General features: G+C 59.7%; 48 protein-coding genes (2 of these 48 cut by a window edge). 27 read left to right on the forward strand and 21 right to left on the reverse strand.

All coding sequences use genetic code 11. The annotated features are described in order from the left end of the window. The 5 genes from purB to aceA form a co-directional block, all read left to right on the forward strand. A protein-coding gene (purB, locus tag ACM6IM_RS16270; RefSeq protein WP_414865699.1) for an adenylosuccinate lyase crosses the window boundary here: on the forward strand, nucleotides 1–509 show its 3' end. 862 nt of this gene lie to the left of the window's left edge; only the last 509 of its 1,371 coding nucleotides appear in the window; the start codon falls outside the window, past its left edge; it ends in the stop codon at nucleotides 507–509. An 86-nt stretch (nucleotides 510–595) separates the two neighbouring features. After that, on the forward strand, nucleotides 596–1,765 hold the full coding sequence (locus ACM6IM_RS16275; protein ID WP_414865700.1) for a JmjC domain-containing protein: 1,170 nt from the start codon (nucleotides 596–598) through the stop codon (nucleotides 1,763–1,765). Next, the gene (locus tag ACM6IM_RS16280) at nucleotides 1,758–2,183 is read left to right on the forward strand and encodes a GNAT family N-acetyltransferase (protein WP_192304193.1); all 426 of its coding nucleotides are present in this window, start codon (nucleotides 1,758–1,760) and stop codon (nucleotides 2,181–2,183) included. The genes ACM6IM_RS16275 and ACM6IM_RS16280 overlap by 8 nt, the downstream gene beginning before the upstream one ends. A gap of 297 nt (nucleotides 2,184–2,480) precedes the next feature. Beyond that, complete coding sequence (locus ACM6IM_RS16285) at nucleotides 2,481–3,242, forward strand: secretin N-terminal domain-containing protein (RefSeq protein WP_414865701.1); 762 nt, start codon at nucleotides 2,481–2,483, stop codon at nucleotides 3,240–3,242. 470 nt (nucleotides 3,243–3,712) lie between these two features. Beyond that, a complete protein-coding gene (gene aceA, locus ACM6IM_RS16290; protein ID WP_020799541.1) occupies nucleotides 3,713–5,038 on the forward strand; it encodes an isocitrate lyase in 1,326 nt (441 codons plus the stop codon). 128 nt (nucleotides 5,039–5,166) lie between these two features. Here aceA and ACM6IM_RS16295 read toward each other — a convergent pair whose 3' ends face one another. The 7 genes from ACM6IM_RS16295 to ACM6IM_RS16325 are packed head-to-tail and all read right to left on the reverse strand — an operon-like array spanning nucleotide 5,167 to nucleotide 13,481. Beyond that, complete coding sequence (locus tag ACM6IM_RS16295; RefSeq protein ID WP_414865702.1) at nucleotides 5,167–6,666, reverse strand: MFS transporter; 1,500 nt, start codon at nucleotides 6,664–6,666, stop codon at nucleotides 5,167–5,169. Between the two features lie 29 nt (nucleotides 6,667–6,695). Beyond that, entirely contained in the window at nucleotides 6,696–7,580 is an 885-nt protein-coding gene (locus ACM6IM_RS16300; RefSeq protein WP_414865703.1) for a prephenate dehydrogenase dimerization domain-containing protein, read from the reverse strand. 3 nt (nucleotides 7,581–7,583) lie between these two features. Then, nucleotides 7,584–9,608, reverse strand: a complete 2,025-nt coding sequence (pabB, locus tag ACM6IM_RS16305) for an aminodeoxychorismate synthase component I (RefSeq protein WP_414865704.1) — start codon at nucleotides 9,606–9,608, stop codon at nucleotides 7,584–7,586. Between the two features lie 3 nt (nucleotides 9,609–9,611). Beyond that, nucleotides 9,612–9,944 carry a chorismate mutase gene (locus tag ACM6IM_RS16310; RefSeq protein WP_414865705.1) on the reverse strand — a complete coding sequence of 111 codons (333 nt, stop codon included), beginning with the start codon at nucleotides 9,942–9,944 and terminating at the stop codon, nucleotides 9,612–9,614. A 20-nt stretch (nucleotides 9,945–9,964) separates the two neighbouring features. Continuing rightward, entirely contained in the window at nucleotides 9,965–11,209 is a 1,245-nt protein-coding gene (locus tag ACM6IM_RS16315) for an aminotransferase class I/II-fold pyridoxal phosphate-dependent enzyme (protein WP_414865706.1), read from the reverse strand. Further along, entirely contained in the window at nucleotides 11,206–12,054 is an 849-nt protein-coding gene (locus ACM6IM_RS16320; RefSeq protein WP_414865707.1) for a N5-glutamine methyltransferase family protein, read from the reverse strand. The genes ACM6IM_RS16315 and ACM6IM_RS16320 overlap by 4 nt, the downstream gene beginning before the upstream one ends. Continuing rightward, on the reverse strand, nucleotides 12,051–13,481 hold the full coding sequence (locus ACM6IM_RS16325) for an NAD(P)/FAD-dependent oxidoreductase (protein ID WP_414865708.1): 1,431 nt from the start codon (nucleotides 13,479–13,481) through the stop codon (nucleotides 12,051–12,053). Before ACM6IM_RS16325 ends, ACM6IM_RS16320 begins: the two co-directional genes overlap by 4 nt. 1,517 nt (nucleotides 13,482–14,998) lie before the next feature. On the opposite strand from ACM6IM_RS16325, the gene ACM6IM_RS16330 reads away from it, so the two are divergent. The 19 genes from ACM6IM_RS16330 (at nucleotide 14,999) to ACM6IM_RS16420 (ending at nucleotide 34,754) form a co-directional block, all read left to right on the forward strand. Then, a complete protein-coding gene (locus ACM6IM_RS16330; protein ID WP_077045930.1) occupies nucleotides 14,999–15,412 on the forward strand; it encodes an NADH-quinone oxidoreductase subunit A in 414 nt (137 codons plus the stop codon). A gap of 10 nt (nucleotides 15,413–15,422) precedes the next feature. Beyond that, on the forward strand, nucleotides 15,423–16,097 hold the full coding sequence (locus ACM6IM_RS16335; RefSeq protein WP_047527662.1) for a NuoB/complex I 20 kDa subunit family protein: 675 nt from the start codon (nucleotides 15,423–15,425) through the stop codon (nucleotides 16,095–16,097). Nucleotides 16,098–16,169: 72 nt separating this feature from the next. Next, the gene (gene nuoC, locus ACM6IM_RS16340; RefSeq protein ID WP_192304196.1) at nucleotides 16,170–17,954 is read left to right on the forward strand and encodes an NADH-quinone oxidoreductase subunit C/D; all 1,785 of its coding nucleotides are present in this window, start codon (nucleotides 16,170–16,172) and stop codon (nucleotides 17,952–17,954) included. Between the two features lie 2 nt (nucleotides 17,955–17,956). Then, nucleotides 17,957–18,454, forward strand: coding sequence for an NADH-quinone oxidoreductase subunit NuoE (gene nuoE, locus ACM6IM_RS16345; RefSeq protein ID WP_192304198.1), 498 nt, complete (start codon nucleotides 17,957–17,959; stop codon nucleotides 18,452–18,454). Beyond that, a complete protein-coding gene (nuoF, locus tag ACM6IM_RS16350; protein ID WP_414865709.1) occupies nucleotides 18,451–19,806 on the forward strand; it encodes an NADH-quinone oxidoreductase subunit NuoF in 1,356 nt (451 codons plus the stop codon). The genes nuoE and nuoF overlap by 4 nt, the downstream gene beginning before the upstream one ends. A 135-nt stretch (nucleotides 19,807–19,941) precedes the next feature. Further along, nucleotides 19,942–22,656 (forward strand): NADH-quinone oxidoreductase subunit NuoG, encoded by a 2,715-nt coding sequence (gene nuoG, locus ACM6IM_RS16355; protein ID WP_414865710.1) that lies wholly within the window; start codon nucleotides 19,942–19,944, stop codon nucleotides 22,654–22,656. Beyond that, entirely contained in the window at nucleotides 22,653–23,660 is a 1,008-nt protein-coding gene (nuoH, locus tag ACM6IM_RS16360) for an NADH-quinone oxidoreductase subunit NuoH (protein ID WP_192304205.1), read from the forward strand. The genes nuoG and nuoH overlap by 4 nt, the downstream gene beginning before the upstream one ends. A 12-nt stretch (nucleotides 23,661–23,672) precedes the next feature. Further along, complete coding sequence (gene nuoI / locus ACM6IM_RS16365) at nucleotides 23,673–24,218, forward strand: NADH-quinone oxidoreductase subunit NuoI (protein WP_201190678.1); 546 nt, start codon at nucleotides 23,673–23,675, stop codon at nucleotides 24,216–24,218. Between the two features lie 9 nt (nucleotides 24,219–24,227). Then, nucleotides 24,228–24,731, forward strand: a complete 504-nt coding sequence (gene nuoJ / locus ACM6IM_RS16370; protein WP_192304207.1) for an NADH-quinone oxidoreductase subunit J — start codon at nucleotides 24,228–24,230, stop codon at nucleotides 24,729–24,731. Between the two features lie 2 nt (nucleotides 24,732–24,733). Then, entirely contained in the window at nucleotides 24,734–25,042 is a 309-nt protein-coding gene (nuoK, locus tag ACM6IM_RS16375) for an NADH-quinone oxidoreductase subunit NuoK (RefSeq protein ID WP_007940879.1), read from the forward strand. Then, nucleotides 25,039–26,892, forward strand: a complete 1,854-nt coding sequence (gene nuoL, locus ACM6IM_RS16380) for an NADH-quinone oxidoreductase subunit L (RefSeq protein WP_192304209.1) — start codon at nucleotides 25,039–25,041, stop codon at nucleotides 26,890–26,892. Before nuoK ends, nuoL begins: the two co-directional genes overlap by 4 nt. Nucleotides 26,893–26,932: 40 nt before the next feature. Continuing rightward, nucleotides 26,933–28,465: an NADH-quinone oxidoreductase subunit M gene (nuoM, locus tag ACM6IM_RS16385; RefSeq protein WP_192304211.1), complete on the forward strand. Its 1,533-nt coding sequence runs from the start codon at nucleotides 26,933–26,935 to the stop codon at nucleotides 28,463–28,465. Between the two features lie 7 nt (nucleotides 28,466–28,472). Then, on the forward strand, nucleotides 28,473–29,936 hold the full coding sequence (gene nuoN / locus ACM6IM_RS16390) for an NADH-quinone oxidoreductase subunit NuoN (RefSeq protein WP_192304213.1): 1,464 nt from the start codon (nucleotides 28,473–28,475) through the stop codon (nucleotides 29,934–29,936). Between the two features lie 205 nt (nucleotides 29,937–30,141). Next, a complete protein-coding gene (locus ACM6IM_RS16395; RefSeq protein ID WP_414865711.1) occupies nucleotides 30,142–30,573 on the forward strand; it encodes a type II toxin-antitoxin system Phd/YefM family antitoxin in 432 nt (143 codons plus the stop codon). Further along, nucleotides 30,570–30,947: a type II toxin-antitoxin system VapC family toxin gene (locus ACM6IM_RS16400; RefSeq protein ID WP_414865712.1), complete on the forward strand. Its 378-nt coding sequence runs from the start codon at nucleotides 30,570–30,572 to the stop codon at nucleotides 30,945–30,947. The genes ACM6IM_RS16395 and ACM6IM_RS16400 overlap by 4 nt, the downstream gene beginning before the upstream one ends. Before the next feature lie 490 nt (nucleotides 30,948–31,437). Further along, the gene (locus ACM6IM_RS16405; protein WP_274610422.1) at nucleotides 31,438–31,566 is read left to right on the forward strand and encodes a hypothetical protein; all 129 of its coding nucleotides are present in this window, start codon (nucleotides 31,438–31,440) and stop codon (nucleotides 31,564–31,566) included. Between the two features lie 145 nt (nucleotides 31,567–31,711). After that, nucleotides 31,712–32,947 (forward strand): YcaO-like family protein, encoded by a 1,236-nt coding sequence (locus ACM6IM_RS16410; protein ID WP_414865713.1) that lies wholly within the window; start codon nucleotides 31,712–31,714, stop codon nucleotides 32,945–32,947. Continuing rightward, on the forward strand, nucleotides 32,944–33,894 hold the full coding sequence (locus ACM6IM_RS16415; RefSeq protein ID WP_414865714.1) for a class I SAM-dependent methyltransferase: 951 nt from the start codon (nucleotides 32,944–32,946) through the stop codon (nucleotides 33,892–33,894). The genes ACM6IM_RS16410 and ACM6IM_RS16415 overlap by 4 nt, the downstream gene beginning before the upstream one ends. Continuing rightward, nucleotides 33,888–34,754 carry an alpha/beta fold hydrolase gene (locus tag ACM6IM_RS16420; protein WP_414865715.1) on the forward strand — a complete coding sequence of 289 codons (867 nt, stop codon included), beginning with the start codon at nucleotides 33,888–33,890 and terminating at the stop codon, nucleotides 34,752–34,754. The genes ACM6IM_RS16415 and ACM6IM_RS16420 overlap by 7 nt, the downstream gene beginning before the upstream one ends. 46 nt (nucleotides 34,755–34,800) lie before the next feature. On the opposite strand, the gene ACM6IM_RS16425 is transcribed toward ACM6IM_RS16420, so the two are convergent. Genes ACM6IM_RS16425 through ACM6IM_RS16450 form a run of 6 tightly spaced genes read right to left on the reverse strand, consistent with a single transcriptional unit; the run spans nucleotide 34,801 to nucleotide 40,757 of the window. Beyond that, the gene (locus tag ACM6IM_RS16425; RefSeq protein ID WP_414865716.1) at nucleotides 34,801–36,543 is read right to left on the reverse strand and encodes an ABC transporter substrate-binding protein; all 1,743 of its coding nucleotides are present in this window, start codon (nucleotides 36,541–36,543) and stop codon (nucleotides 34,801–34,803) included. 47 nt (nucleotides 36,544–36,590) lie between these two features. Next, nucleotides 36,591–36,863 (reverse strand): DUF2160 domain-containing protein, encoded by a 273-nt coding sequence (locus ACM6IM_RS16430; RefSeq protein ID WP_192304225.1) that lies wholly within the window; start codon nucleotides 36,861–36,863, stop codon nucleotides 36,591–36,593. A 10-nt stretch (nucleotides 36,864–36,873) separates the two neighbouring features. Then, nucleotides 36,874–37,674: a carbohydrate ABC transporter permease gene (locus ACM6IM_RS16435; RefSeq protein ID WP_192304227.1), complete on the reverse strand. Its 801-nt coding sequence runs from the start codon at nucleotides 37,672–37,674 to the stop codon at nucleotides 36,874–36,876. Nucleotides 37,675–37,684: 10 nt separating this feature from the next. Further along, nucleotides 37,685–38,551, reverse strand: a complete 867-nt coding sequence (locus tag ACM6IM_RS16440; RefSeq protein ID WP_192304229.1) for a carbohydrate ABC transporter permease — start codon at nucleotides 38,549–38,551, stop codon at nucleotides 37,685–37,687. After that, nucleotides 38,548–39,663 carry an ABC transporter ATP-binding protein gene (locus tag ACM6IM_RS16445; protein ID WP_414865717.1) on the reverse strand — a complete coding sequence of 372 codons (1,116 nt, stop codon included), beginning with the start codon at nucleotides 39,661–39,663 and terminating at the stop codon, nucleotides 38,548–38,550. Before ACM6IM_RS16445 ends, ACM6IM_RS16440 begins: the two co-directional genes overlap by 4 nt. Beyond that, nucleotides 39,663–40,757 (reverse strand): ABC transporter ATP-binding protein, encoded by a 1,095-nt coding sequence (locus ACM6IM_RS16450; RefSeq protein ID WP_192304234.1) that lies wholly within the window; start codon nucleotides 40,755–40,757, stop codon nucleotides 39,663–39,665. The genes ACM6IM_RS16445 and ACM6IM_RS16450 overlap by 1 nt, the downstream gene beginning before the upstream one ends. Nucleotides 40,758–41,069: 312 nt before the next feature. On the opposite strand from ACM6IM_RS16450, the gene ACM6IM_RS16455 reads away from it, so the two are divergent. Then, on the forward strand, nucleotides 41,070–42,917 hold the full coding sequence (locus ACM6IM_RS16455; RefSeq protein ID WP_414865718.1) for a sigma-54-dependent Fis family transcriptional regulator: 1,848 nt from the start codon (nucleotides 41,070–41,072) through the stop codon (nucleotides 42,915–42,917). A 171-nt stretch (nucleotides 42,918–43,088) separates the two neighbouring features. On the opposite strand, the gene cysS is transcribed toward ACM6IM_RS16455, so the two are convergent. Both cysS and ACM6IM_RS16465 read right to left on the reverse strand, forming a co-directional pair. Beyond that, nucleotides 43,089–44,471 (reverse strand): cysteine--tRNA ligase, encoded by a 1,383-nt coding sequence (gene cysS / locus ACM6IM_RS16460; RefSeq protein WP_192304238.1) that lies wholly within the window; start codon nucleotides 44,469–44,471, stop codon nucleotides 43,089–43,091. A 20-nt stretch (nucleotides 44,472–44,491) separates the two neighbouring features. After that, nucleotides 44,492–46,189: a glutamine--tRNA ligase/YqeY domain fusion protein gene (locus ACM6IM_RS16465; protein ID WP_414865719.1), complete on the reverse strand. Its 1,698-nt coding sequence runs from the start codon at nucleotides 46,187–46,189 to the stop codon at nucleotides 44,492–44,494. A gap of 251 nt (nucleotides 46,190–46,440) precedes the next feature. Between ACM6IM_RS16465 and ACM6IM_RS16470 the strand changes: the two genes are divergently transcribed. Then, entirely contained in the window at nucleotides 46,441–46,944 is a 504-nt protein-coding gene (locus tag ACM6IM_RS16470) for a peptidylprolyl isomerase (RefSeq protein ID WP_414865720.1), read from the forward strand. Then, nucleotides 46,941–47,693: a UDP-2,3-diacylglucosamine diphosphatase gene (lpxH, locus tag ACM6IM_RS16475; RefSeq protein WP_414865721.1), complete on the forward strand. Its 753-nt coding sequence runs from the start codon at nucleotides 46,941–46,943 to the stop codon at nucleotides 47,691–47,693. The genes ACM6IM_RS16470 and lpxH overlap by 4 nt, the downstream gene beginning before the upstream one ends. Before the next feature lie 125 nt (nucleotides 47,694–47,818). Here the strand turns inward: lpxH and ACM6IM_RS16480 are convergent, their stop codons facing one another. From ACM6IM_RS16480 to ACM6IM_RS16505, 6 genes are all read right to left on the reverse strand, one after another. After that, a complete protein-coding gene (locus ACM6IM_RS16480) occupies nucleotides 47,819–49,348 on the reverse strand; it encodes a DHA2 family efflux MFS transporter permease subunit (protein WP_414865722.1) in 1,530 nt (509 codons plus the stop codon). Nucleotides 49,349–49,497: 149 nt separating this feature from the next. Continuing rightward, entirely contained in the window at nucleotides 49,498–50,694 is a 1,197-nt protein-coding gene (locus tag ACM6IM_RS16485) for an efflux RND transporter periplasmic adaptor subunit (protein ID WP_414865723.1), read from the reverse strand. Nucleotides 50,695–50,709: 15 nt separating this feature from the next. Then, nucleotides 50,710–52,179 carry an efflux transporter outer membrane subunit gene (locus tag ACM6IM_RS16490; RefSeq protein ID WP_414865724.1) on the reverse strand — a complete coding sequence of 490 codons (1,470 nt, stop codon included), beginning with the start codon at nucleotides 52,177–52,179 and terminating at the stop codon, nucleotides 50,710–50,712. After that, complete coding sequence (locus ACM6IM_RS16495) at nucleotides 52,176–52,649, reverse strand: MarR family winged helix-turn-helix transcriptional regulator (RefSeq protein WP_414865725.1); 474 nt, start codon at nucleotides 52,647–52,649, stop codon at nucleotides 52,176–52,178. Before ACM6IM_RS16495 ends, ACM6IM_RS16490 begins: the two co-directional genes overlap by 4 nt. Before the next feature lie 213 nt (nucleotides 52,650–52,862). Further along, complete coding sequence (locus tag ACM6IM_RS16500) at nucleotides 52,863–56,531, reverse strand: translocation/assembly module TamB domain-containing protein (protein WP_414865726.1); 3,669 nt, start codon at nucleotides 56,529–56,531, stop codon at nucleotides 52,863–52,865. Beyond that, on the reverse strand, nucleotides 56,528–57,671 hold the 3' portion of the coding sequence (locus ACM6IM_RS16505; protein WP_414865727.1) for an autotransporter assembly complex protein TamA. 584 nt of this gene lie beyond the right edge of the window; the window shows 1,144 of its 1,728 coding nt (coding positions 585–1,728); the start codon falls outside the window, past its right edge; the stop codon is at nucleotides 56,528–56,530. Before ACM6IM_RS16505 ends, ACM6IM_RS16500 begins: the two co-directional genes overlap by 4 nt.

Consider the following 57,671-nt stretch of genomic DNA (forward strand, 5'->3'; position numbering starts at 1 on the left):
GCACCATCGCTGGCGAAATCGGCTCTTCGACCATGCCGCACAAGGTCAACCCGATCGACTTCGAAAACTCCGAAGGCAACCTGGGTATCGCCAACGCCCTGTTCCAGCACCTGGCGAGCAAACTGCCGATTTCCCGCTGGCAGCGCGACCTGACCGACTCCACCGTTCTGCGCAACCTCGGTGTCGGCATCGCCCACAGCGTGATCGCGTACGAAGCCAGCCTCAAGGGCATCAGCAAACTCGAGCTCAACGCGCAGAAAATCGCCGCCGACCTCGACGCTTGCTGGGAAGTTCTGGCCGAGCCGATCCAGACGGTCATGCGCCGCTACAACATCGAAAACCCTTACGAGAAGCTGAAAGAGTTGACCCGTGGCAAGGGCATCAGCCCTGAAGCGCTGCAAACTTTCATCGACGCACTGGATATGCCTGCCGCCGCCAAGGCCGAGCTGAAACTGCTCACCCCGGCGAACTACATCGGCAATGCCGTGGCACAAGCCAAACGCATCTGATCGACCGCTGTCCCCGTTTGAGACGCCCGGCAGCGCCGGGCGTTTTTATTCCCGCCTGAAAAGTGCTTTTTTTCAATAGGTTACACATGAACTCTGACACTCCTCTTCAACTTCTGGGCGGCATTACGGCACGCGAATTCCTGCGCGACTACTGGCAGAAAAAACCGCTGCTGATCCGTCAGGCGATTCCTGACTTCGAAAGCCCGATCGACGCCGACGAACTGGCCGGCCTGGCGCTGGAAGAAGAAGTTGAATCGCGCCTGGTGATCGAGCACGGCGAAACCCCATGGGAAATGCGCCGCGGCCCGTTTGCCGAGGACGAATTCAGCAAACTGCCGGAGCGCGAGTGGACCTTGCTGGTCCAGGCCGTCGACCAGTTCGTGCCGGAAGTCGCCGAGTTGCTGGAACACTTCCGCTTCCTGCCGAGCTGGCGCATCGACGACGTGATGATGAGCTTCGCCGCGCCGGGTGGCAGCGTCGGCCCGCACTTCGATAACTACGATGTGTTCCTGCTGCAGGGCCACGGCAAGCGCAACTGGAAAATCGGCCAGATGTGCAACACCGACAGCCCCCTGATGCCGCACACCGACCTGCGCATCCTCGCCGACTTCGAAGGCACCGACGAGTGGGTCCTGGAGCCGGGCGACATGCTGTACCTGCCGCCGCGCCTGGCCCACTGGGGCGTGGCCGTCGACAACTGCCTGACCTATTCCGTGGGCTTCCGCGCCCCGAGCGCCGCTGAGGTGCTGACCCACTTCACCGACTTCCTCAGCCAGTTCCTGTCGGACGAAGAGCGCTACACCGACGCCGACGCCCAGCCGGCGGCCGACCCGCACCAGATTCAGCACGACGCCCTGGATCGCCTGAAGAGCCTGCTGGCCGAGCACATGAGCGACGAGCGCCTGCTGCTGACCTGGTTCGGCCAGTTCATGACCGAGCCGCGCTACCCGGAACTGGTCACAGGCCTGGAAGAAATCGAGGAAGACGACGTGCTCGCCAGCCTCCAGGACGGTGCCGTGCTGATTCGCAACCCGAGCGCGCGCCTGGCCTGGTCCGAAGTCGATGACGACCTGCTGCTGTTCGCCAGCGGCCAGAGCCGTTACCTGCCAGGCAAGCTGCGCGAACTGCTGAAAATGATTTGCGCCGCCGACGCACTGCACGTCGACAACCTCGGCAAGTGGCTGAACGACGAAGACGGTCGCGGCCTGCTGTGCGAACTGATCAAGCAAGGAAGCCTGGGATTTGCCGATGAATAAAATTCACGTTCGTGTCGCAGACTGGCAAAAGGACAACGCCGAGATCCGGCGCATTCGTGAGACGGTGTTCATCGCCGAGCAATCCGTTCCGCCTGAACTGGAATGGGATGCCGACGATGCGACAGCGGTGCATTTCCTGGCCTTCGAAGGCGACTTCCCGATTGGTACCGCCCGCCTGCTGCCCGATGGGCACATCGGTCGGGTGTCGGTCCTCAAGGACTGGCGCGGCCTGAAAGTCGGCGATGCGCTGATGCAGGCGCTGATTGGTGAAGCCGAGAAGCGCGGGCTGAAGCAGCAGATGCTCAGCGCGCAAGTGCAGGCCACCGCGTTCTATGAGCGCCTGGGCTTTTGCATGGTCAGCGAGGAATTCCTCGAGGCCGGGATTCCGCATGTCGATATGGTTCGTCATTCGAGCTGATATCGCACCGCAATGGCATTGTGATGAACGCCACAAAACGCCCCGCCATCCATCGATGCCGGGGCGTTTTGCTGTCCAGGATTCAACTTGCACCACGGCGAGCCGACAAACTGGCAATATCAACACAATGCTCATTACCCAATCACGTATCGACCCGCTCAACTACTGTAGGAGCGAGCACGCTCGCGAAGAACCCACAGGCACCTCGCACACCCAGGCAGCCAACGTCTTCGTCAACAACCATCGCGAGCAAGCTCGCTCCTACAGTTCAGATAACAGAAGTCGGAGATAACGCAAATGTCCCTACGCACCCTGCTCACCCCGCTGCTGCTGGCGATCAGTTTTTCAGTCAGTGCCGCGACCGAGATCGTGCCGCTCAACTACCACACCAGCGCCGACATGCTGCCCATGGCACAGGACTTCATCGGCCAGGACGGCAAGGTCAGCGCATACGGCAATCAATTGATCGTCAATGCCGATCAGCGCAAGATCGACGAACTTAAAGCACTAATCGCCCAGCTGGACACGCAACCCAAGCGTTTGCTGATCACCGTCGACACCAACGAAAACAACCTCCAGGGCGATCAGGGTTTTTCGGTGAACGGCGCCAAGCCGAGCCAGGCCCGGATCATCAACCGCAGCACTGACAGTCGTGACGGCGGCATCCAGCAAATCCAGGCCAGCGAAGGCGCCCCGGCGCTGATTCAGGTCGGCCAGAGCGTTCCGCTGACCAGCACCCAGAGCGACTCCTACGGTGACCTGCGCAGCCAGACCGAATACCGCAACGTCACGCAGGGTTTCTATGTCACCGCCAGCGTCACCGGCGATATCGTCCACCTGTCGATCAGCACCAATCGTGACCGCATGAGCCAGGAACGTCCCGATGTAGTGAACGTGCAAAGCACCGACACAACCGTCACCGGCCGCCTTGGCGAATGGATCACCCTGGCCGGCGTGAATCGCCAGACGCAGGCCGACAAACAGGGCCTGACCCGCAGCTACTCGACTCAAGGCCGGGATGACATGACCCTGCGGGTGAAAATCGATACTTTGGACTAAAGCACCGAAAACTGACTGATTAGTCGTATTAGACCAAAGATGTAGTGCTTGAAAAAAAGCACTACAAAACGTTTGACGGGCCCAAAAAGCGAAGGCATGATGGCCTCGCTCCCGCTAATCAGGGGCCCTGGCAAGGGCCTTCGAGGCGCAGTTCGCACCTACCCCGCGAACCGCTTCGTGTCTGTACCGCCCACAAGGTGTGTTTGACGAGGTTGTCGACTGGAACGAAGTTGTCCCGAGGGACGGAAGCGTATTTAGGTAACCCGGCACCACACTGAAAGCTCGCCTGAAGGCCCACGACGCCCCAATGCGCCCGCCAGTTCGCCCTTACCTGCTCACTTCCCCTCGAGCCCATCGTTCATCCGTCTTCAACCCCGCCGAACCCGACCTGACCCAGCTTCTGGTCAGCGAGCGCATGAATATTCCACCGCAGAACAACTTTTCATAAAGACGCGACGAGGTTTATCTCCATGGCACTGACACGCGAACAGCAAATTGCAGCCCTTGAAAAAGACTGGGCTGAAAACCCGCGCTGGAAAGGCGTGACACGCACTTACTCCGCTGCTGACGTCGTCCGCCTGCGTGGCTCGGTTCAACCGGAGCACACCTTTGCAAAAATGGGCGCCGAGAAGCTGTGGAACCTGGTCACCCAGGGTGCCAAGCCAGCCTTCCGTCCCGAGAAAGATTTCGTCAACTGCATGGGCGCCCTGACCGGCGGCCAGGCCGTACAGCAAGTCAAGGCCGGCATCCAGGCGATCTACCTGTCCGGCTGGCAGGTTGCTGCGGACAACAACTCCGCCGAATCGATGTACCCGGACCAGTCGCTGTACCCGGTGGACTCGGTGCCAACCGTGGTCAAGCGCATCAACAACTCGTTCCGTCGTGCCGACCAGATTCAATGGAAAGCCGGCAAGAACCCAGGCGACGAAGGCTACATCGACTACTTCGCACCGATCGTGGCTGACGCTGAAGCCGGTTTCGGCGGCGTACTGAACGCCTACGAACTGATGAAGAGCATGATCGAGGCAGGCGCCGCCGGCGTTCACTTCGAAGATCAACTGGCTTCCGTGAAAAAATGCGGCCACATGGGCGGCAAGGTACTGGTTCCAACCCAGGAAGCCGTACAGAAGCTGACCGCTGCCCGCCTGGCCGCTGACGTTGCCGGCACGCCAACCATCATCCTGGCACGTACCGATGCCAACGCGGCTGACCTGCTGACTTCCGACTGCGACCCGTACGACCAGCCGTTCGTCACCGGCGAACGCACCCAGGAAGGCTTCTACAAAGTACGTGCCGGTCTCGACCAGGCCATCGCTCGCGGCCTGGCCTACGCGCCTTACGCCGACCTGATCTGGTGCGAAACCGCCAAGCCGGACCTGGAAGAAGCCCGTCGCTTCGCCGAAGCGATCAAGAAGGAATACCCGGACCAACTGCTGTCGTACAACTGCTCGCCTTCCTTCAACTGGAAGAAAAACCTGGACGACGCGACCATCGCCAAGTTCCAGCGCGAACTGTCCGCCATGGGCTACAAGCACCAGTTCATCACCCTGGCCGGCATTCACAACATGTGGCACAGCATGTTCAACCTGGCGCACGACTACGCCCGCAACGACATGACCGCCTACGTGAAGCTGCAGGAACAGGAGTTCGCCGACGCTGCCAAAGGCTACACCTTCGTGGCTCACCAGCAGGAAGTGGGCACCGGTTACTTCGACGACATGACCACCGTGATCCAGGGTGGCTCGTCTTCGGTGACCGCGCTGACCGGCTCGACTGAAGAAGAACAGTTCCACTGATCGACTTCACCTGAACAAACGGCCGTTGCGCACCAAGCCACACCCTGACCGCAACGCCGTACCGCTGACGCCCCGACTGGTTCGGGGCGTTTTTTTGTCGTGTGTCTTATGCCTATAGAATGTGCGCCTCAGGAATTATCGGACAGCCCTACAGGATTTCTCACCCGCAAGTAGCGGTATGCAACCAGCGCAAACAGGACGGTGAAGCCCGCCACAATGGCGCTGGTCATCATTACGCCTGCAGTGAATGCAGCGTTAGCTTCTTTCAGAATCAGCGTCGCCACTTCCTCAGGCTGGGTCTGGCTCACGGCGTGCGCTCCTCCCAACGTCGCGACTGCGGTAACCACGCTCTCAGTCACACCGTCGGGAATTGAAAAAGATAGTCGATACAGAGCAGATACTGCCCCTCCGATCAACGTGGTACCAAGTACCACGCCAACTTCGTAAGCGGTTTCACTGACAGAAGAGGCACTCCCGGCGCTTTGGGCAGGCACCGAGCCCAATACAAGATCGTTGGTCACAGTGGTGATCGCGGCAACACTAGCGTTTAACAACACAAAAGCCACACCAATAGTCAGTGCTGTAGCTGCAAACAGTGCAGTCACCGCGAAGGCCGCAGCAACTGCCAGCAGACAAACGGCAATTACCGTATTTGGTGATTTTTTTTGCGCCACCGGTACGATGGCAAGGCCGGCAACAATCGCCAACACCTGACCGGGGACCAGTATCACGCTGGCCAGTAACGGTGACAATCCAAAGACCAGCTGCAACATCTGGCCGGCGAAGAAAAGGAAACCGATCAGCAAGCCCAGACTCACAAGATTCGTTGCAATGGAAACGCTGAAAACAGAAGAGGCAAACAATCTAAAGTCCAACAGCGGCTGCTCCAATACTAGCTGCCGTCGGACAAAAGCCGCACCAAGCAACACGCCGGACAACAACCAAACTATTACCTCCCAGTTCAAGCCAACCGTTGCCAGGTGCTTAAGGCTTAGCACCAGCGCCGTCATAGCTCCCAAGCTCAGCACAATGCTCAGGTAGTCAATTGATACGGTTATTTGCCTTGGTGATTCGGTGATGATCGGCGCCAGCAGCAACACAGGTAGCAGGAACGGCAACGCAATCAGGAAAACTGCCTGCCAATCGAAATACTCCAACAGTACCCCGCCCAGCAACGGCCCCAACGCCGACCCAATAGTCAAGCAAGTTGCCCAAACCGCCACCGCCAAGCGTCTCTCTTCTCTATCCTCAAACGCAGTGCGGATTAAAGCCAACGTTGCAGGCAATATCATTGCGCCAAAACATCCCAACAATGCACGCCCCGCAATCAGATGCCAGGCTTGCTGGGAAAACACCACTCCCGCCGACACCACTGAGAACCCTAAGCAGCCCAAACAGAGCATGCGTCGATGCCCGAAGCGATCTCCGGAGCCGCCCATCGTCACCAGCAGGCCAGCCAGCACCAGAGAGTAGGCATCAATTATCCACAATTGCTCCGCAGCAGAAGGGGTCAACGCGGCGGTAATTCGAGGCAACGCGAAATTCAGAATTGTATTGTCGATGGTCACCAACAAAACAGGCAGCATAATCACCAGTAATGCTGCGCCCTTGGAGCGGTCTTGGATCATGGATAGAAGTGAAGTCCCGATTCTATGCATCAGTCACTTTCTCTTGTTGGACTGAGTAAGTTGAAGAGCGCCTCGCAGGCTTTGCCATAGGTGTCGGCGTACCCACCCATTTTTCGTTGCACACCATTCAGCTTTTCGGCAAAAGCCTCAGACATATCACCCCCACAGAGTTGATTCAGCAGACCTAGGCCGGCAGACAATTCATCACGCTGATGTTGCGCCGCGTTGTTATATTTCTGGATATCCCAGTAGATGGCTGGAGCGTTCTGCAGGACTCTGGCGGCCAAGCTAAGCATCGTTTTCATCGGCGGCGGTGCCAATGCCTGAACCGTGTCCATGTTGCATCCTGATCTTTCTAGCGCGAACGAAAACGCCAAGATCGCCGCGTGTGGTAACGCTTGGCACACAGCCATCACGCGATCATGTTCATTAGGAAGGAGCCGCATCACTCGCATCGCATGCTCCTGTAAAAGGGCTGCAAAGTGATTACCAACTTCACTTTCAGTACGCTCGCAGAGCACCACTGGACGATCAGTACAATCCAACGTCGGAGCGAACATTGGATTAATCCCCACCGAGGCTACTTCGGGAAACAACTTCTCAGTCCTACACTGAAACGTCGTTTGAACAGAGCATGTATTGACTATGGTTCTAACAGAAGGGGCCTTCCCGACTAGGCGCTCCAGCCCACTAATGGCGACGTCCTCAGGAAGTGCAAAGACAATAATGGTAGCAGTTTCAAGTAACTCAGGTTCCTTGTCGGGAATGCTTAGCACATTCATTACATGGTGATTAATCGATGTTCGGGGCGGAACCAAGTCAATCACGGTAAGTGCGTTTCCGCTCTTCTCAAATATCTTGGCGATGAAACTGCCGACCATTCCCGCGCCACCCAGGATTAATATGTTATCCAATCGCTACTCCCTCCCTCTAATGCTGTGAAAAGGGACACTAGCCTTCACCAGTGTCTCGTGCATTTCCTCTGCAGGATCAGAAGCGGCGACAATTGCGCCCCCGATACCAAATCGGGCGATACCATCCTTTATCACTGCGGTCCGGATCACGATACTTAGATCGGTGTAGCCATCAAATCCCACCCAACCCAAAGCCCCCGAGTAAATTCCACGTGCCGAAGACTCAAGTTGGTCGATAATTTTCATAGTGCGTATTTTCGGTGCGCCGGTCATTGACCCACCGGGAAAACAGGCTTGGATCGCAGCGAATGATTTAACTTCCCTCCGTAGCTGTCCTTGTACCGTCGAAACCAGTTGATGTACCGACGAGTAGCTTTCAATATCAAAAGCCTTCGGCACCGTTACCGATCCTGGCACACAGATGCCGTTAAGGTCATGGCGTACAAGATCGACAATCATCAAGTTTTCTGCACGATCTTTTGAAGAGCACGCTAGGTCCCGCTTAAGCCCTCGGTCAACCTCGGGGTTCAGCCCCCTGGGTCGGGTGCCCTTTATTGGCTTGGAAGTGATAACGCCGGTCGAGTCAATCTTGAGAAAAGTCTCGGGTGAAGCTCCAAGTATTGAAAAGGTTCCAGTATTTATGTAAACACCATAAGGTACGGGGCTAATACGGCGCATCCGCATATAGATCGTAAAAGGGTCGTCCGCACAGCGAAGGCCAGCCCGGTTGGTAAGGCAGATTTCATAAGACTCACCATTGGCAATCTGCTGCAGACACGCATCCACTTTTGCCATGTAAGTACTTGAACAATCGGCTAAACCTAATGACGACTCAGTCACCGGACCTGGGATAAAGGCAGAATCCTCGACTTGTTCGGTTTCTTTCGCAGGACGCAAAACCAAGCGTTCGCCCCAGAGATGACATAGATAGGTGCTGTCCGTTGCGTGATCGAAAACCAGCATATTTTGTGGCAGGTAAAACAGGGCATCAGGCAAATCTGACGTGTGAGCGTTACTGACACCTACCAGAGCTTTCAACTCGTAGCCCAAGTAGCCGACCAAACCACTTTTGAAGGGAAATGGAGCCTGCCGTTGTTGCCCAACGCCCAACAGGTCGACGACCTCCTCCATCAAACTGAAAAAATCCCCTTCTATAATTGAGCGACCCGCAGGCCCGTCAATCGACAGCAGTCGACGATTTACATCATAGGCGAACACCAGCGCCGACTGACGATCACAGGATCCCATCAACGAATACCTTGCCCGCTCGCGCTCAGAAAGCTCGCTGTCAAGCCAAAAAGCGGCTGGTGTATCAGCAAAATTCGCATCGAAGAGTTGGGCCGCTGGGGGCGGTCGCTCCAGGCACTCGAAATCAAACGACAACCGCACCGGCCCACCTGCAGACTCCAGTGCTTGAAGCATCGGACTATTCGGAATACGACTTCGGCGATTCTTCGCCTGGATTACCAGCCGAACAAAATTGTGGATGATCTGTAGACCAAACTCCGAGTCAATGGACTCCGGATGAAACTGCACCCCCCAAATTGCACGCTCACGGTGCGCCAATCCCATGATTAGGCCGCAGTCCGAGCGCGCTGTGACCTCAAGGCAAGAAGGTACCTCGGTGCACACCAAAGAATGGTAACGCACGACCTCAAAATCCTGAGGGATCCCCTCAAAGAGATCCCCCCCAGTATGGCTTATGCGAGTACGATACCCGTGCACCGGCCTAGGCGCATGTTCGACTGCTCCGCCATAGAAAAAGTTAATACCCTGATGTCCCAGACACACGCCCAGGATAGGAATCGTCGCATGCTCAAGTACGTCACGACACACGCCAAAATCAGCACTACGAGCAGGATGCCCCGGCCCTGGTGACAGTATTACCGCATCATACTTCGCCAAGTCGAGCCGATCGTAGGTTGTGGTATTGGGTAAGATCGTCGGCTGGACACCGGATGACTCATAGACATACTGGGCAATATTGTTCGTAAAGGAGTCGAAGTTATCGACAATCAAGATACGCATGCCTCATTCCTCCGCTTGTGACTGGTCGAGAGCATCCATCAGGCGTTGCTCCTCTTCGCATGTTTCCTTGATAATTAAATCGAAAAGGTCCCCAAGATACTCCGGGCGCAACTGATACGAAGGCGCCAAAGACCTAGCCATTTCCAATGTAGAAATCACCCGATGCGGCTGCATCATCGGGATCCCATTCGCAGATTTGACGCGAGCAATCACCCGACAGATTTCCATTCTCTTGCCTAGCAAGTTCATCAGCGCATGATTTATCTCGTCCAGTTGCTGGCGATAGGTCTGTAGCTCTCCACCCGGCGCAGTCATCCCTTCAGCATTCGGTGACATAACCATTCCTTAATAGAGACTCAAGCAGACGCCTGACTTAGTTGGACGTTTAGTTGACGCGCTAAGTTATCGATCTGCTGCGGCGTGTGAAGCGCCGACAGAGCACAACGCAACATTGCTTTTCCGGTTTCAACAATTGGGTAAAACACCGGAAATACGACGATGCCATTGGCTCGTAATGCAGTGGCTGCAGCCGCTCCCTGCAGTTCGGTTTGAAACAAAGCACCGCGAATAGGTGCACGCAGCGAAGCGTTCATCATTTGCTGCTTAACTTTTCCATCCAAACGGCGTACGTTCTGCCACAGCGCGCTCTGGAGAAAATCAATATCGGAGGAAAGATGGAGCTGTGCTGAGGCAACGTTAGCTGCCTGCAACGGCACAGAGACTGTGTGCCCAAATACCAGCGGGTTCGCAAGCTCGCGTAGTTGCGACGCTTTATAAGCAGGTTTCAGGACGATGAATCCACCCGCGCCGCCAAATGCTTTACTCAACGAACCTGCAATAATCGTATTGTCCGGAAGCCGATACCCCAGGTTTTCAAAAGCATATCCTGCTCCATACTTGCCCGTGATCGAAATACCATGTGCGTCGTCAATGTAGAGATAACCGCCCCAAGCTTGCAGTAGTTCGCTTAACTCACTGACCGGCAATAACCCTGACATTGACCCAACGCCGTCGATCAAGAGTACAGGCGTAATCTGTGTTTGAGCGCAACGTTTAAGCACCTGCTTTAGGCTATCGATGTCCTGCGTATCGACCCGCTTGACTCGCCCGAACTGAGACAACAACCCGCGAAGTACCTGCATTGAGGCGTGCGCAGTACGATCCACAAGCCACATGATCGAACCCTTGGTTGGGTAACCGTCCATGGCACCGCTACCTAAAAGGGGCAGCACACCGAGGTGTGCATTACTAGTTGAGGTAAATACAGTCACGCTGGCTCCGGCGTAAATATCACCCAACAACTGCTCAAGTTGGCGTAGATAAACCGGACTCATGGCGCTACGACTAGCTGAAAGGTGTATGCCAATTCGCTCCAGCGCAGTTCCAGCAGCGTGAATTAATTGGGGATGACTTTCCAAGCCCAAGTAAGAACATGAAATGAACTCGGTGCAAGTTGTGCCATCATCTAGAGTTAACTCCTTTCCTTTGCGAGAAACGACTTCGAAACCGGTTAAGCCGTTATTCGATGCACTGTTCAACGCCGTGCTAGTGCGCTGCTGGCGGATAGTCATCCAATTCGCACCCGCTTCCATAATATTCATCCTTTTATCGCTACAGTGATGACGGAAGGGCCCGTCGCATCGGAAAACCTCTCGTTAATAGAGGTACAAATTGAGGAGAAACCATGATTTTTCAGGATGAATCCAACCTGCTGCTCCTGGGATTCACCGTGTTCGATCAGCAACGTGCCTTTGGGCTTGAGCACCAAGCTTGCAAGTCGTGCCGTTGCCTGGATCAGTGCAACACCTTCGTCCGGGGCAAAGATGGCGGCGGCAGGATGATTAATGCCCCATTCGGGAAGAAGCTCCGTGCCCCGGGGCACATAGGGTGGGTTGGCGACTACGACATCAACGCAGCCCGTCGCAGACTCAAAGGCGTCTGTTCGATTGATATTTGCCCTGCACAAGGTCACTTCCTGATCGCCAACGCCCATTCGAACGATGTTGCGCTCGAGGTAGGTCTGCGCGATTGCTTCCATTTCAACGCACACCACTTTGGCAGCTGTCCTCGACCATATCGCCAAGCCAATCGCTCCCACGCCCGCGCAGAGGTCGTACACGATTGAACGGGAATCAAGTATCAAGTTCTGCTCGATCCAACGCACGATGGCCATACTCTGAATTCGGGGCACGAAGACGCCACTGCCCACTACGAAACGAAGGTCGGCAAAGTCTGTGTAACCCAGGATGTGACCAAGAGGTATGCGCGCACATCGCTCGGCAATATCCTGGCGAAAACCTGCCATCCTTTTCGGATCTGGCAGCCCGCCAGTATTGAAATGCTTGTCCACAATTGCTTGGAGATCCTGGACTGGGTCCCAGACGCCAGCGCCTTCCAAAGCCGCCCTTGCCTTTGCACGGTCATATTCGAATTGTGAATTGGTCATGACCAAGCCTCGTAATAACGCGCCAGGCGGTCATACATCGATGGGTACAAGTACGAGAAAGCGACCAGTTCGGGCGGGGGAGTAAACTCCGGGTGTAGCGACTCGATAAGTGCCATGTAGTTTTCGGTCATACCCTTGTCTAGCAGAGGCATCCAGTACGGTTTTATATTCCAGCGGTACTCGTAGCCCGTTGCGAACATCTGCTTGACCGTCTCGGCCACCGTGTTTCCCCGCTCCATTCCTTGCAGTGGTTTGCGTACCGGCGTGAAACATGACAAATCCAGAGGGTTAGGGACCCCCTGAATCTGATCAGCCAGCCAAGCAGCCAGCAGCGGCGATTGATGCAGGCCATCACGATATGTACCAGTGGCTAGCCAGAGCCCCTCGTACCCACATTGCCCTATCAGTGGAAAACCATCCGCCGGGATGGGCCGATTACCGACCTGAATGCTCACTACTTCGGCGTCGTACAGATCCAGATTGAGCTGGTCGACGGCACAATCGAGAAGAAACTGCACATCCGAAATCAAAGCGTGCGTTCGCGGTTCTTCAGCCAGGATGTTGGTTGCGCCTAGATACAACAGCTCTGAAGTGCGTGGTACGCAATGCAAACCGCAGGCAAAGGCGCGATTAGGAGTACGGATCACCGTCAACGGAGTTGACTGTCCAGGCTTTAGCTTGGCGAGAATGGACACGCCGTAACCGGCGAACATCGGAGGTATTCGATCTTTGATGTCATCCAGACTGTTGAATAGCGACGACGACTGCACACCCGCCGCTATCACGACATGTTGACCCGCAATGCGCTGGCCAGTTTCCAGCTCCACACCAGCTGCCAATCGCCCCTCTGTCAGTATGGTGCGAACATGACAATTAACGATTTCGCCTCCGCTCGCCAAAAATGCTGCATCTAGCTTTTCTAGCAATAGGTGAGCATCCACTGCGTTTTCATTCGGAATCAACAATGCTCGCAGCGGGCGCACAAGATCATTCGCCTTGACCCACTCCAACTCAGCCGGGACAACATCTGTGAAAGGCTCTTGATGATCGCGCAGGGTTTGTTCGATAGCTGTATAGTTCACGCTATCAATTTCAGCCATACCCGCAGAATTTAGCAGCACATGGGTACCATGTGCTGTGAACAGTTTTTGCCGGTTGCCCGACGCCAGAGCAAGCCGATCAGACCAATTTGTCCATAACCCCTTAGCTTCAATATCCATGGCGAGCTTCAAACGCCCATGCTCACTAGCAAGCAAACTGTTGGTGACTTCCCCAAAGCATCCATTCATTGCACCCGCAGCCTGGGATGCCGCATTAGCCCTGTCCGCGTCACCAACCCTGCAGACTTTCAACCCGCGACTCGCCAACTCAAAGGCAATAGAGCCACCAATGGCGCCATTACCCACCACAACAACGTCATAGATCATCTTCCATGCTCCTTATCTGACAAATTAGTCAACACTTGAAACTTCAGAAAAACAGATAACTGTTAATTCAGAACATCAATACAACTAAATTAAACGAATTTGCCGCCAACCCAGCACCCTTCGCAAAACAGTCAAGCTCGCTGAAAGGCGATACTTAAAAACTAAAATTTACGTCGAAAATCTAACTTATTGTTGTGCCACTCAAATTAGTGGCATAGCCCACCACAACCTTTAACTCCCACTTCAACGAAATATCGTGTGCATAGCTGATCGATTTAAGATACTCGATCAGCAAGCGCTTGCAGATGACTTGACCAGCCTATTGTTCTGCGGCCGATGGAAATTCGTGTTATTGCAACTTCATTAAATCTCACCATCCTGGCATCCTTTTAATAGTCCACTAAAAAGCATCTCTAGCCACAAATGTACTCCACCCCAAGGCAACGTCCACTAAATAACTTCTACTCATATAGCGACAGGGACATGTCTCACGATTGGAAAATATTTGCCTGAAAGAATTTTCCGACACAAAAAACAACCAACCGAAAACTAAAAATACAATCACGCTCGAAAACTCAATAAATAATTTGGCATTACAGAGCCCCATTGCCAGTCCCGCGCAACACGCTAATTACTATTGGATAATCATTGCTGGCAAATATTATGGATACATCTTCAGAATGCTATTGACGATGACAGCGATTATCGAATGACGCTTTAATGCATGCTGTACTACACATGGAGTGATGCATCAGTAGAGAGGATGACTCGGACTTCCATCCCCTTGGGGAAACCGTGTATTTAACGAAGACTATGATTCCATGCGAAGACACGCTCAGGTAACAAGGTCAGTATTCGCTGCCACCTGAAAAGACTCATTTTGACTAACCCGCAGGAAATTACCCCCCCGCTTCGGCTACATATCTACCGATTCGAGACCACTAATCCTGAGCAATAGCGCCGACAATCTGGATGAGGCAATCACCTTTACTGGTTCATCATCGACCTGAGTCACGGCCTTGGTGAACCGAATGAAAAACCGACAAGCTGAGAACCCCCTCTCATCTGAGCTCGAGGTGCCCTCTCCTACCCCTCATACTCACCACAACCAACCGAAGCGCTCCTTGATCCAGGTCAGCGCCAGCCGCAGAAAAACCGGGTAAAACGTGGCCACACTTCACCTGCGTAACGTGCATTTAAGATCGCCACCGACACCCAATCCTGACAATCAGTTTGAAAATTGCCGCAAACAATATTGATTATCATTTAGCGGCAACTATGTTCGTTACATTCCGCACAAAACATAATTGATGAAAAGCTGGCTAATGCCCGCAACCACTGGGCTGCGGGGCTCTGGAGGTGCGCTATGTCCTTATTCCTATAAATAATTTCGCTATAGGAATTTTACTTGCACGGTGTTTAGCCATAAAATCAGCAGGATTGATTGCTGCGACATATCGTCACTGCTTTGTTCTTTCAAGCTCAGAGACCTTTGCTCTCTGTTAAGGATTACCAGCATGCCCGAAGCGACAGGACTCATGGCCCACAACTGGGGCTTTGCCATTTTCCTTCTAGGCGTCATCGGCCTCTGTGCCTTCATGCTGGGCGTTTCCAGCCTCCTCGGGTCAAAAGCCTGGGGCCGCAGCAAAAACGAACCGTTCGAGTCCGGCATGCTACCTACAGGTGGCGCCCGCTTGCGGCTCTCAGCCAAATTCTATCTGGTCGCGATGCTCTTCGTGATCTTCGATATCGAAGCCCTCTTTCTCTTTGCATGGTCTGTGTCCGTCCGCGAAAGCGGCTGGACCGGATTCGTCGAAGCTCTCGTTTTCATAGCAATTCTGTTGGCAGGTCTTGTCTACCTGTTCCGAGTGGGCGCCCTTGACTGGGCTCCGGAAGCTCGTCGCAAGCGGCAGGCGAAGCTGAAACAATGAGGCTTTGGCAATGCAATACAATCTCACCAGGATCGACCCCGATGCTCCTAACGAGCAGTACCCGATCGGCGAACGGGAAACCGTTTCCGATCCGTTAGAGGATCAAGTCCACAAAAACATTTTCATGGGCAAGCTCGAAGACGTGCTTAACGGCACGATCAACTGGGGGCGCAAGAACTCCCTGTGGCCGTACAACTTCGGTCTTTCGTGCTGCTACGTGGAAATGACCACCGCCTTCACGGCGCCCCACGACATCGCGCGCTTTGGCGCCGAAGTGATCCGGGCATCACCGCGCCAGGCAGATTTCATGGTTATCGCCGGCACCTGCTTCATCAAGATGGCGCCGATCATCCAGCGTCTGTACGAGCAGATGCTCGAACCGAAATGGGTGATCTCCATGGGTTCGTGCGCCAACTCGGGTGGCATGTACGACATCTACTCCGTGGTCCAGGGGGTGGACAAGTTCCTGCCCGTGGATGTCTACGTGCCTGGCTGCCCGCCCCGCCCTGAAGCTTTTCTGCAAGGCTTGATGCTCTTGCAGGAGTCGATTGGCCAGGAGCGTCGCCCCCTTTCCTGGGTCGTTGGCGATCAAGGCGTGTATCGCGCCGAGATGCCATCGGAAAAGGAAAAGCGCCGCGAACAGCGTATTCAGGTCACCAACCTGCGCAGCCCCGACGAAGTCTGATCCAGTTCTGCTGTTTCAAAGAAACGAAAAACTGGCTTCATTCTTTACGTTGACCGAAAGCGATAAATAACCATGACTACAGGCAGTGCTCTGTACATCCCGCCTTACAAGGCAGACGACCAGGATGTGGTCGTCGAACTGAACAACCGTTTTGGCCCCGAGGCGTTCACCGCCCAGCCCACCCGCACCGGCATGCCGGTGCTTTGGGTTGCCCGTGCCAAACTCGTCGAAGTCCTGACCTTCCTGCGCAACCTGCCCAAGCCGTACGTCATGCTCTATGACCTGCACGGCGTGGACGAGCGTCTGCGCACCAAGCGTCAGGGGCTGCCCGCCGGCGCCGACTTCACCGTGTTCTATCACCTGATGTCGATCGAACGTAACAGCGACGTGATGATCAAGGTCGCGTTGTCCGAAAGCGATCTCAGCATGCCGAGCGTCACCAGCATCTGGCCGAACGCCAACTGGTACGAGCGTGAAGTCTGGGACATGTACGGCATCGACTTCAAAGGCCACCCGCACCTTTCGCGCATCATGATGCCGCCGACCTGGGAAGGTCACCCGCTGCGCAAGGACTTCCCGGCTCGTGCCACCGAGTTCGATCCGTTCACCCTGAACCTGGCCAAGCAGCAGCTCGAGGAAGAGTCCGCACGCTTCAAGCCCGAAGACTGGGGCATGAAACGTTCCGGCCCGAACGAGGACTACATGTTCCTCAACCTGGGTCCCAACCACCCTTCGGCGCACGGTGCGTTCCGCATCATCCTGCAGCTGGACGGCGAAGAGATCGTCGACTGCGTTCCGGACATCGGCTACCACCACCGTGGTGCCGAGAAGATGGCCGAGCGCCAGTCCTGGCACAGCTTCATTCCGTACACCGACCGCATCGACTACCTCGGCGGCGTGATGAACAACCTGCCGTACGTGCTCTCGGTCGAGAAGCTGGCCGGCATCAAGGTGCCCGAGAAGGTCGACGTCATCCGCATCATGATGGCCGAGTTCTTCCGGATCACCAGCCACCTGCTGTTCCTGGGGACATACATCCAGGACGTCGGCGCCATGACCCCGGTGTTCTTCACCTTCACCGACCGCCAGCGCGCATACACGGTGATCGAAGCCATCACCGGTTTCCGCCTGCACCCGGCCTGGTACCGCATCGGTGGCGTCGCCCACGACCTGCCACGCGGCTGGGAAAAACTGGTGAAAGACTTCGTCGAGTGGATGCCAAAGCGTCTGGACGAATACCAGAAAGCCGCTCTGGACAACAGCATCCTGCGCGGCCGCACCATCGGCGTCGCCGACTACAACACCAAGCAAGCCCTGGAATGGGGCGTCACCGGCGCCGGTCTGCGTTCCACCGGTTGCGACTTCGACCTGCGCAAGGCACGTCCGTACTCGGGCTACGAGAACTTCGAATTCGAAGTGCCGCTGGCCGCCAATGGCGATGCCTATGACCGTTGCATCGTGCGCGTCGAAGAAATGCGCCAGAGCATCCGGATCATCGACCAGTGCCTGCGCAACATGCCGGAAGGCCCGTACAAGGCGGATCACCCGCTGACCACGCCGCCACCCAAGGAGCGCACGCTGCAGCACATCGAAACCTTGATCACGCACTTCCTGCAAGTTTCGTGGGGCCCGGTGATGCCGGCCAACGAATCCTTCCAGATGATCGAAGCGACCAAGGGCATCAACAGTTATTACCTGACGAGCGATGGCGGCACCATGAGCTACCGCACCCGGATTCGCACCCCAAGCTTCCCTCACCTGCAGCAGATCCCTTCGGTGATCAAAGGCAGCATGGTCGCGGACTTGATCGCGTACCTGGGTAGTATCGATTTCGTTATGGCCGACGTGGACCGCTAAGCATGAACAGCACGCTTATCCAGACAGACCGTTTCACCTTGAGTGAAACCGAGCGCTCGGCCATCGAGCACGAGCTGCATCACTACGAAGACCCGCGCGCGGCGTCGATCGAAGCCCTGAAGATCGTCCAGAAGGAACGTGGCTGGGTGCCGGACGGCGCCTTGTACGCCATCGGCGAAATCCTCGGCATCCCGGCCAGCGACGTTGAAGGCGTGGCAACGTTCTATAGTCAGATCTTCCGTCAACCGGTCGGCCGCCACATCATCCGCGTCTGCGACAGCATGGTCTGCTACATCGGCGGTCACGAGTCCGTGGTCAGCCAGATCCAGAGCGAGCTGGGCATCGGCCTGGGCCAGACCACCACCGACGGTCGCTTCACCCTGCTGCCCGTCTGCTGCCTCGGCAACTGCGACAAGGCGCCGGCGCTGATGATCGACGACGATACGTTCGGTGATGTGCAACCTGCCGGCGTTGCCAAATTGCTCGAGGGCTACGTATGACCCTGACATCCTTCGGTCCCGCCAACCGCATCAAGCGTTCGGCCGAGACACACCCGCTCACCTGGCGTCTGCGTGACGACGGTGAAGCGGTCTGGCTTGACGAGTACCAGGCCAAGAACGGTTACGCCGCTGCGCGCAAGGCTTTCGCCGACATGGGTCAGGACGACATCGTCCAGACCGTGAAGGACGCCGGTCTCAAGGGTCGTGGCGGTGCAGGCTTCCCCACTGGCGTGAAGTGGGGCCTGATGCCCAAGGACGAATCCATCGACATCCGCTACCTGCTGTGCAACGCGGATGAAATGGAGCCCAACACCTGGAAAGACCGCATGCTGATGGAGCAACTGCCCCATCTGCTGATCGAAGGCATGCTGATCAGTGCCCGCGCACTGAAAACCTACCGGGGCTACATCTTCCTGCGCGGCGAGTACACCACCGCTGCCAGGCACCTGAACCGTGCGGTGGAAGAAGCCAAGGCTGCGGGCCTGCTGGGCAAGAACATTCTGGGCAGCGGCTTCGATTTCGAGCTGTTCGTCCACACCGGCGCCGGGCGTTACATCTGCGGTGAAGAAACCGCACTGATCAACTCCCTCGAAGGTCGCCGCGCCAACCCGCGCTCCAAGCCGCCCTTCCCTGCCGCCGTTGGCGTCTGGGGCAAGCCGACCTGCGTGAACAACGTCGAAACCCTGTGCAACGTGCCGGCGATCATTGCCGACGGCGTGGACTGGTACAAATCGTTGGCCCGCGAAGGCAGTGAGGATATGGGCACCAAGCTCATGGGCTTCTCCGGCAAGGTCAAAAACCCGGGCCTGTGGGAACTGCCATTCGGCGTCACCGGTCGCGAGCTGTTCGAAGACTACGCCGGCGGCATGCGCGACGGTTACAAGCTCAAGGCCTGGCAACCCGGCGGTGCCGGTACCGGTTTCCTGTTGCCGGAACACCTGGATGCACAAATGTATGCCGGCGGCATCGCCAAAGTGGGCACCCGGATGGGTACCGGCCTGGCGATGGCGGTGGACGACAGCGTCAACATGGTGTCCCTGCTGCGCAACATGGAGCAGTTCTTCGCTCGCGAATCCTGCGGTTTCTGCACCCCGTGCCGCGATGGCTTGCCATGGAGCGTCAAGCTGCTGATGGCGATCGAGAACGGTCAAGGGCAAGCCGGTGACATCGAGACCCTGCTGGGTCTGGTGAACTTCCTCGGCCCAGGCAAGACCTTCTGTGCTCACGCACCGGGTGCCGTGGAACCGTTGGGCAGCGCTATCAAATACTTCCGCCACGAGTTCGAGGCCGGTATCGCGCCTTCCAGCGCCGCCGTCCCGCCTCTGGCAAAGCCGATCGTAGTCGGCGCGTAAACGCTTAAAGAGCGAAGGGTCCGTGCCCTTCGCTTTTCGTGCGATGACGCCTTTAAAGGCTGTGTTGATTCGCGCGCAAAACAAGATTCCATTAGCCACGCCCGCTGACACCGGGCCAACGAAGAACTTTGAACCATGGCCACTATCCACGTAGACGGCAAAGCGCTCGAAGTCGACGGGGCAGACAACCTGTTACAGGCATGTCTGTCGCTAGGCCTCGATATTCCTTATTTCTGCTGGCACCCTGCCCTGGGCAGCGTTGGCGCTTGCCGCCAGTGCGCGGTCAAGCAGTACACCGACGAAAACGACACCCGCGGTCGTATCGTCATGTCCTGCATGACCCCTGCCACCGACAACACCTGGATCTCCATCGACGATGAGGAGTCCAAGGCCTTCCGCGCCAGTGTCGTTGAATGGCTGATGACCAACCACCCTCACGACTGCCCGGTCTGTGAGGAAGGCGGTCACTGCCACCTGCAAGACATGACCGTGATGACCGGCCACAACGAGCGCCGTTATCGCTTCAAGAAGCGCACCCACCAGAACCAGCAACTGGGCCCGTTCATCTCCCACGAGATGAACCGCTGCATCGCCTGCTACCGCTGCGTGCGTTTCTACAAGGACTACGCCGGCGGCACCGACCTGGGTGTATTCGGCGCCCACGACAACGTGTACTTCGGTCGCGTTGAAGACGGCACCCTGGAAAGCGAGTTCTCCGGCAACCTCACCGAGGTCTGCCCGACCGGTGTGTTCACCGACAAGACTCACTCCGAGCGCTACAACCGTAAATGGGACATGCAGTTCGCCCCGAGCATCTGCCATGGCTGCTCCAGCGGTTGCAACATCTCCCCGGGCGAGCGTTACGGTGAACTGCGTCGCATCGAAAACCGCTTTAACGGTTCGGTCAACCAGTACTTCCTGTGCGACCGTGGCCGCTTCGGCTACGGCTACGTCAACCGCACCGACCGTCCACGTCAACCGTTGCTGGCCAACGGCGCCAAGCTGGGCCTGGACGAAGCACTGGATAAAGCCGCCGACCTGCTGCGCGGTCGCAACATCGTCGGCATCGGTTCGCCGCGCGCCAGCCTGGAAAGCAACTACGCGTTGCGCGAGCTGGTCGGCGCCGAGCACTTCTATTCGGGTATCGAAGCCGGGGAACTGGAACGCATCCGCCTGGTGCTGCAGGTCCTCAAGGACAGCCCGCTGCCTGTGCCGAACATGCGCGACATCGAAGACCACGATGCCGTGTTCGTCCTCGGTGAAGACCTGACCCAGACCGCCGCCCGCATGGCCCTGGCCCTGCGCCAGTCGGTCAAGGGCAAGGCCGAGGACATGGCCGACGCCATGCGCGTCCAGCCGTGGCTCGACGCCGCCGTGAAGAACATCGGTCAGCACGAGCTGAACCCGCTGTTCATCGCCAGCCTGGCTGAAACCAAGCTCGACGACATCGCCGAAGAGTGCGTTCACGCTGCTCCCGACGACCTGGCACGCATTGGTTTCGCTGTGGCCCATGCCCTCGACGCCAGCGCTCCAGCGGTCGAAGGCCTGGACAGCGAAGCCCTCGACCTGGTCAAGCGCATCGCCGATGCCCTGCTGGCAGCCAAGCGTCCATTGATCATCGCCGGCACCTCGCTGGGTTCCAGGGCACTGATCGAAGCGGCGGCCAACATCGCCAAGGCGCTCAAGCTGCGCGAGAAAAACGGTTCCATCAGCCTGATCGTGCCGGAGGCCAACAGCCTCGGCCTGGCCATGCTCGGTGGCGAATCGGTGGATGCCGCCCTGCAAGCGGTGATCGACGGCCAGGCCGACGCCATCGTCGTGCTGGAAAACGATCTGTACACCCGTACCGACAAGGCCAAGGTCGATGCCGCCCTGACCGCGGCAAAAGTCGTGATCGTCGCCGACCATCAGAAAACCGCCACCGGCGATCGCGCGCACCTGGTCCTGCCAGCCGCCAGCTTCGCCGAAGGCGACGGTACGCTGGTCAGCCAGGAAGGACGCGCCCAGCGCTTCTTCCAGGTTTTCGACCCGCAATACATGGACGCGAGCATCCTGGTTCACGAAGGCTGGCGCTGGCTGCATGCGCTGCGCGCAACCCTGTTGAACCAGCCGATCGACTGGACCCAACTGGACCACGTCACCGCTGCCGTCGCTGACAGCACGCCGCAACTGGCGCGCATCGTCGACGCCGCACCGTCCGCCGCGTTCCGCATCAAGGGTCTGAAACTGGCGCGTGAACCACTGCGTTATTCCGGTCGCACCGCCATGCGCGCCGATATCAGCGTGCACGAACCGCGTACCCCGCAAGACAACGACACCGCGTTCTCCTTCTCGATGGAAGGTTACTCGGGTTCGGCCGAACCGCGTCAGCAAGTGCCGTTCGCCTGGTCGCCGGGCTGGAACTCGCCGCAAGCCTGGAACAAGTTCCAGGACGAAGTCGGTGGTCACCTCCGCGCTGGCGACCCGGGCACCCGCCTGATCGAAACCAGCGGTGACTCGCTGAACTGGTTCTCAAGCGTGCCGCGCGCCTTCAACCCGGCCCAGGGCACCTGGCAGGCCGTGCCGTTCTTCCACCTGTTCGGCAGCGAAGAGAACTCTTCGAAAGCCGCGCCGGTCCAGGAACGCATTCCAAGCGCCTACGTCGCACTGGCCAAGTCCGAAGCCGATCGCCTGGGTGTCAACGACGGTGCCCTGCTGAGCTTGAACGTGGCCGGCCAGACCCTGCGTCTGCCGCTGCGCATCAACGAAGAGCTGGGTGCTGGCCTGGTGGCACTGCCGGCCGGTATCGCAGGCATTCCGCCAGCGATTTTCGGCCTTTCCGTTGACGGTCTGCAGGAGGCAGCTCAATGACCTGGTTCACGCCTGAAGTGATTGACGTGATCATCGCGGTCCTCAAGGCCATCGTGATTCTGCTCGCCGTGGTGATTTGCGGCGCGCTGCTCAGCTGGGTCGAGCGTCGTCTGCTCGCCCTCTGGCAGGACCGTTACGGTCCGAACCGCGTCGGCCCGTTCGGCGCGTTCCAGATCGCGGCCGACATGATCAAGATGTTCTTCAAGGAAGACTGGACGCCACCGTTCGCCGACAAGATGATCTTCACCCTGGCACCGGTCGTGGCCATGAGCGCCCTGCTGATTGCCTTCGCGATCATTCCGGTCACCCCGACCTGGGGTGTGGCGGACCTGAACATCGGCATCCTGTTCTTCTTCGCGATGGCGGGCCTGTCGGTGTACGCGGTGTTGTTCGCCGGCTGGTCGAGCAACAACAAGTTCGCCCTGCTGGGCAGCTTGCGGGCCTCGGCGCAGACCGTGTCGTACGAGGTGTTCATGGGCCTGTCGCTGATGGGCATCGTGATCCAGGTCGGCTCGTTCAACATGCGCGACATCGTTGACTATCAAGCGCAGAACCTGTGGTTCATCATCCCGCAGATCTTCGGTTTCCTGACCTTCTTCATCGCTGGCGTCGCCGTGACTCACCGTCACCCGTTCGACCAGCCGGAAGCGGAGCAGGAACTGGCCGACGGTTACCACATTGAATACGCCGGCATGAAATGGGGCATGTTCTTCGTCGGCGAGTACATCGGCATCGTGCTGATCTCGGCGCTGCTGGTGACTCTGTTCTTCGGTGGCTGGCACGGTCCGTTCAACATTCTGCCGCAGATCCCGTTCATCTGGTTCGCACTGAAAACCGCGTTTTTCATCATGATCTTCATCCTGTTGCGCGCTTCGATTCCGCGCCCACGGTATGACCAAGTGATGGATTTCAGCTGGAAGTTCTGCCTGCCGCTGACCCTCGTCAACATGCTGGTGACCGCTGCGATCGTGTTGCTCAACACGCCCGCCGTCGCGGCTCAGTGAGGATAGAGAATCATGAAGTACATTTTTGACATCGTGCATGGCCTCTACACCCAGCTTCGCAGCCTGGTGATGATCTTCGGCCACGCCTTCCGCAAGCGCGACACGTTGCAGTACCCGGAAGAACCGGTCTACCTGCCGCCGCGCTACCGTGGCCGTATCGTCCTGACCCGTGACCCCGATGGCGAGGAGCGTTGCGTAGCCTGCAACCTGTGCGCCGTGGCCTGTCCGGTCGGGTGCATCTCGCTGCAGAAAGCTGAAACCGAAGACGGTCGCTGGTACCCGGACTTCTTCCGCATCAACTTCTCGCGCTGCATTTTCTGCGGCCTCTGCGAGGAAGCCTGCCCGACCACCGCGATCCAGCTGACACCGGATTTCGAGATGGCCGAGTTCAAACGTCAGGACCTGGTTTACGAGAAAGAAGATCTGCTGATCTCCGGCCCCGGCAAAAACCCTGATTACAACTTCTATCGTGTTGCAGGTATGGCCATTGCCGGCAAGCCAAAAGGCGCCGCGCAGAATGAAGCCGAACCGATCAACGTGAAGAGCTTGCTGCCTTAAGGAAGAAAGATGGAATTCGCTTTCTATTTCGCATCGGGTATCGCTGTGGTGTCCACGCTTCGCGTGATCACCCACACCAACCCCGTGCACGCCCTGCTCTACCTGATCATTTCGCTGATCGCCGTGGCCATGACGTTCTTCGCCCTCGGCGCACCGTTTGCCGGTGTCCTGGAAGTGATCGCCTACGCTGGCGCCATCATGGTGCTGTTCGTGTTCGTGGTGATGATGCTGAACCTCGGCCCGGCCTCGGTTCAGCAAGAGCGCGTCTGGCTCAAGCCCGGTATCTGGGGCGGGCCGGTCGTGCTCGCCACGCTGCTGCTGGTGGAACTGCTGTACGTGCTGTTCTCCCACCAGAGTGGCCAGGCCATCGGCCACACCACCGTAGACGCCAAGGCCGTGGGCATCAGCCTGTTCGGCCCTTACCTGCTGGTGGTCGAACTCGCCTCGATGCTGCTGCTCGCTGCAGCCGTCACGGCGTTCCACCTGGGCCGCAACGAAGCCAAGGAGCAATGACGATGCCTGCTATCCCTTTGGAGCATGGTCTGGCGGTCGCCGGCATCCTGTTCTGCCTCGGTCTGGTCGGCCTGATGGTCCGCCGCAACATTCTTTTCGTGCTGATGAGCCTGGAGGTCATGATGAATGCCTCCGCCCTGGCGTTCATCGTTGCCGGTAGCCGCTGGGCTCAGCCGGATGGACAGATCATGTTCATCCTGGTGATCAGCCTGGCAGCCGCCGAGGCCAGTATCGGCCTGGCGATCCTGTTGCAACTGTATCGCCGCTTCCACACGCTCGATATCGACGCTGCCAGTGAGATGCGCGGATGAACCTACTCTTTCTGACTTTCGTATTCCCTCTCATTGGTTTCCTGCTGCTGTCGTTCTCCCGTGGACGCCTCTCGGAAAACCTGGCCGCCCTGATCGGCGTCGGCTCGGTCGGCCTGTCGGCCATTGTCGCCGCCTACGTGATCTGGCAATTCAACGTCGCCCCGCCTGAAGGCGGCCACTACACCCAGGTGTTGTGGCAGTGGATGGCGGTGGAAGGCTTCACGCCCAACTTCGCGCTGTACCTGGATGGCCTGTCCGTGACCATGCTCGGTGTGGTCGTGGGCGTCGGCTTCCTGATCCACCTGTTCGCGTCCTGGTACATGCGCGGTGAAGACGGTTACTCGCGTTTCTTCGCCTACACCAACCTGTTCATCGCCAGCATGCTGTTCCTGATCCTCGGCGATAACCTGTTGTTCCTGTACTTCGGCTGGGAAGGCGTGGGCCTGTGCTCGTACCTGTTGATCGGTTTCTACTACAGCAACCGCAACAACGGTAACGCGGCACTCAAGGCCTTCATCGTCACCCGCATCGGCGACGTGTTCATGGCCATCGGCCTGTTCATCCTGTTCGTGCAGCTGGGTACGCTCAACGTCCAGGAGCTGCTGGTCCTGGCGCCGCAGAAATTCCAGGCCGGTGACTTCTGGATGGTCCTGGCGACCCTGATGCTGCTGGGTGGCGCTGTCGGTAAGTCCGCACAACTGCCGCTGCAGACCTGGCTGGCGGATGCGATGGCCGGTCCTACCCCGGTTTCGGCACTGATCCACGCCGCGACCATGGTGACCGCCGGCGTCTACCTGATCGCCCGTACTCACGGCCTGTTCAGCCTCGCACCGGACATCCTGCACCTGGTGGGCATCGTCGGTGGCGTGACCCTGGTCCTGGCCGGCTTTGCCGCGCTGGTGCAGACCGACATCAAGCGGATCCTCGCCTACTCGACCATGAGCCAGATCGGCTACATGTTCCTGGCGTTGGGCGTCGGTGCATGGGATGGCGCGATTTTCCACCTGATGACCCACGCCTTCTTCAAGGCCCTGCTGTTCCTTGCGTCCGGTGCGGTGATCGTTGCCTGCCACCACGAGCAGAACATCTTCAAGATGGGCGGCCTGTGGAAGAAACTGCCACTGGCCTACGCCAGCTTCATCGTCGGCGGCGCGGCCCTCGCGGCCCTGCCACTGGTCACCGCAGGCTTCTACTCCAAGGACGAAATCCTTTGGGAAGCGTTTGCCAGCGGCAATCAGGGTCTGCTCTATGCAGGTCTGGTCGGCGCATTCATGACCTCGCTGTACACCTTCCGCCTGATCTTCATCGCGTTCCACGGTGAAGCCAAGACCGAAGCCCATGCCGGCCACGGCATTGCCCACTGGTTGCCGCTGTCGGTGCTGATCGTGCTGTCGACCTTCGTCGGCGCCATGATCGTTCCGCCGCTGCACGGTGTGCTGCCGCAAAGCGTCGGCCATGCCGGCGGCGAAGCCAAGCACAGCCTGGAAATCGCCTCGGGCGCCATCGCCCTGGCCGGTATCCTGCTGGCTGCGCTGCTGTTCCTCGGCAAGCGTCGCTTTGTCACGGCCATCGCCAACAGCGGCATCGGCCGTTTCCTGTCGGCCTGGTGGTTCGCTGCCTGGGGCTTCGACTGGATCTACGACAAACTGTTCGTCAAGCCATACCTGGCGATCAGCCACATCCTGCGCAAAGACCCGCTCGACCAGACCATCGGTCTGATCCCGCGCATGGCCAAAGGCGGCCACACCGCCCTGAGCCGTACCGAAACCGGTCAACTGCGTTGGTACGCGGCCTCGATGGCAGCCGGCTCCGTGCTGGTCATCGGCGCCATTGTGCTGGTAGCGGTCTGAATATGAACCTTGCGAACTTGCGAAAGGAATTGAGCCCGTCATGATTCTGCCTTGGCTAATCCTGATCCCCTTCATCGGCGGCCTGCTGTGCTGGATGGGTGAACGCTTCGGCGCCACCCTCCCCCGCTGGATTGCGCTGTTGACCATGACCCTGGAACTCGCCCTCGGCCTCTGGCTGTGGGCCCACGGTGATTATTCATTTGCACCGGCACCGGGTGCCGATCCGACCTGGGTGATTGAGTTCAAACACGTCTGGATCCAGCGCTTCGGCATCAACGTGCACCTGGCCCTCGACGGCCTGTCGCTGTTGATGATCCTGCTGACCGGCCTGCTGGGTATCCTCTCGGTACTCTGCTCGTGGAAAGAGATCCAGCGTCACGTCGGTTTCTTCCACCTGAACCTGATGTGGATCCTGGGCGGTGTCGTCGGCGTGTTCCTCGCCCTCGACCTGTTCATGTTCTTCTTCTTCTGGGAAATGATGCTGGTGCCGATGTACTTCCTCATCGCGCTCTGGGGTCACAGTTCTTCGGACGGCAAGAAAACCCGGATCTACGCCGCGACCAAGTTCTTCATCTTCACCCAGGCTTCCGGCCTGATCATGCTGGTGGCGATCCTCGGTCTGGTGCTGGTCAACTTCAACGACACCGGCGTGATTACCTTCAACTACGCCGACCTGTTGAAGACCAAGATGTCGACGACCACCGAGTACATCCTGATGCTCGGTTTCTTCATCGCCTTCGCGGTGAAGCTGCCGGTCGTGCCGTTCCACTCCTGGCTGCCTGACGCTCACGCCCAGGCGCCGACTGCAGGTTCCGTCGATCTCGCCGGTATCCTGCTGAAAACCGCGGCCTACGGTCTGCTGCGTTTCGCCCTGCCACTGTTCCCGAATGCCTCGGCCGAATTCGCGCCGATTGCCATGACCCTCGGTCTGATCGGGATTTTCTACGGCGCGTTCCTGGCATTCGCACAAACCGACATCAAGCGCCTGATCGCCTTCTCGTCCGTTTCCCACATGGGCTTCGTACTGATCGGCATCTACTCCGGCAGCCAACTGGCCCTGCAGGGCGCCGTGATCCAGATGCTGGCGCACGGTGTATCCGCCGCGGCACTGTTTATCCTCAGTGGTCAGCTGTACGAACGCACCCACACCCGCGACATGCGTGAAATGGGTGGCCTGTGGTCGAAGATCGCCTACCTGCCGGCCATCAGCCTGTTCTTCGCCGCTGCGTCCCTGGGCTTGCCGGGCACCGGTAACTTCGTCGGTGAGTTCCTGATCCTGATCGGCACCTTCGCCGCCTCGCCGTGGATCACCGCGATCGCGACGTCCGGTCTGGTGTTCGGCTCGGTGTACTCGCTGATCATGATCCACCGTGCCTACTTCGGCCCGTCGAAATCGGACGCGGTGATGCACGGCATGGATGCTCGCGAACTGATCATGGTGGTCGGTCTGGCGGTCTTGCTGATCTACATCGGCGTCTACCCGCAACCGTTCCTCGACACCTCTGCTGCGACGATGCATGGCGTGCAGCAATGGCTCGGCACCGCCTTCACTCAACTCGCTTCGGCCCGGTAAGAGCGCTATGGAATTCACGATTCAACACTTTATTGCGCTAGCGCCACTGTTGATCACCAGCCTCACCATTATCGTGGTGATGCTGGCGATCGCCTGGCGTCGCAACCACTCGCAGACCTTCCTGATTTCCGTGGCGGGTCTGAACCTGGCGTTGCTGTCGATCCTGCCGGCACTGAAAGTCGCGCCCCTGGCCGTGACCCCCTTGCTGCAGATCGACACCTTTGCCTGCCTGTACATGGCGTTGATCCTGGTCGCCACCCTCGCCTGCGTCACCCTCGCCCACGCCTACCTCGGCGATGGCGGTTCGGGTTACCCGGGCAACCGCGAAGAACTGTACCTGCTGATCCTGATGGCCGCCGCCGGTGGCCTGGTCCTGGTCAGCGCGCAGCACCTGGCCGGGTTGTTCATTGGCCTGGAACTGCTGTCGGTGCCGGTCTACGGTCTGGTGGCCTATGCCTTCTTCAACAAGCGTTCTCTGGAAGCTGGCATCAAGTACATGGTGCTGTCGGCTGCCGGTTCCGCGTTCCTGTTGTTCGGTATGGCCCTGCTCTACGCTGACGCCGGCTCCCTGAGCTTCGTCGGTATCGGCCAGGCCCTGGCGGCCACCGGGCTGCCAAGTGCACTGGCGCAACTGGGCCTGGGCATGATGCTGATCGGCCTGGCATTCAAGCTGTCGCTGGTACCGTTCCACCTGTGGACGCCGGACGTGTACGAAGGTGCTCCGGCACCGGTCGCCGCGTTCCTGGCAACCGCCTCGAAAGTCGCCGTGTTCGCGGTGATGGTGCGTCTGTTCCAGCTCTCGCCTGCTGCCAGCAGCGGTGTCCTGAGCGACGTACTGACGGTCATCGCCATTGCCTCGATCCTCTTCGGTAACCTGCTGGCCCTGACCCAGAGCAACCTCAAGCGTCTGCTCGGTTACTCGTCCATCGCCCACTTCGGTTACCTGCTGATCGCCCTGGTGGCGAGCAAGGGGCTGGCAGTGGAAGCCATCGGCGTGTACCTGGTCACCTACGTGATCACCAGCCTGGGCGCTTTCGGTGTGATTACCCTGATGTCGTCACCGTACAACGGCCGCGATGCGGATGCCCTGTACGAATACCGCGGCCTGTTCTGGCGCCGTCCGTACCTGACCGCCGTACTCACCGTGATGATGCTGTCCCTGGCCGGCATTCCGCTGACCGCAGGCTTCATCGGCAAGTTCTACATCATCGCCACCGGTGTCGAGTCGCACCAATGGTGGCTGGTCGGTTCCCTGGTGATGGGCAGCGCCATCGGCGTGTTCTACTACCTGCGCGTGATGGTCACCCTGTACCTGATCGAACCGAACCTGCGTCGCCACGACGCCCAACTGCACTGGGAACAGAAGGCAGGTGGCGTCATGCTGCTGGCCATCGCCGTCCTGGCCTTCTTCCTCGGCTTGTACCCACAGCCATTGCTGACACTGGTTCAGCAGGCGGTACTGGCGGGTTGATCGCCTGACGACACCCGGTAGCAAACGCAAACGGCACCTTCGGGTGCCGTTTTTGCGTTTGTGGGATTTGTTACTGATGCGATCCCCTTCCGCTCTGCCTCCGAAAAATCATGCGCAATTATCCGTTGCGTCCGACGGGTAAAATTCAGTCGCGGGATTTAGCTTGATTGCTCACTTGATGCAGCAGTCGAGGCGAAAGAAAACGATGAAACGCGACACCTTGCATAAATTGATGGATGGCCTTGATGCCATGGCCACTGTGCGTCGGAAGCCGACAGCGCCACAACGCTACAACGACGAAAACAACCGCTTGTCATTCCAGTGTGCCGAGAACGTCTGCAGCTTTGCAGCCTCAAAAAATTCTGGCTATATTTGTCCAGAATCTGGGAGGCATCACATGATCATCGTTCCGCTGGCTGAAGCCAAAAACAATTTATCCAAACTCGTCGACGACGCAGCGGCCGGGCAGGTCATCACGATCGCTAAACACGGTCGACCACTCGCTCGCCTGGTTCCCGTCGAGCGACCACGCGGACGACGAATCGGAGCGATGAAAGGCAAGCTCATCCTGAGCGAAGATCTCGATGCGCCTCTACCTGACGACCTGCTGGATGCGTTCGAAGGACGGCAACCGTGAGGGTGCTGCTCGACACTCATGTTCTTTTGTGGGCACTCGCCGATGATCCGAAGCTATCTGGCAAAGCCCGGACACTCATCGACAACGCCGCAGAAATTTATGTCAGTGCCGCGACGTTCTGGGAAATGGCGATAAAGGTCGGTCTGGGAAAGCTCAACGTTGATCTGGAGGAAATCCGACAGTACTGCATCGAAAGCGGGTTCATTGAGTTACCCGTTTCAGCGGAACATGCCATCGCCGTGAAAGACCTTGAACCTCATCATCGCGATCCTTTTGATCGAATCATCGTCGCAACCGCCATGTCCGAACCGATGAAGCTCATGACTGCAGATCCGATCATGGCGAGGTACACATCCTTGGCCATTTTGATTTAGCACCTGCGACAAAGGTTATGCAGCGCATTTGTTCAGGCATTGCGCAACAGGAAAACGGCACCTTCGGGTGCCGTTTGCATTTGTGGCAGCGCAGCCACTGCCTTTTTTCGTAGCGCCCGAATGGCAATCCGTGTAGCGCTTAAATCCGGCGCGCATGCATGAGGGGCCTTCAAATATCGAAGGAAAAATCTCAACACTTACCCAGCGAAAAATCGCAAACAGCCCAGTCATTGCTAATGGGCCACGCCATTGGCTGAAACCTCCCACACTCAACTCTACGAAATCGCAGCCTCCATCGGACATCAACTCGACAAATGCCCTGATTCACGAATCGCCCTCGTCAATCGCCGATTGGTGTGTACGTTTTTCCGCCTATCCAAACCCGCGCAATGACACTTCCTGCAACTTTTGACCGGCCAATGTCCAGCTCATACAGTCATTCCGTGCTCGTTTCAGCACACCCCACCTCAAACAAAAAGGGATTTTAGATATGGGTTACATCGGAAAACTGAATGCCAACAAAGTTGTTGAACTTGAACAACAGGACGCGCCTACGGAAGAACAAATCGAAGAGCTGCAATTGACCGAAACTGAACAGGCCGAACTGGACGCCGAATAAACACAACCTGCCATTACAGCAGGAGCGAGCTGGCTCGCGATGGACGGCAACGACAACGCTGGATAGCTGATACCCAGCGGGGCATTGCCAGCAAGCTCGCTCCTGAAGAAGGCGGAGCAAGTCGCTGTTTTCGAGGGAATGAACAATGGACAGCTTCATCTGTGCGGAGCGAGAACTCACCCTGGGTCAGGCTGAACAGCGAATCAACGCCGAACTGCATGACCTGGAACTGCATGCCGAATCTCGCCAACTGGGCCAGCGCGTGGTCGCAGTACAGGTGTCGTTCAATTGCACCAGTCAATGCGGCATCGCACGGGGGGCCGGCAAAGGTTACTTGCCGCAGGCTCGTGTGGGGGCGCTCTACGAGGCCCTGGAACATCATCTGAGCGATCACATCAGCACGGACGATATTCGCTGCATTCCTTCACGTTATTTTTCCAACCTGCCACTCTTTAACGACGACACCGTGCTGACGCCCCTGATCGAACAACCCGAAGCCCTGATTGCCTGCCGTACTTATACGGATCTACTGAAAAAAATCTCGTTTTATTATCCGGTCGCCTTGTGTTCGCCTGACTACGCGAACAAAACATTGCAACACGACACCACCGACTACGGCACATTAAGGCGTTACGCGTCCAACAGTGGAACGGCGATTGGTGCCAGTTACAACGAAGCGGTATTGCACGCGGCCAATGAATGCATCGAGCGCGATGCCGTCTCGTTGTTTCTGCTGAAGCATTTCTACTACGAACAGCGCCCTGCCCTGCGCCGGGTCGCCCGAATGGCGGCAGACGATGAACTGGGCCGGTTATGGCGGGACGCCGAAGCGGAGATCGGCGAGCAAATCGTCCTGATCGACATCAGCAGCGAATTTTTGCCCAGAACCTTCCTGGCCTTCTCGACGGGACCCAGCGATCATCCGCGCGTGTTCGGCAGCGGCTGCTCGCTCAGCCCGCGCCATGGCGCCTGGCGGGCATTGACCGAACTGGTCCAGATGCATCACACGGCCTCGGAGCCGGAATTGCGCCATGACCTGAACAACGCACAACGCCACTTGAAGCCGTTCCCGCGCCTGCTCCGCTGCCTGCAATTGGACCTGCAGCCGCTGCTGGACCTGTGCGGGCAGATCACCGTCGAGCTGCCCGATGCTTGCCCCGAGCGCCCTCTGTCCGAACAAATCAATCTGCTGGCCATGGACCTGCACCGCCACGGGCGCACGCTGGGGGTCTCCCGACTGCATCAGAGCCGGCTGGGCACCACGTTGGTCAACGTGGTCATTCCAGGGCTGGAACGGTTTTTCGTGGTATCGAGCGGCAATGTGGTCATTCCCCAGGCACGAGGTCGGCGCCTGCAACCCTGTGACGAGGTGCCGGCATGAACCCTGCCCTGCATCGCGAACACCAACTCGCTCGATCCTTCATTCACTGCCAGGCCGAATCGGCCGAGTTCGACTGCTACATCGAACCCCGGGGTCCGGGCCTGCATCATCTGTTCGTCCTGCGGGTGAACGGCAACGCCTGGGTGGGCCGCAAGATCCTGCAGCACAGCGATCCCCGGGGCTGGTATGTCAGCAGCGTGCTCAAGCCCTGGATGCTGCTCGGCCCGCTGGTGCAATGGCAGTGGGGCAATCAAGGCGCCGTGATCTGTTTTCGCACGGTGTCCGCGCAGGATAAGGAAGCCGCGTTTGCCAACGCCCTGACGCAATCGAACAGTGCGCTCAGTTTCCCGTTTCCCGCCCTGGACGACGGTGGCCGGGAATTTGTCTGCCCCCCGGATTTCTGGCAGTACAACCCCGCACTCGCGGCCTTGCTGGATGCCGACGAGGCGCATTTCCGTCAATACTGCAGCGCCCTGCTCAAGACCTTGTCGAATCCGGGGTCGGTGATACTCGACCCCGCCTGTTCCACCGGGGAGTTGATCACGCACCTGGCCGCACAACTGCCGGATCGCCATTGCCTGGGATCCGATCGCTCGGCCTCGATGATCGAACATGCGCTGGAACGGCACGGCACCTCGGCCGTGCGCTTTTTCCTGGCCGATGCCCGCCACATAGCGAAGTCCGATGTTCGATGCGATGTCCTGATCCTGCGGTTCCTCAATGCCGAGGTCATGACACGCAAGGATGCGCAGCGCGCGTTCCAGGACATGCTGGCCTGTGTCAATCCCGGCGGCACGATCTTGCTGTTCGGCCATACGCCTGTCCTGCTCGCAGTGCCGCACATGGCCCATTCCCTGGGGCTCGAACTGGTCTCCAGCGTTGCGGCCCGACCTGGCCACGCGGAACTGTTCGAGTTCTACCGACTGAGGGTGCCCGTGCCATGCTGACTCACGGCTACTACCCGACCGAGGACGGTCATCAGCTCTATTGGGAACGGTGCGGCACACCGGGCGGCGAACCGATTTTTTTCCTGCACGGCGGACCGGCGGGCTACTGCCATCGCCAGCACCTGGAGTTCTTCGATGAGGGCCGTTTCGACATCATTCTGCTCGACCAGCGCGGCTGCGGTCGCTCGCTTCCCCACGGCGAGCGCGAGCACAACGACACCGGGCATTGTGTCGAAGACATCGATGGCCTGCGGCGGTACCTGGGCTTCGAAAAAATCAGCCTGCTGGGCGTTTCATGGGGAAGCTGGCTGGCCATTCAATACCAGCAACGCTACCCGCAAGCCGTGCTGAAGACCACCCTGGCCTCGGTCTTCGTACCCTTCGCGCAAAATGTCAGCGCCTACGATGAAAGCCTGAATCACGGCTTGGGAGCCATCCATCAGGGCACGTGCGCCGCCAATACCGGAGCGATCTACCAGATCCTCAACAAAGGCTGCACCTTGCAACAGCGCCACGCGGCCTTGCACTGGATACGCGCTTGCCTGTACATGAACGGAGAATCGATGCCCCCCAGTGCGCTGTCCAGCTTCGTCGACGAGCAAGCCGTACGCGCCATCCGCCTGGAGTTGCATTACCACGTCAACCGCTACTTTTTCACGCGCGCGGATGAAGTGTTGTCTCTGGATGCCAACACGCAAGTGATCCAGGGCACCAAGGATCTGCTCGGGATGTCCAGCATTCGCTGGCTTCGGCGACGCCAGCCATTGCAGTTCCAGCTGTTTCACGCCGGCCACAACGCGTTCGAGCCATCCATCCTGAAGGCTGTGCGCCACGCGTTGAAACGTCAAACCCTGAATTGAAAAAAACGGCACCCGAAGGTGCCGTCGAACAGCGTTGGCCCGGTGATTACTTACGCGCGTCCGCCCACGATTTCAGCAGTTCGCTGTAGCTCACGGTTTCGCCCTGGGGCTTTTCGTTCGCCAATTTCGGTTTCGGTGCACCCGGTTGGTCGAACCAGTACTGCGCATCACGCTCGGGGTTCATCTTCGGCGCGCAGGTGGCTTGTGCCTTCGAGCGCTCCAGACGGGTCATAATCGCATCCTGATCCTTGGCCAGGCCATCCAGCGCCTGCTGCGGGGTTTTCTCGCCGCTGGCCGCTTCGGCGATGTGGCTCCACCACAGTTGCGCCAGACGCGGATAGTCCGGCACGTTGGTCCCGGTCGGCGACCATTGCACGCGGGCCGGGCTGCGGTAGAACTCCACCAGGCCACCGAGTTTCGGCGCCAGGTCGGTCATCGCCTGCGAGTTGATGTCCGACTCGCGGATCGGGGTCAGGCCGACGATGGTTTTCTTCAGCGACACGGTTTTCGAGGTCACGAACTGCGCATACAGCCAGGCCGCCAGTTTCTGCTTCTCGGGCGTGGACTTCATGAAAGTCCAGGAACCCACATCCTGATACCCCAGCTTCATGCCCTCTTCCCAGTAAGGCCCCTTGGGCGAAGGCGCCATGCGCCACTTCGGCGTGCCATCGGCGTTCATCACCGCCAGGCCCGGCTTGGTCATGTCGGCGGTGAACGCGGTGTACCAGAAGATCTGCTGGGCGATGTTGCCCTGGGAAGGCACCGGGCCCGATTCGGAGAAGGTCATGCCCGCCGCTTCCGGCGGCGCATATTTCTTCATCCAGTCCACGTATTTGGTGGTGGCGAACACCGCCGCCGGACCGTTGGTATCGCCCCCCCGCGTCACGCTGGAACCCACCGGGTGGCAGTCCTCGACGCGGATGCCCCACTCGTCCACCGGCAGACCGTTGGGAAGGCCCTTGTCGCCGCCACCGGCCATGGAGAACCAGGCATCGGTGAAGCGCCAGCCCAGGGACGGGTCTTTCTTGCCATAGTCCATGTGCCCGTAAACCCGCTTGCCGTCGATTTCCTTGACGTCCTCGCTGAAGAACTTGGCGATGTCTTCATAGGCCGACCAGTTCACCGGTACACCCAGTTCATAGCCGTACTTTTCCTTGAACTTGGCCTTGAGGTCCGCGCGCTCGAACCAGTCGGCGCGGAACCAGTACAGGTTGGCGAACTGCTGGTCGGGCAGTTGATAGATCTTGCCGTCGGGCGCGGTGGTGAACGAAATGCCGATGAAGTCCTTGAGGTCCAGGGTCGGCGAGGTGAAGTTCTTGCCCTCGTTGGCCATCAGGTCGGTGATCGACTCGGTCTTGCCGTAGCGAAAGTGCGTACCGATCAGGTCCGAGTCGTTGACCCAGCCGTCATAGATGCTCTTGTCGGACTGCATCACGGTCTGCAGCTTCTCCACCACGTCGCCTTCCTGCAACAGGTCGTGGGTCAGCTTGATCCCGGTGATCTCGCTGAAGGCCTTGGCCAGCACCTTGGACTCGTATTCGTGGGTGGCGATGGTTTCCGAGACCACCTTGATGTTCATCCCGCGAAACGGCTCGGCCGCCTTGATGAACCACTTCAGCTCCTCCAACTGCTGCTCGGCCGTCAGGGTGGACGGCTTGAATTCGCTTCCAATCCATTTCTTCGCCGCATCCTCGTAGGCATCGGCCCACGCCGAAGCGCTCAAACCGCTGAGTGCCAGCATGGCTGCCAATGAAATGCTATGTCGCAGCTTATTGTTTTTGTCGAACATAGAGACCTCCTGTTTAGATTTCGGAGCAACATTGCCGAGCGATTCGACTAGCCCCAACGCATCACAGCCAACAGCCACACCAGGGACAACGCGAACGCCACCCAGATGCTCCAGTCGGTTACGCCGATGACCAGCAAATGCAGGTAGGCGCTGCCGAGAAGACCGATAAACAAACGATCGCCACGGGTGGTGGCAATCGGCAAAAAACCACGACGAAGGACGCTTGGCGAACGCAACTCCCAGGTCGTCATGACCACCAGGATCACCGCGATCACACTGAAGAATGCCGCCGTCGGGACGGTCCAGCTCATCCATTCCATCATCAGCTCCTCATACCCGGCCCAGGGCAAAGCCCTTGGCCACATGGTTACGGACAAACCAGATCACCAGCATGCCGGGCAGGATGGTCAACACCCCCGCCGCCGCCAGCACCCCCCAATCAATGCCGGACGCAGACACCGTGCGGGTCATGACCGCTGCGATCGGCTTGGCATTCACCGACGTCAGGGTGCGCGCCAGCAACAATTCGACCCAGGAGAACATGAAGCAGAAAAACGCCGTCACGCCGATGCCGGAACCGATCAGGGGGATGAAAATCTTCACGAAGAACTTGGGAAAGCTATAGCCATCGATGTAGGCGGTTTCGTCGATTTCCTTCGGCACACCGGACATGAAGCCCTCGAGAATCCACACCGCCAGGGGCACGTTGAACAGGCAGTGCGCCAATGCCACGGCGATATGGGTGTCGAACAGGCCAATCGAGGAATACAGCTGGAAGAACGGCAACAGGAACACCGCCGGTGGTGCCATGCGATTGGTCAACAGCCAGAAGAACAGGTGCTTGTCACCCAGGAAGCGGTAGCGCGAGAACGCATAGGCCGCCGGCAACGCCACGGTCAGGGAAATGATCGTGTTCAGGGTCACGTAGTAGGCCGAGTTGAGGTAGCCGGTGTACCAGCTCGGATCGGTGAAGATCACCTTGTAGTTGGCCAGGGTGAAATCCTGTGGGAACAGCGTCAGGCCACCGAGGATTTCAGTGTTGCTCTTGAACGACATGTTCAACAGCCAGTAGATCGGCACCAGCACGAACAGGATGTACAGCAGCAGCGGAATCAGCTTTCTTTTGCTCATGGCGCGGGCCTCAACGGTTGGCGTCAGAGTGAGTCATGGCGGTGTAGAACAGCCAGGACACCAACAGGATGATCAGGAAATACACCAGCGAGAAGGCCGCCGCCGGCCCCAGGTCAAATTGCCCGACCGCCATTTGCGTCAGGGTCTGACTGAGGAAGGTCGTGGCATTGCCCGGCCCGCCGCCCGTGAGCACGAAGGGTTCGGTGTAGATCATGAAGCTGTCCATGAAGCGCAGCATCACCGCGATCAGCAACACGCTCTTGAGCTTGGGCAACTGGATGTGCCGGAACACTGCCCAGGCCGAGGCCCGGTCAATCCGCGCCGCCTGGTAATAGACGTCCGGAATGGCTCGCAAACCGGAGAAACACAACAGCGCCACCAGCGATGTCCAGTGCCACACGTCCATCACCAGCACCGTGACCCAGGCATCCATGGTGTTTGCCGCATAGTTGTAGCTGATGCCCATCGCGTTCAGGGTCGAGCCCAACAGGCCGATGTCCGCCCGGCCAAAGATCTGCCAGATCGTGCCGACCACGTTCCACGGGATCAGCAGCGGGATGGCCAGGACGATCAACACCACCGACGACCAGCGCCCCTTGGTCGGCATGGTCAGGGCGATCCCGATCCCCAGGGGGATTTCGATCAGCAGCACGCAGGCCGAGTAGATGAACTGGCGCAGCAATGAATCATGCAGGCGCGGGTCGAGCAGCACCTGCCTGTACCAGTCCGCGCCGACAAAATAGCGACTGGACTGGTCGAAGATGTCCTGCACCGAGTAGTTGACCACGGTCATCATCGGGATCACCGCACTGAACGCCACCAGCAGGAACACCGGCAGCACCAGCCACCAGGCCTTGTTGTTCTGCACTTTGTTCATGGCTGAACCTCCCCGATCGCGTGTGGCTCCAGCAGGAATTCGTCGGCGTAGACCATCAGCCATTGCGCCGGGAAACTGATGCAGGCCGTGCCCTCAGGCACCGGTTTGTCTTCGGCCAGGCGCACTTTCAGCGGCGCGCCGTCGAGGTTCAGGGTCATGATCTTGTAGGTGCCGAGGTCTTCGACATGCACGACGGTTGCCTGCAAGGCGTCATCGAACGGTTCATCCCATACGTGGACGAACTCCGGTCGAATGCCGATCTTGAGGGTTTGCCAGGTGGACTCGTCGATGCGTTTCTGCATGGCATCGGACAGGGGCAGATGGGTCGAGGCGAACCCGACGCCCCCCGGTTGCCTCTGCACTTCGATCAGGTTCATCCCGGGACTGCCAATGAAATAGCCGACAAACGTGTGGCTCGGGCGCTCGAACAATTCCCGGGGCGTACCGAACTGCACGATCTGCCCGCCATACATCACCGCAATCTTGTCGGCGAAGGTCGAGGCCTCCAGCTGATCGTGGGTGACATAGACCATGGTGATGTTGAACTGCTCATGGATCTGTTTGAGCTTGCGCCGCAGCTTCCACTTCAGGTGCGGGTCGATCACCGTCAGCGGCTCGTCGAAGAGGATCGCCGACACATCATCGCGCACCAGCCCGCGGCCCATGGAAACCTTCTGTTTTTCGTCGGCGGTCAGATTGCGCGCCTTTTTGCCCAGCAGGTTCTGCAGGTCGAGGACTTCGGCGATTTCCTGCACCTTGCTGTGGATTTTCGCTTCGGCCATGCCCTGGTTGCGCAGGGGGAACGCCAGGTTGTCGAACACCGTCATGGTGTCGTAGACCACCGGAAACTGGAAAACCTGGGCGATGTTGCGTTTCTCCGGCGTCAGGTCGTTGACCGCTTTGCCATCGAACAACACATGGCCCTGGGACGGGCTGAGCAACCCGGAAATGATGTTGAGCAAGGTGGATTTGCCACAGCCCGACGGCCCGAGCAAGGCATAGGCACCGCCCTGCTCCCAGATGTGGTTCATCTCGCGGATCGCGTAATCCTCGGGACCGCCCGGCGTGCGGGTGTAGCTGTGGGCGAGGTTCTGCAAACGGATTTCGGCCATCAGGCAACCCTCGCGATACGGCGACCGGGCGCCTGGACCAGCCGTCCCTGCGCATCGAACACAAACAGTTTATGGGTCGGGATGTAGATGCGGATCGGTGCATCGACGTCGTATTCGTGAACCCCCGGCAGGTGCAGCACCAAGAGAAAATGTTCGTTGCGCACGTGCAGGAAAGTTTCCGAACCGCTGATCTCGGCCACTTCGACGGTCACCGCCAGTTCGAGGTCGTCGTCGTTGCTGGGCACCAGCGAGATGTGGCTGGGGCGCACGCCGAATCGGAATTCGCCCTCGCCCACCGGACGCAGGTCCACGTTCAACGGGAAGTGCACGAAATTGGCGAAGCTGACTTCGTTGCCGGCGATTCGCCCTGGCATCAGGTTGATCGGCGGCTCGGAGAACAGTTCGGCGGCGAGCACGGTTTGCGGCTGGTGATACACCTCGGAGGCCTTGCCGCTCTGGATGATCCGCCCCTCGTGAAGAATGGTGGTGGTGCCGCCCAGGGCCAGCGCTTCATTGGGCTCGGTGGTGGCATAGACCGCAATGGTGTGCCGCGCCTTGAACAACTCGCGCATTTCCTGGCGCAGCTCTTCGCGCAATTTGTAATCGAGGTTGACCAGCGGTTCATCGAACAGGATCAGCTCGGCGTCCTTGACCAGTGCCCGGGCCATCGCCGTGCGCTGTTGCTGGCCACCGGAGAGTTCCAGCGGATAGCGCTGCAGGAACTTCTCGATGCGCAGCATCTTCGCGGTCTCCAGTACCTTGCTCTGGATCTGTTCGCTGCCCACGCCGGCCTGGCGCAAGGGCGAGGCAATGTTCTCGAACACGGTCATGGTCGGGTAGTTGATGAACTGCTGGTAAACCATCGACACGTTGCGCAAGCGCACCGGACGCTGGGTGACGTCGACGCCGTTCATCAGGATGCGCCCACTGTCCGGCTTGTCCAGACCGGCCATCAGGCGCATGAGGCTGGTTTTGCCGGACAGCGTGCGACCGAGCAAAACATTGAAGGATCCAGGTTCGAAACTCAGGCACGCATCATCGATCCAGGTCTGGCCCTCGACGGTGCGGCTGACGTGCTCCAGGGTGAGTGACATGGCTCGGCCTTTTTATTATTGGAGTCAAGCGACCGGAGCGATGGAGCGACTTTCGTGCCAAAAAATACAAGTAATTGATCTGCCTTGAAAATCAGCGAAATACCGGAAACGCCGCTTTCGTTGCTGAACAGAAATGAACAACTTCGATTGAACAATTGAACACTCCGGTCGTTGACAATGAACAATACTGAACAACACTCTACGGACTGCTCACATCCGCTGCAGGAGCGAGCTTGCTCGCTCCTGCAGGGTGTCGTGGGTGAAAGAAGTCCCCAATAAAAACAATAATTGCTTGCCCAGAGATCGACTGCCATGGCCGTACCCGCCTCGCCGCTCTCCCACGACGCCCTCATCCAGGACTCATGGTCACGTTGCCGTGCCTTCGGCCTCGATCACCAAAGCCCGCCCGCGTTTGACCAGTTGCCGGCAGAAGGCATTGCCCAGTTACTGGAGAGCCAGCACTCACTGGTGCAAACCACCCACCAGGAAGTCCTGCCCTACTACGAGAACATCCTCAGCAACTCCAACTGCCTGATCATGCTCGCCGACAACCAGGGCCAGGTGCTGACGTCGTGGGGCACCCAGCGCTTCATCGAGCCCGGCCTGAGCCGCGGGTTCAGTGCCGGCGCCAGCTGGATGGAACGCTGCAGCGGCACCAACGCCATCGGCACCGCGCTGGCCTGCGAGCAGGCGGTGCACATCGAGCACGATGAACATTTTCTCAAGGCCAACCGGTTCATGACCGGTTCCGCCGCGCCGATCTTCGATGCCGAGCGCAAGGTGATCGCGGTACTGGATGTGTCCAGCGACAGCTACCTGCCACCGTCGCACACCCTCGGCATGGTCAAGATGATGAGCCAGACCGTGGAAAACCGGCTGATCCTCAATCTGTTCCATGGCCAGCATTTTCAACTGACGTTCAACACCGGTTTGAACAACCTGGACAGCCAATGGGCCGGGCTGTTGATCTTCGATGAAACGGGCCAGGTGCTCTCGGCCAATCGCCGGGCCGACAATCTGTTAGGCATCAGCCTGTCGCGGGTCAGTGTGGAAAGCCTGTTCAAGGTGTCATTGCTGGAACTGCTGAATCAGCCGGAGGGCCTGCCCTTCGCCCTGCAAACCTGTGGACGCAACCGCTTTCAGTGCGTGTTGCGGCGGCCGAAGCAGGCACCGATTCAGCCACGGCTGTTTGCCGAGCCCAAGCGCGCCGAATCCGCTGACGCCTCTGCCACCGCAATCAGCCTGACCACCCTGCACTTCGGCGACAGCCGCGTGGAAAAGGCCGTGCGCCAGGCCGAACGCCTGCTGGAGAAGGACATTCCGTTGCTGATCCACGGCGAAACCGGCGTCGGCAAGGAAGTCTTCGTCAAGGCCCTGCATCAGGCCAGCTCGCGCAATCGACAATCGTTCATTGCCGTCAACTGTGCGGCGATCCCCGCCGAACTGGTGGAATCCGAGCTGTTCGGCTATGAAAAAGGCGCGTTCACCGGGGCCAACCAGAAAGGCAGCATCGGGCTGATCCGCAAGGCCGACAAAGGTACGCTGTTCCTCGATGAGATCGGCGACATGCCGCTGCCGACCCAGGCGCGGCTGCTGCGGGTGTTGCAGGAGCGCTGCGTCCAACCGGTGGGCAGCAGCGAGTTGTTCCCGGTGGACATCCGGATCATCTCGGCGACCAACCGCTCGCTGCGCGAACAGGTGCAATTGGGCCGTTTTCGCGAGGACCTGTATTACCGCATCGGCGGCCTGACACTGGAACTGCCCCCGCTGCGCGAACGCAGCGACAAGCAGGCGCTGTTCAAACGCCTGTGGGAACAGCATCGCGAACCGACTCAATGGGCCGGTTTGAGCCGTGAGGTGATGGAGCTGTTCAGCCGTCATCCGTGGCCGGGCAATCTGCGCCAGGTCAGCAGTGTGATGCAGGTGGCGCTGGCCATGGCCGAGGAACAACCGGTGCGACCGGAACACTTGCCGGATGATTTTTTTGTCGATCTGGAGATGGAGCCAGTGGAGACGCCAGAGCCCCTGACGGTGGATCTGGAGGATGCCGAGGATTTGAATCGGCAGTTGCAGGCGGTGGGGGGGAATATCTCCCATTTGGCCCGGCGATTAGGGGTCAGCAGGAACACCTTGTACAAGCGGTTGCGCCAGACGGAATGACAGGTTGGCCGAAAGGACGCTTTCGCGAGCAAGCCCGCTCCCACAGGTGACAGTGATCCCTGTGGGAGCGGGCTTGCTCGCGAAGACGTCAGCCTGGGCGCCAATTCACTTGTGCCCTGCCCAAAAAACAAAACCCGCACAAGGCGGGTTTGTTTGTAGCAATGGCAGCGATCAGTCAGCCAGGCGCCAGGTCGTGCCGCCCTTGCCGTCTTCCAGTACTACGCCCATGGCGGTGAGCTGGTCGCGGATGCGGTCGGACTCGGCCCAGTCCTTGGCCGCGCGGGCGGCCAGGCGCGCTGCGATCAGCGCATCGACCTGTGCGGCGTCCACGCGCCCTTCGGCACCGGCCTGCAGGAAATCCTCGGCTTCGAGCTGCAACACCCCCAGCACGCCGGCCAGTTCCTTCAGGCGCGCCGCCAGACCGGCCGCCGCCGCGAGATCGCTCTCGCGCAGGCGGTTGATCTCACGCACCATCTCGAACAGCACCGCACAGGCTTCCGGCGTACCGAAGTCGTCGTTCATCACCTGGGTGAAGCGCTCGACGAACGCCTCGCCACCGGCCGGGGCCACGCTCGGCAAGCCCTTCAAGGCATGGTAGAAACGCTCGAGTGCGCCCTTGGCGTCCTTGAGGTTGTCTTCCGAGTAGTTGATCGCGCTGCGGTAATGGCTCGACACCAGCAGGTAACGCACGACTTCCGGGTGGTACTTTTCCAGCACGTCGCGAATGGTGAAGAAGTTGTTCAAGGACTTGGACATCTTCTCGCCATTGATGCGAATCATGCCGCAATGCATCCACGCGTTGGCGTAGGTCTTGCCGGTGGCCGCTTCGCTCTGGGCGATTTCGTTCTCGTGGTGCGGGAACTCCAGGTCGCTGCCGCCGCCGTGAATGTCGAAGGTCTCGCCCAGGCAGCAGGTTGACATCACCGAGCATTCGATGTGCCAGCCCGGACGCCCGTCGCCCCAGGGCGATGGCCAGCTCGGTTCGCCCGGCTTGGCGCCTTTCCACAACACGAAGTCCAGCGGGTCCTGCTTGGACTCGTCGACTTCGATGCGGGCGCCGATGCGCAGGTCTTCGATCTTCTTGCGCGACAGCTTGCCGTAACCCATGAACTTGGCGACGCGGTAGTAGACGTCGCCGTTGCCCGGGGCGTAGGCGTAACCCTTGTCGATCAGGGTCTGGATCATCGCGTGCATGCCGGGAATGTGCCCGGTGGCGCGCGGTTCCATGTCCGGTTTCTGGATGTTCAGGCGCGCTTCGTCTTCGTGCATCGCCGCGATCATGCGCTCGGTCAGGGCTTCGAACGACTCGCCGTTCTCGTTGGCCCGATTGATGATCTTGTCGTCAATGTCGGTGATGTTGCGCACATACGTCAGGTCGTAGCCGCTGAACCGCAACCAGCGGGTCACCAGGTCGAACGCGACCATGCTTCGGCCATGGCCCAGGTGGCAGTAGTCGTACACGGTCATCCCGCAGACATACATGCGCACCTTGTTGCCATCCAGCGGCTTGAAGACTTCTTTGCTCTTGGTGAGCGTGTTGTAGATCGTAAGCACGATGCTTCCTTAAGACTTGATCACTGGCCCCACGAATCACGCAGGGTCACGGTACGGTTGAATACCGGCGCGCCCGGTTTCGAGTCCTTGATATCCGCGACGAAGTAACCTTCGCGCTCGAACTGGAAACGGTCTTCCGGCTGTGCCTGGCCCAGCGAGGGTTCAGCACGACAACCGGTCAGCACTTGCAGCGAATCAGGGTTGATGTTGTCCAGGAAACTTGCGCTGTCTTCGGCCTTCTCCGGGTTCGGGGAGCGGAACAGGCGATCGTACAGGCGCACTTCGCACTCGACGCTGGCCGCGGCCGGCACCCAGTGGATCACGCCCTTGACCTTGCGGCCTTCGGGGTTCTTGCCCAGGGTGTCCGGATCGTAGGAGCAACGCAGTTCGACGATGTTGCCATCGGCGTCCTTGATCGCTTCGTCGGCACGGATCACGTAGCTGCCGCGCAGGCGCACTTCGCCCGCAGGCTCCAGGCGTTTGTAGCCCTTTGGCGGCTCTTCCATGAAATCTTCACGGTCGATGTAGATCTCACGGGCGAACGGCAGGACGCGTACGCCCATGTCTTCTTTCGGGTGGCACGGCAGTTCGAGGTTCTCGACCTGGCCTTGCGGGTAGTTGGTGATCACGACTTTCAGCGGTCGCAGCACGCACATGGCACGCGGGGCGCTGTGATCGAGATCGTCGCGGATGCTGAACTCGAGCATGCCGAAGTCGACCACGCCGTCGGAGCGGTTGGTGCCGACCATTTCGCAGAAGTTGCGGATCGATTTCGGCGTGTAGCCACGGCGACGGAAGCCCGACAGCGTGGACATGCGCGGATCGTCCCAGCCATTGACGTGCTTCTCGTCCACCAGCTGCTTGAGCTTGCGCTTGCTGGTGATGGTGTAGTTCAGGTTCAGGCGGCTGAACTCGTACTGGCGCGGGTTCGCCGGCACCGGCAGGTTCTCGAGGAACCACTCGTACAGCGGACGGTGGCTTTCGAATTCCAGGGTGCAGATCGAGTGGGTGATGCCTTCGATGGCGTCCGACTGACCGTGGGTGAAGTCATAGTTGGGGTAGATGCACCACTTGTCACCGGTCTGGTGGTGATGGGCGTGACGGATGCGGTACATGATCGGGTCGCGCAGGTTCATGTTCGGCGAAGCCATGTCGATCTTCGCGCGCAGCACCCGTGCGCCGTCGGGGAACTCGCCGGCGCGCATGCGGGCGAACCAGTCGAGGTTCTCTTCCACGGAGCGATCGCGGAACGGGCTGTTGCGACCCGGCTCGGTCAGGCTGCCACGGTATTCCTTGGCCTGCTCCGGGGTCAGGTCGTCGACATAGGCCTTGCCGGCCTTGATCAGCTCGACAGCCCAGTCATGCAACTGGTCGAAATACTGCGAGGCATAGCGCACTTCGCCGGACCATTCGAAGCCCAGCCATTTGACGTCGCTCTCGATCGCGTCGATGTATTCCTGGTCTTCCTTGGCCGGGTTGGTGTCGTCGAAACGCAGGTGCGTGACACCGCCGAACTCCTGGGCCAGGCCGAAGTTCACACAGATCGACTTGGCGTGACCGATGTGCAGGTAGCCGTTGGGCTCAGGCGGGAAACGGGTGACGATCTGCGTGTGCTTACCCGAGTCCAGGTCCGCCTGGATGATCGGGCGCAGGAAATTGACCGGCACGGCAGGGCCGGTCTTGGAATTCGAGGTAGGGTCGACAGTGGGCTTGCTCATAGGATCCTTGAACAGACAAGTGCGCGGCCGGAAGACAGCCAGACAAAACAAAGCCGCTATCATAGCCGATGCTGTCAAGCACCTGACAGAGCGTGCCCTGCAAACGGTCGCATTTAATCGGGCAGAAAAGAAAAAACAGCCTCGAAATTCGCGCCTGTCACGCTAAACTGCGCACCTTGGCCGATCAGGCTGAACCGGTAGCGGAGCGAAATGTTCCAATACCCAAGCATTCCCCAGAAAGAGTACCGATCATGACCCAAGTCAAACTGACTACCAACTTTGGCGACATCGTTCTGAAACTGAACGCCGAAAAAGCCCCGATCACCGTGGCCAACTTCGTTGAATACGTCAAAGCCGGTCACTACCAAAACACCATTTTCCACCGTGTCATCGGTAACTTCATGATCCAGGGTGGCGGTTTCGAGCCAGGCATGAAAGAAAAGAAAGACAAGCGTCCAAGCATCCAGAACGAAGCGGACAACGGTCTTTCCAACAACAAGTACACCATCGCCATGGCCCGTACCATGGAGCCGCATTCGGCTTCGGCACAGTTCTTCATCAACGTGACCGACAACAGCTTCCTCAACCACAGCGCCAAGAACACCCAGGGCTGGGGCTACGCAGTGTTCGGTGAAGTGACCGAAGGCCAGGACGTCGTCGACAAGATCAAAGGCGTGCCCACCACCATGAAGAGCGGCCACCAGGACGTGCCAGCAGACGACGTGATCATCGAGAAAGCCGAGATCATTGAGTGATACTGCTGATTTCAGACTTGCATCTGGAAGAGGAGCGCCCGGACATCACCCGGGCGTTTCTGGATTTGCTCGCCGGACGCGCCCGCACCGCGAGTGCGCTGTACATCCTCGGTGACTTTTTTGAAGCGTGGATCGGCGACGATGCCATGACACCCTTCCAGCGCTCCATCTGCCAGGCCCTGCGCAATCTCAGCGACAGCGGCACGGCCATTTTCCTGATGCACGGCAATCGCGACTTCATGCTCGGTCAGGCCTTCTGCAAAGAGGCCGGCTGCACCCTGCTGAAGGACCCGAGTGTCGTGCAGTTCTACGGCGAGCCGGTGCTGTTGATGCACGGCGACAGCCTGTGCACCCGCGACGAAGCCTACATGAAGCTGCGTCGTTACCTGCGCAACCCGCTCACCCTGTTCATCCTGCGCCACCTGCCGTTGCACACCCGGCACAAACTGGCGCGCAAGCTGCGCAGCGAAAGCCGTGCGCAAACGCGGATGAAGGCCAACGACATCGTCGACGTAACCCCCGCAGAGATTCCGCGGATCATGCAGCAATACGGCGTGAAGACCTTGATCCACGGCCACACCCACCGCCCCGCCATCCACAAGTTGCAATTGGGCGAACACGCTGCCCGCCGCATCGTGCTGGGGGATTGGGATCGCCAGGGCTGGGCATTGCAGGTGGACGAAAACGGCTTTGCCCTGGCGCCGTTCGACTTTGCCCCGCCGCCGACGTTGGCTGCGCCTGCAATCTGACGGCACGCACAAATCCCCTTGTGGGAGCGGGCTTGCTCGCGAAGGCGGTGTGTCAGTCGACATCTGTATCAGCTGACACACCGCCTTCGCGAGCAAGCCCGCTCCCACAGTTAACCGTGTCCGGCTTAGTGCCCCGACGCCGCAGGCCCCGCCTTCGCCGCGAACGGCGGCTTCGCCAGCCAGACGATCACGACCAGCCCCATGAACGCCCAGCCCAGCAGCGTGAAGTAATCCACGGTGGACAGCATGTAGGCCTGGCTGTTGAGCACCTGATCGAGTTGCGCATACGCCGGGGAGCCGGCCCCACCCAGATGCTGCAGGGCATCACGGGTGGCCGGGTCGTAGGGGGTGATGCTTTCGCTCAGGTACGCATGGTGCTGGTCGGCCCGACGAATCCAGATCCAGGTGGTCAACGACGCTGCAAAGCTGCCGCCCAAAGTCCGCAGGAAGGTCGCAAGGCCTGCGCCGTCAGCGATCTGGCTCGGTGGCAGGTCCGACATCAGGATGCTCAGGGTCGGCATGAAGAACAGCGCCACGCCAATGCCCATGAACAGCTGCACCAGGGCGATGTGCTGGAAGTCCACTTCGTTGGTGAAGCCGGCGCGCATGAAGCAACTCAGGCCAATCGCCAGGAACGCCAGGCCCGCCAACAGGCGCAGATCGAACTTGTGCGCGTACTTGCCGACAAACGGCGACATCAACACCGGCAGGATCCCGATCGGCGCCACCGCCAACCCGGCCCAGGTCGCCGTGTACCCCATCTGGGTTTGCAGCCACTGCGGCAGGATCAGGTTGATCCCGAAGAAGCCGGCATAACCCAGCACCAGCACCAGGGTGCCGATGCGGAAGTTGCGGTAGGCGAACAGCCGCAGGTTGACCACCGGGTGCTCGTCGGTCATTTCCCAGATCACGAACACCGCCAGGGCAATCACCGAAATGGCGGCGCCGATCAGGATGAAGTTCGATTCGAACCAGTCCAGGTCGTTGCCCTTGTCGAGGATCACCTGCAACGCCCCGACCCCGATGATCAGCGAGATCAGCCCGATGTAATCCATCGGCTGGCGACTGGTTTCCACCGGACGCGCCTTGAGCTGCTGGCGCACCACCATCACCGCGAAAATCCCGATGGGCACGTTGATGAAGAAGATCCACGGCCAGCTGTAGCTGTCGGTGATCCAGCCGCCCAGAATCGGCCCGGCAATCGGCGCCACCACCGTGACCATCGCCAGCAACGCCAGGGCCATGCCGCGTCGTGCCGGAGGATAGACCGCGATCAGCAGCGTCTGGGTCATCGGGTACAACGGCCCGGCCACCAGCCCTTGCAGGACCCGGAAGCCGATCAGTTCCGGCATCGAGGTGGAAATGCCGCAGAGAAACGAGGCCAGCACAAACAGGATCGTCGCCCACAGGAACAGTTTCACTTCGCCGAAGCGCCGGCTGAGCCAGCCGGTCAGCGGCAGCGCGATCGCGTTGCTCACGGCGAAAGAAGTGATCACCCAGGTGCCCTGCTCCGAACTCACGCCGAGGTTGCCGGAAATGGTCGGCAACGCCACGTTGGCGATGGTGGTGTCCAGCACTTGCATGAAGGTCGCCAACGACAGCCCGATGGTACTGAGCAGCAGGCTGGGGGGTGTGAAAGACGCGTTATTGCTCATCGCGGATCCTATGCAAACATGAGGACGGGCGCAGCCGCCCCTTCCTGTGGGAGCGGGCTTGCCCGCGAATGCGTAGTGTCAGATGACACAGATGTCGGCTGAAAAAACGCATTCGCGAGCAAGCCCGCTCCCACAGGATTTGTGTGGGGTCAGCGCTGCGCGGTCTTGCTGACGGCAGCGCTGTTGTCGTGGATCAACTGCGTGATCATCGCATCGGCTTCGGCCAACTGACGGTCGTAGACGCTGGTGCTGAACGAAGCCTTTTGCGGCGGCTGTTGCGCCAGCACCGGACCGCTCTGGTCGCGCAGGTTCACCTCGACCTGGGTCGACAGGCCCACGCGCAGCGGGTGCCGGGCCAGCTCTTCGGCGTTGATGTGGATACGGACCGGAACCCGCTGCACGATCTTGATCCAGTTACCGGTGGCGTTCTGCGCCGGCAACAGAGCAAATGCGCTGCCGGTGCCGGCGCCGAGGCTGTCGACGGTGCCGCTGAATTTCACATCGCTGCCGTAGAGGTCGGCCTCGATGTCCACCGGCTGGCCGATGCGCATGTCACGCAGCTGGGTTTCCTTGAAGTTGGCGTCGATCCACAGCTGGTCCAGGGGAATCACCGCCATCAGCGCGGTTCCCGGCTGTACCCGTTGACCGAGCTGCACGGAACGCTTGGCCACATAGCCGGTGACCGGCGCGATCAGGGTGCTGCGCGCCTTGTTCAGGTAGGCCTGGCGCACTTGCGCGGCCGCCGCCATGACGTCCGGGTGTGACGACACCACGGTGTCATCGACCAGCGCGCTGGTGGTTTTCAATTGCTGCCGGGCGTTGGCCAGGGCGTTTTGTGCCGAGGTCAGGTCGTCGCGAGCGTGGGACAACTCTTCCTGGGAAATCGCCCCGCCTGCGGCCAGGTTCTTGCGCCGGGTGAAGTTGTCCTGGGCCTTCTGCACTTCGGCCTGCTGGGCGTTGACCTGGGCTTTCATGCCGTCGACGTTGCTGTACAGGCCGCGCACCTGGCGCACGGTGCGGGCCAGGTTGGCCTGGGCGCTTTGCAGACCGACCTCGGCATCGTTCGGGTCGAAGTTGACCAGCACCTGGCCTTCGTGGACCAGGTCGCCATCATCGGCGCCAATGCTGACCACGGTGCCGGTGACCAACGGCGTGATTTCCACCACGTTGCCATTCACATAGGCGTCGTCAGTGCTTTCGTTCCAGCGGCCGTAGAATTCGTGATAACCCCAGACGCCGACACCGGCGAGGATCACTACGACCGCCAGCACGAACAACATGAGCTTGCGTTTGCGCGGGTTGCCGTTGTCTGGAGCGTCAGGGGTTTGAGTGTGGGCGGTGGCCATGACAATTACCTTGAATTAGTGGGTCTGCGTGGCTGGGGTTGCGTTGGCTGCGGCCAGGGTGTCGCCCTGAAAACCGCCGCCCAGCGCCTGCATCAACTGAATCGACAGGTCGATCTGCTCGGCATTCAGGTTGGCCAGCTGGCGCTGGGCCTGGAGCAGTTGCTGCTCGATGCTGAGCACGTCCAGGTAGTTCCCGATACCGGAACCGTAGCGTTGGACCACGGTGTCGTAGGACTCCTGGGCGATGTCGGTCGCATGCTGCTGGGCGCCGATCTGCCGACCGATATCGCGTAACTGGTTGAGGGTGTCGCTGACATCCCCCAGTGCTTTCACCAGGCTTTTGTTGTACTGCGCCACCGCGAGGTCGTAATCGGCATCGCGGGCATCGAGGTCGGCACGCAGGCGACCGCCGTCGAAAATCGGCACCGAGACCGTGGGGGCGATGTTGAAGAAACGACTGGCAGAACCGAACATCGCGTCGCCCAACAGGGATTCGGCACCGGCAGCGGCGCTGAGGTTCAAGTTCGGGTAGAAGCGGGTCTTGCTGGCGTCGATGTCCTTGCTCGCCGCCTCCACCCGCCAGCGCGCGGCCACCAGGTCTGGACGGCGGCCAAGCAGTTCAGCCGGCAACACCGACGGCAAGGCGACGGCACTGGGCTGGAGAACCTTCGGCCGGGCGACTTCATTGCCACGATCCGGGCCCTTGCCAAGCAGGACCGCCAGGGCGATCTTTGCGCTTTGCAGGCGTTTTTCGGCGTCGATCAGACTGGCCTGGGACGAGGCCTCCAGGCTTTCGGTCTGCTGGAACTGGTACTGACTGTCAATGCCGGCGCTCAGGCGACGCTGGCTCAGGTCGAGCATTTGCCGGGTGCGCTTGAGGTCCTCGCTGGCCAGGTCATGAATGATGTGCGCCTGGCCCAGATCGCTGTAGGCGCGGGCGACATCGGCTGCCAGGGTCAGTTGCGCGGCCTGTCGATCGACTTCGGCGGCACGGGCCTGACCCAGCGCGGCTTCCCAGGCAGCGCGCTGGCCGCCCCAGAGGTCGAAGTCGTAGTTGAAACTGACGCCAACGTTACGCACGGTGGAGTACGCATCGCCCTCGCCCCGAGGGTCCTGATCACGGGCCAGGCGCGATCGGCTGACGCCGGCGCTGGCATCGAGGGTCGGCATGCGCGCGGCATCGGCAGCAGACGCTGCAGCGCTGGCCTGATGGGCACGGGCATCGGCAATCTGCAGGTCGGGGCTGTCTTGCAGCGCTTCGCGGATCAGGCCATCGAGCTGTGGGTCGCCGAGGCTTTTCCACCAATCGTTCTTGGGCCAGGCCGCCGGCGACAGGGTCACGCCGCTCAAGGATTGTCCGGCCTGCAGGTTTTTCGCGTCGAGGCTTTTGCCTTCGGTGGCCAGGCCACTGTAACTGGCGCAACCGGCCAGCATCATGGCCGCCAGCAACCCGCTCAGGCCGGTACGAAAAGTCTTGCCGTTCATTTGTCACCTACCCGCAGCAAGGTGATCGAGTCACCGGCGGCCACCAGGATTTTCTTCAGGATCTGTTCCAGGGTGATCAACTCTTGCGGGGTGATCGCACCGGCCAACTCATTCATCGCCTCGGCGCCGATGTGCGGCAGGCGATCGGCGAGCGTCTGCCCTTCCGTCGTCAGCACCAGTTGCACCTGACGGCGATCGGCTTCGCTGCGTTGGCGGGCGAGGAAACCCTTCTGCTCCAGGCGATCGAGCATGCGTGTCATCGAGCCACTGTCGAGCGACAGGTGCCGGCACAACTCGGCGGGGGTGTCGACACCGAACTGGGCCATGATGATCAGCACCTTGAACTGCGCGGCGGTGATGCCATGGGGTTCCATGTGTGTGTCGATGATCCGGTCCTTGAGCAACGCTGCGCGCCCAAGCAACAGGCCGAGATGGCAGTTGTGGAAATTGTCCGGGGTGAAATGATTCATCTGATCACCAATTAGCTGCCTAGGCAGTGAATGTATGACGAGATGTTACTGCCTAGGCAGCAAATGTCCAAGCATTAGTTAGTTAGCTTTTTATTTAATTGACAGGTGGTGGTCCCCCATCGCGTGCAACCCCTGCTCGCGATACGGGTCAACGGCGACGTTGGGCTGTCCGAATCGGCTTTGCCGCCTCGGGGCGCCGCCGTCCGGCGGGGCCTAGAAGTCCCGTTTGTAGAAGATGTCCAGCGAGCTGGCCACGCCGCCCGCCGCCTCCAGGTACACCTTCTTGCTCAGCTTGTAACGCAGGGCGATGGTGTTGGCCGGCTCGAACACGCCGACGCCGTAACGCAGGCTGAGTTTTTCCGAGAGGTTGCCGCTGGCGACCACGCTGGTGGTGTTGCCGCTGCCTTCGGTGTCGAGCTGGAAATCCTCGATCCCCAGGCCGCTGGCCAGCTTGCCGGTGACCCCGGCACTGCCCATCAGGCCCAGGCCCAGCGCGGCTTGCGCCAGCATGTTGTTGTCTTCGCCGCTGGTGCTCAGCGGACGCCCCAGCACCAGGTAGGACAAGGCCTGCTCCTGGCTCATCGCCGGCTCGGAAAAGATCTGCGTGGTCGGCTGCTCGGCACTGCCGCTGAGGCGAATACCGGCAATGACGTCGTCGGTCTGGCGAATGGCTTCGATGTCCAGGTAAGGCTGATCGATCGGTCCGGCAAACAACAGGCGCGCCCGGCGCACCGTCAACCGCTGGCCGTAGGCGCGGTAACGTCCGTCGTTGAGCCACAGCTCGCCACGGGTGTCCAGGTTGTCGCCGATGTGCACGTGCCCTTGCAGGTTGGCGGTCAGACCAAACCCGGCAAAGCTGAGTTTGTCCTCGCCGACCTGCACGTCGATGTCCATCTTCATGGCCACCGGCGGTTTGCCCTCTTCGGTCTGCTGGCCGATGATCACCGCATCGTCCGAGAGCTTGACCGTCGACGGCGGCAGCTCGCGCACGGTGATCGCGCCCCGGGGCACCCGCACCTTGCCGGCCACCGCCAGCTCATCGCCCTTCATCGAAATGCGCAGGTCCGGCTCGACTTCCAGCTTGGCGTAAGGCTCGACCGTCACCGGCAACTGCGTGCCCTTGAGCGCCAGGTCCACCACCAGCGCCTGGCCCCAGGCGATGTCGCCGCTCAGGCTGCCCTGCCCGTTCTGGCCGCTTTTCCAGCCGCCCTTCAATTGCACGCTTTCACCGGCGATGAGCGCTTGTACTTGCAAGGCCTGCAGTTCCATCGGCAGTTCCGGCCCGGAGACTTCGCCCTCACTGAGCAGCAGGTTGCCGTTGATCAGCGGCGCCATCAGCGTGCCTGCGATCGTGCCGCTGCCGTTCAGGCGTCCGCCGAGTTTCTCGACCATCGGCACGAAGGGGCGCGCCACCGACAGGTCGAGGCCATTGAGGCGAAACGCGCCGGTCAACGGTTTGTTTTTCGCCAGCGGATTGATCTGCGCCTGCACGTTCAATTCGCCGAGCTTGTTGCCGACGAACACCAGTTCGCTGTCGATGCGCCTGGGCGTGAGTTTGCTGGTGAGTTTCAGGGTCTGGTAGGGGAAGTCCAGCCACTGGTCCTTTTCCTTCACACGCAAGGTGCCGCCACCGGCATCGAGGCTGACCAGACCGTTCGGGCCGCTGGCCGGCAGGTCCAGTTGCACATCGGCATTGAGCACGCCCTTCCAGGCGAAATCCTTCGGCAACCACTGCGCCAGGCTCTCGATCGGGAACTGCTTGAGGTGGTAACGCAGCTTCGGCTCCGGCATCAGGCGCTGGTCCTCGCCGCACAGGCTGGCCGCACCGGACATCCAGCAATGGGCGCCGAAGTTGATTTTGCCGTCCGCCAGCCGTTCGAGTCTGGCCGGGCCTTGCAGCTTCCAGTCCTGGCCGCCCGTTCGGAGATCGCCGCTGGCCAGGCGACCGCGCCAGTTGCCCTTGTCCAGCGTGCCATCGAAGCCAAGGGCCAGCTTCAACTGCGGGCCTTGCAGATCGAGCGCCAGCTGCTGCTTTTTGATATCGCCCTGGCCGCTGGCCGTTAACGTGCCCAGGGCAGTGTCGCCGACCTGGATGCCGCTGCCCTTGAGGTCGACTTTGGCCCGTTGCGCGCTGTCGAGGGTGGCGTCGAGGTTGAGGCTTTGCAGACGATTGTCCTGGAACGCCAACTGCGTGCCTTGCAGCCCGAGCTTGCCCTGCGGCGCCTTGAGCGTGCCGGCGACGTCGATCCGGCCGTTGAGTTGCCCGCGCAGTTGCGGCCAGAGCTGGGCCAGGCGCGGCAGCTTGAGGTCGATCTGGCCGGCCAGCTTCTCGTGCAGGCTGCCCTTGCCGCTGATGCTGTTGTCGCCAAGGCGGATTTGCAGGGCGCTGAGGTTCCATTGCTGACCGCCGCCTTCGGCCTTGGCCTGGATCACCGCTGGTTGACCGCGCAGCTTGCCCTTGAGATCGAGATCGGCGTCGAGGCTGAGTTTTTCATTCTTCAACTCGCCCTTGCTGCGCAGCGGCCCCGCGAGGACGCCGGGCAATTCCGCGACCCAGTACGCCGGATTGAGGGCGGACAGGTCGAGTGCGGTGTCCCAGGCAAGGCCCTCGGCGAATTGCAGGTTCAGGTGCCCTTCGGCCTTGCCCTGCCCCGCTTCGAGCTGGATCTGTTGCAGGTAGAGGCTGCTCAGGTCGCCGGCGAACGGGCTGCTCAGGCTGAACGCCCCGGCCGGGCCATCCAGCGCGGCCTTGAAGTTGCCCAGGTAGTGGCCATCGGTGTAGGAGACTTCACCCTTGAAGCTGCGCAGGGCCACCTCCGGTTCATCGATCAGCGGATAGAGACGGTGCCAGGGGAAGTCCAGCCAATCGATGTTGGCCGTGGCGCTCAGGCCTTTGCTCCAGTCGACCACGCCGGTGAGTTTGAGGGTCTGCCTGTCGCTGGCCGTCAGGTCCAGCCCGGCGATTTGCGCACCGTTGGCGTCGACCTTGCCTTGCAGCACCAGCGCGACCGGCCCCTGCTCGGCCGGCAGCGTGGCGTTGCCGCGCAGTTGATAGCCGCTTTTGAGGTCGCCCTCGCCGCTCAGTTGCAGTTGATTGAGTTGCAGGGTGTCTGGCAGATCGGCGTCGGGTTTGAAGCCATCCGCCGTGATCTGCACCCTGGCCGGCAGGTTTTCCACCAGCGGCTGCAACTCGCCGCTCAGTTGACCGTCGAGGTAACCGTGGCTGTCGGCGTGCAGTTTCAGGGTCTTGAGCAGATCACCGTTGATGTTCAGGTCCAGCGTCCAGGGGGCCGGGGTCGCCAGCTGCAGTTGGCCGGAAGCCGTCAGCGGCCAGTTGCCGGAGGGTTGCAGCAGGCCGGAAAGGTTCAGGCTCATGTCGTCGCGCTGCAACCGCACGGCATCGATCTGCAGCCCCTGTACAGTCCAGTGCGCCGCCAATTGCAAGCCCTTGAGTTCTTCACTGCCGTTGAACAACAGGCGGCCGACCTGCACGTCGCCCAGTTCCAGGGACAGCGGCAATTTCAGGTCCGGCAGGCTGATCGGGTTGCTATCGCCTTCGTCCGTCCCCGGCGGGAGTTGCAGGCTGACCTGATCGGCTTTCAACTGCTCGATGCACAGCGTCATGCGCGCCAGGCACCCGGGCGACCAGGCAAAAATCACCCGGTCCAGCTCAATTCGGCGGGTGTCCTGTTGCAAGAGCACATGGTCGGCGCTCCACTGCCCACCCAGCCGCCCCTGGAAATTCTCGACCGCCAACCCCGGCACAAACCCCAGCGCCCAGCGGCTGCCCGTCGCCGTGCCCAGCACGGCGGTGAGCGCCAGCAGCACCAGCACCAGCAATGCCGGAATTGCCAGCAGCGTTATTTTCAAACCACGCTTCACAGCTCGGGCCCCATGGAAAAGTGCAGTCGAATGCCGCCGTCGTCGTCCATCGCGTGGGCCAGGTCGAGGCGAATCGGCCCCACCGGCGACACCCAGCGCACGCCGATACCGACCCCGGTCTTGAGGTTCGGCAGTTCGAGTTTGTTGAAGGAGTTGCCCTGGTCGATGAAGGTCGCGACCCGCCACTTTTCGGCAATGGAGTATTGATACTCGGCACTGGCGGCGACCATGTAGCGGCCACCGATGCGGTCGCCATCGGAGTTTTCCGGGGACAGGCTCTGATAGTCGTAGCCGCGCACGCTTTGATCGCCACCGGCGAAAAAGCGCAGGGACGGCGGCACCGATTTATAGCCGTTGGTGGCGCTGCCGCCGACCTGGATCCGACCGAGGAAGCGGTGTTTGTCGAAGACCGTGGTCAGGCCTTTCACCAGGGCGGTGCCGTACAGCAGGTTATTGTCGGAGCCCAGGCCTTCCTTGGCCACCTTGGTATCGAATTCCAGGCGATAGCCGTTGTGCGGATCGATGCGGTTGTCACTTTTGAGGTACGAATAGCTGACCCCGGGCATCAGCAGGGTACTGAGGCCGGAATCGTCACCGAGCCGATATTCTTCGCGTTGCCATTTCAGCGACACCACCCGTTGCCAGCCGCTGGGCAGCTTGCTGTGCCACTCGGGACCCAGGGTCAGCAATTTGCTCAGGCTGTCCTTGTCGGCGATTTCTTCGTTCTGGTAGCCACCGGCGAAGCGCAGTTTGTCGGTCAGTGGCGGGTCCAGGGGTATGTCGTAGAACACCCCGACGTTCTGCCGTGGCGCCGAGATTTCGGTTTCCCAACCATAACTGTGGCCCTGGGGGTTGACCCAATGCCGCGTCCAGTTGGCCTTGAGCCGGGGGCCGACATCGGTGGAGTACCCCAGGCCGAGCCCCAGGGTGCGCGGTTTTCGGGTTTCGAGCTTGACGTCCACCGGGATCACGTCCTCTTTGGACGCCGTCGGCGCAGCATCGACGCGCACGCCTTCGAAATAGCCGCTCGATTGCAGGTTGCGGTTCAGTTCGGCGATCAGTTCGGAATCGTAAGGCGTGCCCGCCTTGAACGGCACCATGCGTTGCAGCAGGTCTTCGTCGAACGGCGTGTCGCCTTCG

The sequence above is a fragment of the Pseudomonas sp. IT-P12 genome, from assembly GCF_949767465.1.
In the GTDB taxonomy this organism is placed as follows: Bacteria; Pseudomonadota; Gammaproteobacteria; order Pseudomonadales; family Pseudomonadaceae; genus Aquipseudomonas.

Coding starts and splice junctions, on each gene's coding strand:
- ACM6IM_RS16275 (WP_414865700.1), top strand. CDS start 596: ATGAACTCTGACACTCCTCTTCAACTTCTGGGCGGCATTACGGCACGC.
- ACM6IM_RS16280 (WP_192304193.1), top strand. CDS start 1,758: ATGAATAAAATTCACGTTCGTGTCGCAGACTGGCAAAAGGACAACGCC.
- ACM6IM_RS16285 (WP_414865701.1), top strand. CDS start 2,481: ATGTCCCTACGCACCCTGCTCACCCCGCTGCTGCTGGCGATCAGTTTT.
- aceA (WP_020799541.1), top strand. CDS start 3,713: ATGGCACTGACACGCGAACAGCAAATTGCAGCCCTTGAAAAAGACTGG.
- ACM6IM_RS16295 (WP_414865702.1), bottom strand. CDS start 6,666: ATGATCCAAGACCGCTCCAAGGGCGCAGCATTACTGGTGATTATGCTG.
- pabB (WP_414865704.1), bottom strand. CDS start 9,608: ATGCGTATCTTGATTGTCGATAACTTCGACTCCTTTACGAACAATATT.
- ACM6IM_RS16310 (WP_414865705.1), bottom strand. CDS start 9,944: ATGTCACCGAATGCTGAAGGGATGACTGCGCCGGGTGGAGAGCTACAG.
- ACM6IM_RS16315 (WP_414865706.1), bottom strand. CDS start 11,209: ATGAATATTATGGAAGCGGGTGCGAATTGGATGACTATCCGCCAGCAG.
- ACM6IM_RS16320 (WP_414865707.1), bottom strand. CDS start 12,054: ATGACCAATTCACAATTCGAATATGACCGTGCAAAGGCAAGGGCGGCT.
- ACM6IM_RS16325 (WP_414865708.1), bottom strand. CDS start 13,481: ATGATCTATGACGTTGTTGTGGTGGGTAATGGCGCCATTGGTGGCTCT.
- ACM6IM_RS16330 (WP_077045930.1), top strand. CDS start 14,999: ATGCCCGAAGCGACAGGACTCATGGCCCACAACTGGGGCTTTGCCATT.
- ACM6IM_RS16335 (WP_047527662.1), top strand. CDS start 15,423: ATGCAATACAATCTCACCAGGATCGACCCCGATGCTCCTAACGAGCAG.
- nuoC (WP_192304196.1), top strand. CDS start 16,170: ATGACTACAGGCAGTGCTCTGTACATCCCGCCTTACAAGGCAGACGAC.
- nuoE (WP_192304198.1), top strand. CDS start 17,957: ATGAACAGCACGCTTATCCAGACAGACCGTTTCACCTTGAGTGAAACC.
- nuoF (WP_414865709.1), top strand. CDS start 18,451: ATGACCCTGACATCCTTCGGTCCCGCCAACCGCATCAAGCGTTCGGCC.
- nuoG (WP_414865710.1), top strand. CDS start 19,942: ATGGCCACTATCCACGTAGACGGCAAAGCGCTCGAAGTCGACGGGGCA.
- nuoH (WP_192304205.1), top strand. CDS start 22,653: ATGACCTGGTTCACGCCTGAAGTGATTGACGTGATCATCGCGGTCCTC.
- nuoI (WP_201190678.1), top strand. CDS start 23,673: ATGAAGTACATTTTTGACATCGTGCATGGCCTCTACACCCAGCTTCGC.
- nuoJ (WP_192304207.1), top strand. CDS start 24,228: ATGGAATTCGCTTTCTATTTCGCATCGGGTATCGCTGTGGTGTCCACG.
- nuoK (WP_007940879.1), top strand. CDS start 24,734: ATGCCTGCTATCCCTTTGGAGCATGGTCTGGCGGTCGCCGGCATCCTG.
- nuoL (WP_192304209.1), top strand. CDS start 25,039: ATGAACCTACTCTTTCTGACTTTCGTATTCCCTCTCATTGGTTTCCTG.
- nuoM (WP_192304211.1), top strand. CDS start 26,933: ATGATTCTGCCTTGGCTAATCCTGATCCCCTTCATCGGCGGCCTGCTG.
- nuoN (WP_192304213.1), top strand. CDS start 28,473: ATGGAATTCACGATTCAACACTTTATTGCGCTAGCGCCACTGTTGATC.
- ACM6IM_RS16395 (WP_414865711.1), top strand. CDS start 30,142: ATGAAACGCGACACCTTGCATAAATTGATGGATGGCCTTGATGCCATG.
- ACM6IM_RS16405 (WP_274610422.1), top strand. CDS start 31,438: ATGGGTTACATCGGAAAACTGAATGCCAACAAAGTTGTTGAACTTGAA.
- ACM6IM_RS16410 (WP_414865713.1), top strand. CDS start 31,712: ATGGACAGCTTCATCTGTGCGGAGCGAGAACTCACCCTGGGTCAGGCT.
- ACM6IM_RS16415 (WP_414865714.1), top strand. CDS start 32,944: ATGAACCCTGCCCTGCATCGCGAACACCAACTCGCTCGATCCTTCATT.
- ACM6IM_RS16420 (WP_414865715.1), top strand. CDS start 33,888: ATGCTGACTCACGGCTACTACCCGACCGAGGACGGTCATCAGCTCTAT.
- ACM6IM_RS16425 (WP_414865716.1), bottom strand. CDS start 36,543: ATGTTCGACAAAAACAATAAGCTGCGACATAGCATTTCATTGGCAGCC.
- ACM6IM_RS16430 (WP_192304225.1), bottom strand. CDS start 36,863: ATGGAATGGATGAGCTGGACCGTCCCGACGGCGGCATTCTTCAGTGTG.
- ACM6IM_RS16435 (WP_192304227.1), bottom strand. CDS start 37,674: ATGAGCAAAAGAAAGCTGATTCCGCTGCTGCTGTACATCCTGTTCGTG.
- ACM6IM_RS16440 (WP_192304229.1), bottom strand. CDS start 38,551: ATGAACAAAGTGCAGAACAACAAGGCCTGGTGGCTGGTGCTGCCGGTG.
- ACM6IM_RS16445 (WP_414865717.1), bottom strand. CDS start 39,663: ATGGCCGAAATCCGTTTGCAGAACCTCGCCCACAGCTACACCCGCACG.
- ACM6IM_RS16450 (WP_192304234.1), bottom strand. CDS start 40,757: ATGTCACTCACCCTGGAGCACGTCAGCCGCACCGTCGAGGGCCAGACC.
- ACM6IM_RS16455 (WP_414865718.1), top strand. CDS start 41,070: ATGGCCGTACCCGCCTCGCCGCTCTCCCACGACGCCCTCATCCAGGAC.
- ACM6IM_RS16465 (WP_414865719.1), bottom strand. CDS start 46,189: ATGAGCAAGCCCACTGTCGACCCTACCTCGAATTCCAAGACCGGCCCT.
- ACM6IM_RS16470 (WP_414865720.1), top strand. CDS start 46,441: ATGACCCAAGTCAAACTGACTACCAACTTTGGCGACATCGTTCTGAAA.
- ACM6IM_RS16480 (WP_414865722.1), bottom strand. CDS start 49,348: ATGAGCAATAACGCGTCTTTCACACCCCCCAGCCTGCTGCTCAGTACC.
- ACM6IM_RS16485 (WP_414865723.1), bottom strand. CDS start 50,694: ATGGCCACCGCCCACACTCAAACCCCTGACGCTCCAGACAACGGCAAC.
- ACM6IM_RS16490 (WP_414865724.1), bottom strand. CDS start 52,179: ATGAACGGCAAGACTTTTCGTACCGGCCTGAGCGGGTTGCTGGCGGCC.
- ACM6IM_RS16495 (WP_414865725.1), bottom strand. CDS start 52,649: ATGAATCATTTCACCCCGGACAATTTCCACAACTGCCATCTCGGCCTG.